Origin of the sequence: Taibaiella chishuiensis, from assembly GCF_003014535.1 — a bacterium.
Taxonomy (GTDB): Bacteria; Bacteroidota; Bacteroidia; order Chitinophagales; family Chitinophagaceae; genus Taibaiella; species Taibaiella chishuiensis.
Map to the genome: position 1 here is coordinate 57,672 of NZ_PYGD01000001.1, position 57,671 is coordinate 115,342.

Sequence of the window (57,671 nt, forward strand, 5' to 3'; positions counted from 1 at the left end):
TTTGCCGCTTGCTCATTCCTGTGTGTCCGTGGAATGTTTATTTCAATTTAAGATCCATTTCTACGCGACGGTTCTGTGCACGTCCTTTAGCGGTCTTATTGCTCGCTTTAGGCACGGTATCACCATGTCCATCGGCCTCGATACGATTGGCGTCGATGCCTTTGTTTACGAAGTAAGCTTTTACTGAATTAGCGCGCTGTTTAGACAGTTCCAGGTTCTTGGCTGCATTACCGGTATTATCGGTATGGCCATCGATGGTCATGTAGTAATCAGGGTATTCGTTCAGGATACTTACGATCTCGTCGAGTACTTTATTCGAAGTTTTCTTGATCGCTGCTTTACCGGTTTCGAACTGTACCGCTGTAGCTGCGAAAGACAGGCGTTTCTTCACTTCTTCTTTTACTTCGGGGCAGCCTCTGTTGCTTGCAGGACCGGCAACGGTCGGGCAACGGTCTTCTTCGTCGTTTACGCCATCACCGTCAGAATCCGGTATCGGGCAGCCTTTGTAACGCGCCAGGCCTGGTACGGTAGGACAGGCATCGTCATCATCGTTCACACCATCGTTATCGGTATCAGGTATAGGGCAACCGTTGTATTTGGCTACACCAGCCACGGTAGGACATTTATCGACCTTATCGGGTATACCATCACCATCGGTATCGGGACAGCCGTTAAACTCGGGCTTACCGGCCACAGTCGGACATTCGTCGGAAACATCTGGTGTACCATCACCATCAGTATCTACAGGAACCGGTGGCGGCGGCGGTGTTTTTGGTTTGCGGGAACCGATAGAGGTGGCAAAACCTAAAGAATAAAAGGTATTATTATCCAGTTTGGTATCCTGGAAACTGAAGCGATAATTGCCCTGCAGGAACACATAAGCCTCGCTGGCTACGTTCATCTGTATACCGATACCAACAGGGGCATAAGGCACAAAAGAACCGCTGTAGCGGCCTACGCCCACACCTGCAGACAGGAAGGGATTGAAGAGGTGGTCGTCGCTCAATGCCCTGAGGTGCAGGGAGCCTTCGAGCTCGTGACCGATATGCGTGTTGGCCTCGCGCTCCGGCAATGCGTAGTCGGTGAAGACGGCATTATAACGGATCGACAGGTCGAGGTTATTGGTAAGTCCCTGCCAGAACATCAACGAGGCGCCCATATCCATTTTACCGATTTGCGGGATGGAAGCGGAATAGTCGGTAATATTCACCGAAAAACCGATCAGCGATCCTTTCTTTTTGGAGGCAAACAAAGATTCTTTTGGGGTATCCTGGGCAAAGGAGGTCAATGCCAGGGCTGATAAAGCCAGTGCGGAGGTAAATTGTCTGATTCTCATAGAGGACATTTTAAGTTAGAAATATATGAGGAGGGTACCTGGATTTTATAACCTGATATTTCACTCGATGCTAACTACAAAACAATAATCATGCCAAACAACTCATTCATAGCAAATCTAATACTTTAATACAATTTTACAACCATTTACCCATAAATATATTTCAGACTGGCGCAAATGCAATAAGGGAGCGCTTTTCAGCACTCCCTTGTATTTTCAAAACTTATTGATCTGATTAATGCGCTTCTTCTCCGGGCTTCAGCGGAACGGTTTGCGGAACGAAGTCGTTACCATTACCGTCATCTTTGAAGTCATAAGGCCAGCGGTGTACTTCAGGAATATCGCCTTCCCAGTTACCGTGACCAGGATGGATAGCCGTAGTCCACTCGAGGGTAGTAGAACCCCATGGATTCAACGAAGTTACTTTGCGGCCTTTGAAGATGCTCACGAAGAAGTTGAATACGAACAGCAGCTGTGTGAAGAACACTACGATTACCACAACACTGATGAAAGCGTTCAGGGTACCGAATTGTTTGAAAGACTCCCAAGCGCTGTAATCGTAGTAACGACGCGGCATACCGGCAAAACCTTCGTAGTGCATCGGCCAGAAGATCAGGTAAGCACCGGCCAGGGTTACAAAGAAGTGGATATAACCCAGGGTATTGTTCATGAAGCGGCCAAACATCTTGGGGAACCAGTGGTAGATACCGGCAAACATACCGAAGAAGGCGCTCACCCCCATTACCAGGTGGAAGTGGGCAATTACGAAGTAGGTATCGTGCAGGTGAATATCGAGTGCAGAGTTACCCAGGAAGATACCGGTAAGACCACCAGAGATAAACAGGGAAACAAAGCCCAGGGCGAACATCATCGGTACGGTAAACTTCAGGTTGCCACGCCAGATGGTCGTCAACCAGTTAAATACTTTAATGGCCGAGGGGATTGCGATCAGCAGGGTAAGCAATACGAAGATACCACCCAGGAACGGACTCATACCGGTTACGAACATATGGTGCGCCCATACTACGAAGGCCAGTACGGTGATACCTGTAAGGGAGATGATCATCGCCAGGTAACCGAAGATCGGCTTACGGCTGTGCGTAGAGAGGATCTCAGACGCCATACCCATACCCGGCAGCATTACGATATACACTTCGGGGTGACCCAGGAACCAGAACAAGTGCTGGTAAAGGATAGCGGAACCACCGATATGGGGCAACGCTTTACCACCGATAAAGATCTCAGATAAGTAGAAGCTGGTACCGGCGTGGCGATCGAAGATCAGCAGTACGAAACCGGACAGCAGTACAGGGAAAGACAGTACACCCAGTACAGCGGTGAAGAACAGGGCCCAGATGGTCAGTGGCATACGGGTCATCTTCATACCTTTCACACGCATGTTGAGGATGGTAGTAATATAGTTAAGACCGGCCAGCAACTGGGATACTACGAATAAAGCCATCGCGATCAGCCAGAGGTCCATACCGACACCGGAACCGATAGACGCTTCTTTCAGGGCGCTCAACGGCGGATAGGTCGTCCAGCCACCTGCTGCAGGTCCTGTTTGCACGAACAGGGAAGCAAACATGATGATACTGGAGATAAAGAAGAACCAGTAAGAAAGCATGTTCATGAACGGCGAAGCCATATCGCGGGCGCCGATCTGCAGCGGGATCAGGAAGTTACTGAAGGTACCGCTCAAACCAGCCGTAAGTACGAAGAATACGAGGATCGTACCGTGCATGGTTACGAGGGCATAATAGAATTCGGGAGTAAGTTTACCGCCTTTAGCCCAGTGACCCAGAAACTTCTCCATAACGGGGAAAGTATCTTCGGGGAAACCCAGCTGTAAACGGAAAAATACGGAGAACAAAGCACCAACAATGGCCCATATAATACCGGTGATCAGGTATTGCTTAGCAATAACCTTATGGTCCATGCTAAAGATCCACTTATTAATAAAATGCTGTTCGTGATGCTCATGGCCATGGCTGTGACCGTGTCCGTGTGAATCAGGGTGAGCGTGCGCTGCATGCGCGTGTCCGATTGTTGCTTCGTTACTCATTTTATTTTTATGTTTCTGCCTGCTCTGTGCAAAGAAGGCATTCCTTATTGGTAAAAGAAAATACTATGATCGTAAATTATCTCGCGTTATTCGATTAATGGGTGCTTGCAACGGTTGCAGGGGCAGCTTTGGTTGTGTCAGCCGCTGGAGCCGCGCCTTCTGCTGCGGGCGCCGGCGCTGCAGCTTTCTGCTGGCCTGCATAATAGGCCGGTTGTTTGCCGATCCACTCTTTAAATTCGGCTGCGGTCTGTACTATTACCGTACCTCTCATAGAGTAGTGACCTTTACCACACATCTGGTCGCAGGAGATTTCGTAGACAAAGTTAGGATTCTTTGTCTTAGCTTTCATTTCCTCGGTAGTAAACTTAGGGGTAAACCACATCGTAGTCGTGATACCGGGAACGGCATCCATCTTCATACGGAAGTGTGGCAGACCCACGTCATGAATTACGTCGCGGGAGTTGATCACCAATTGTACGTTACGTTTATCAATGATATGCATTTCACCGTTTTCGATGATAATATCGTCTTTACTGGCAGGGTCGTTCCAGTCGAGGCCCAATACATTGGTCGCATCGTTGGTCAGGCGGTAATCCCTTTTACCGAATACGCCATCAGGACCAGGATAACGGATGATCCAGTTAAACTGCTTGCCTACGATCTCCACTACGAGCGAATCTTTAGGAGCGATATCGGTCATGGTAAACCAGTTTTTCAGACCAATAACAACCAGTACAACGAGCGCCAGGGCCGGAACTGTTGTCCACAGGATCTCCAACTTGTTGTTGTGCGAGTAGAAGAAGGCTTTCCTGTTTTCGGTAGACTGGTAACGGAAGATGAAGTAGAACAGCAGGATCTGTGTAACAAAGAACACGATACCGGTCATTACCAGGGTAACAAACAGCATACTGTCATAATTATCCCCCTGAACAGAAGCTGACTCAGGCAGCATTTTGTCCATCAATTCTACGTGGCATTTATAGATGCCGATCATTCCGAGGACGAAAAAGGCGACCATCAACCAGGCCATCAGGCGGTTGGTTTGTCCTTTAACCTTTTTTTCGTCTCCCCTTAAGATAGTAGCTAACTCACTGGCTTTTGCAATCTGATAAATGACGATAAAAACCAGTACAACTAAGGCGGTAATAATTAATCCCGACATGCTTATTATATTTTATACCCTATTCCCCCCGGAGGGGCTATTATTGTTTAATATTACTTGTCAATTTGCTTCAATCCTTAGCTTACGTGGATCAGTGTTTCCTTCAACAACGGGTTGTTTACCGGGATAACGTTTGCTTTAGAGATCGTTTTGGCAACAGCCAGCATCAGGATACCGATAAAACCGGCAGGGATACCCATTTCATACCAGCTCATGTGCCAGTTTTCCTGCATCGGGCCAGGCATGGTCATTACATAGAAGTCGATCCAGTGACCGAAGATGATGGTCATCGCCATAAACACTACGGTGAAGTAGTTGCGTTTGCTAGGACGGGTCATCAGGATCAGGATAGGCATTACAAAGTTCAGCACCAGGTTGGCAAAGAAGAAGAAGCTGTAAGGGCCCTGCATACGGATCTTGAAGTATGTTGTTTCTTCCGGCATGTTGGCGTACCAGATCAGCATGAATTGTGCAAACCACAGGTATGTCCAGAAGATACTGAAGGCGAACATGAATTTACCCAGGTCATGGATGTGTTCTTTGGTAACGATCTCGAGGTTGCCCCTGTTTTTCAGGAATACAACGAACAGCAGGATCAATGCCATACCACTTACGAAAGAGCTTGCGAATACATACCAGCTGAACAAGGTAGAGTACCAGTGTGCATCGATACTCATAATCCAGTACCAGGGCACAGTGCTCATCATGGTTAAGGCGTATACGAAAAGGAATGCACCACTCAGGGCTACCATTTTCCAATAGATCTTGGTGCTGTTGCGCGGGGCTACTTCCTGTGCCAGGGACATAGCGCGGAATTTGCGGCCGAACCAGCTCCAGAGGGCAACAGTAACGATAGAGAAACCGGCAAACATGCCTTTGTTCAGGAACGCTGATTTACCTTCCAGCACTTTATCGCCGTGCGGGTGTACCCAATGGAAGATCGGGTTATGGTCGCCCAGTCCGAATACGATGCTGAACAGTACCACCAGCGCGATCACGCCGAATATCCATACGTTGGCGCCAATGGCTTCCGGTACACGACGATAGGATACGATCCAACCGCCCTGCGCCAGACCGGCAGCAGCCTGGATAAAGATAGAGGCCGCGGTGATGAACAGGAAGAAAACGCTGTTTTGTAATAATACTATCCAAAACCGGGTCTGATCGTGTTCGTTTCCGGTAAGCAGCCCGAGTAAGCCGCCCAAAAGCGTAGCTATGCCGATGACCAGCAATACTATTCCAGTATTTCTAAAGCGGGATGGCACTTCAAAACGTTCCGTAATCATAATATTTAGATGCTTCGCTCTTAAGGAGCATGTTTATTTTAATGTATGCTATTTTAATAACCGGCCGCCTTGCGGGGCCGCAATGGTATTAGTGCTTTGCAGCTGTGGCTGTATCTTTTACCGCTGCAACGGCTTCAACTTTCTTGGCGGTATCTACTGCAGCTGCGGTACCGTCGGCGCCCATGGTAAAGGGAGCGCCACCGTTTTTGGATTGTACCTGTTTGATGTAGGCGATGATCTGCCAGCGCTGTTTTACATCCAGCTGGCTGGCGTAAGAGCCCATCATATTCTTACCGTACACGATAGCGTGGTACATTTTACCTGAAGGCATATTGATATAAGCAGCGCCGCCTTTCAGGTTGGCAGGCATAGCCGCAAATTTACCACTTGCATACAGCGGACCGTTACCGTCCATATCGGAACCATGGCAGATACCGCAATAGATATTGTAGATACGCTGACCCTCTGCCAGTTCTTTTTCAGAGAACTTGTAGGGCGACTGCAACGCAGCATAGGCTGTCGTATCGGCTTCTGTAAGGTGATCGGGTAAAGCATGCCCCCTGGCGATAGTGCCGGAAACGGGGTCCTGGCTGGTAAGCCCGTTAGCGGTTACAGGGTTGGTGGTGTAAGCATCATATGCACGCGAGTAGGTCATATCCGGCGCATAGTTCTTGCCCGGATTACGACGGATACCGCCGCTGTTACAAGCTGCTATAAATGCTGCTCCTGTTACTATCAGTGTTACTAAATATTTTTTCTTCATGTCAATTTATTCAATAATAAGCTCGCGCTCATCAGAAAATTTACTATGCAAGTTGTTGTTTTTGATACTCTTCTTCTTTATCCCAGCGGCCATACCACCAGCCTTCTTCGGCTACCTGTACATTGGTTTCGGTAGCGCCCGTGGTTTTCAGGAAATCGATGATCTCGAGTTCTGCAGCCGGATCGGTGATTTCGATCGCTACTACAAACAGGTCATCAGTCTGACGCGGATGGAAGATATGTTTCTTAACACCAGGCATAATCTGGTTGAGGTAGCAATAAGTCAGTACCATACCTACTGCGGCAAACATTACGGTCAGCTCGAAAGTGATCGGGATGAAGGCAGGCAATGCGAAGAAAGGTTTACCACCATAGTTGATGGACCAGTCTTTGGTAAATACCCAGCTCATGAAGCTCAGGGCCGTTGCGGTACCGGTAATACCAAAGCAGAAACCGGCAACGTGCAGGTCCGACTCTTTGTGCCCAAGGGCTACATCGAGACCGTGAACCGGGAAGGGAGTATAAACATCATGCAATTTGTAACCACTATGACGAACCTTTTCCACAGCGGGAAATAAAACCGCTTCGTCGTCGTAACATGCTACTGCAAATTTTTTTATAGCCATTTTTATAAATTCAGGTATCTAAAAAAGTAATTTGAAAAACACGATCCGTTGCAATGCCGCGCTTAGTGGGCATGTTCAACTTCGTGGATAAATTCCGGCACGGACATTTCATCCAGGCGCTTCATTTCACGTTTATAGTTATCACCGGAAGTTTTCAGCGTAAACTTGATCTCTGCAATCGCGATTACCGGGAAGTATTTGGCAAACAGGAAGAAGCAGGTAAAGAACAGGCCGAATGTACCGATATAGAAACCAAGCTCTGTCCAGGTAGGGCTGTAGTACGTCCAGCTGGAAGGCAGGTAATCACGATAGAGTGAGGTTACGATAATTACAAAACGTTCGAACCACATACCGATATTTACCACGATAGACAGGATGAAGGTAAACACGATGTTCCTGCGGAGTTTTTTGAACCAGAAGAACTGGGGGGATACCACGTTACAAGCCATCATCGCCCAGTAGCTCCACCAGTATGGTCCGAGTACACGCCATTTAAATGCCTGTTGTTCGTAAACTACCTGGCTGTACCATGCCATAAAGAGCTCGGTAAGGTAGGCCACACCTACGATAGAACCGGTCAGTACAATTACTTTATTCATAGCCTCGATATGACCGATGGTGATATAGTCTTCCAGGCGGAAGATTTTACGCACCAGTACCAGCAGGGTATTTACCATCGCAAAGCCGGAGAATACCGCACCCGCAACGAAGTATGGCGGGAAGATGGTAGCGTGCCAACCTGGAATTACAGAGGTCGCAAAGTCAAAAGATACGATGGTGTGTACAGAAAGTACGAGTGGCGTAGAAAGACCTGCAAGTACCAGGCACAGCGACTCAAAACGCTGCCAGTTTTTTGCAGTACCGGTCCAGCCGAAAGAAGCGAGACCATATAATCTTTTACGCAGTTTGGTTTTAGCCCTGTCGCGGATGGTTGCGAAATCGGGAACGAGACCGGAATACCAGAACAACAGGGAAACGGTAAAGTAGGTCGAGATCGCGAACACGTCCCAAAGCAGTGCGGAGTTGAAGTTAGGCCACAGCGAACCGCGGGTGTTAGGATAAGGTAATACGTAGAAGGCATTCCAAACACGGCCCATGTGGAAGATCGGGAACTGGCCGGCGCACATTACCGCAAAGATCGTCATCGCTTCCGCTGCACGGTTTACACCGGTACGCCATCCCTGGCGGAACAGCAGGAGGATCGCAGAGATCAGGGTTCCCGCGTGACCGATACCTACCCACCATACGAAGTTGGTGATATCCCAACCCCAGCCTACAGTACGGTTGATACCCCAGGTACCGATACCCCAGTAAACTTCCCAGAATACGGAGAATGCACCGAAACTCAGTAACAGCAGGGAAAACGCAAAGCCCATGTACCACAGCTTGGACGGCTTCTGCTCGATCGGGCGGCAGATATCCTCGGTTACCTGACCGTATGTTTTATCGCCATTGATGAGGGCTTCCCGAACGAACGATTCGTATTTTAAATGCATAACTAATATGGTTGGATTGCTTAATTGTTAGATTGTGTTCCTTTCAAACTAATAATGTGTATCCAAATTTTTATTCGTAATAAAAAATCTTAGGTACTTAATGCTTAGATATGTTGTTTCGCCATTTCGTTCTTATCGCTACCGGCTACGATCATATTGGTATTCCTGATCTTGGACAGGTAGTTTACGTTCGGTAACACGTGCAGTTGTTCCAGTACATAGAACACACGCTCTTTGTTATCTACGTAGCGTTGTTTGTAAATTTCGCTTTCCGGATCGTTTACGTTACCGAAAGTGAAGCAATCGCCGCCACATGCTTTCTGACAGGCTGTAGTGATATGGTGATCTTTGATCGGTGTACCTTCTTTTTTAGCGGTCAGTTTTGCATCCTGCAGACGCTGTACGCAGAAAGAACATTTTTCCATAACACCACGGCTACGTACCGTAACATCGGGGTTAAGCACCATACGGGTCAGGTCGTCGTTGATATCATCACGCTGGCCATCGGTGTACAGGTTATCTTTAAAGCTATCCGCACCGTTGAAGTCGAACCAGTTGAAACGACGTACTTTGTAAGGACAGTTGTTCGCGCAATATTTAGTACCGATACAACGGTTATAAGCCATCTGGTTCAGACCTTCCGAACTGTGGTTGGTTGCAGATACCGGGCAAACGTTTTCGCAAGGCGCGTTATCGCAATGCTGGCACATCATTGGCTGGAATACAGTCTGGATGCTATCCGGATCGTTAGGATCACCGCTGAAGTAGCGGTCGATACGTACCCAGCTCATTTCCTGTGATTTCAGCACTTCGTGTTTACCTACTACAGAAACGTTGTTTTCTGCCTGGCAGGCAATTACGCAGGCGCCGCAACCGGTACAGCTGTTGAGGTCGATGCTCATACCCCAATGGATACCTGGTTTCTCATGTACCGGGTACATGGTCGCGTTTTTCTCAAACGCTTTTTCGTCCAGGTCGGCATCTTTATTTTCTTCATGATGCCCCATCCAATGCGGATGTGCATAATGATCGAGTTCTTCTTTGCGGCTTTCCATCAGCGCACGTGGGTTCTTCTTGAACTCATCCAGGGTAAACTCCTGGATGATCGGACGATCCTCGTAGCTGTGGTGGGTCTGTGTGATGGCAACAGCATAAACATCAGCCGTTTTCTCTACAGAAGCCGTATTGGCGTAATCGAAAGTCTGACCGTTGAAGGTAACCAGCGGGTAAGCATTCTTACCGTTGATCGAAGCAGGACCTACGTCTTTAGAACGTCCGTAACCTACTGCAACAGCTACCACATCGTTGTGCATACCGGGTACTACTACTACCGGCAGGGCTACTTCGTTAGCGCCGACTTTTACTTTTAATACTTTTTTGTTGCGCTCTACCTGGTTGATACCGGTCAGTTCAGCATCAAACTGCTCTTTGGCAGTTTTGGGCGACATACAAACGTAGTTGTCCCAGGTTGCTTTCGTGATCGGATCAGGCATTTCCTGCAGCCAGGGGTTGTTACTCCATGCACCACCATAACCCAGGGCTACGGTTTCGTACACAACAACCTCGTATTTGCCACCGGTTTTTGCTTTAGCCTTGGTGATCGCATCTTCTACATTACCGGAGAAGCTTGCGCCGGCCAGTGGAGCAGTTGCCGGTTCGGCAACACCATCCTGGAGGGCTTTATCAAAGTTGGCTTGACCGCCAAGTTTGGCAATCCAGTACTGGTTGTAAATATCGTGATAAGTCTCTGAAGCACCGGACCATTTCAGCAGGCTGTCCTGGAAGGCACGGGTTTTGAACAGAGGAGCAATAGTAGGTTGGATAAAGCTGTAGTAGCCGGTTTTAGGCTCTGCATCGCCCCAGCTTTCGAGCCAGTGGTGATCCGGTACAGCGTAATTGGTTAACTGGGTGGTTTCGTCCAGCCTGTCGTTAAAGGAAACAGACAGTTTTACTTTCTTCAGACCGTCCGCGAATTTCTTCGCGTCGTAGTAGTCGTAAGCCGGGTTAACACCGTGGATGAATACCGCGCCTACCTGGCCGGCGTTCATCGCGTTAACGAAAGCAACCATATCGGCATCCAGGCCTTGCTTGTAGTTAGCAGTAGCAGCCCAGTTTACCGTAGTACCATTTGCACCGATAGCGTTGTTAATGGCATTGATAACGATTTGCAGGTTTACATCGTTGCTACCGCAAACAACCAGGCCGTTTCCTTTTTTCAGGTCTGCAGCAGCAGCCTTGATCAGGCTGTTCAGTTTTGCAGAAGGCAGGGAAGGTGCAGCGCCTGTAGTGATGGCCCTGTATAAAGCTTCGGCAACTTTACCATATTCAGAAGGCTTGCAGGTGGCACGCTCATCGGCATTGGCGCCGGTCATGCTCATCATACCTTCTACCTGGTAGTGCTTGCTCATTTTTACATTCTTGGCATCGCTCGACTTGATCTTACGGGTTTTCATGAAACCGGTAGCAAATTCTGTCGGAGAAAGCCAGGTACCGAGGAAATCGGCGCCGAGACTGAATACCGTCTCTGCTTTTTCAAAATTATAAGAAGGCAGGGCACGTTTACCGTAGCTTGCTTCGTTGGCCAGCAGCATACCGGAATAAGAAACCGGGTCGTACTGGATATGTTTTGCATTGGGGTATTTGGCAACAAAGCGGTTGATCACCTCTTTGGAAGTAGGACTCAGCATAGAACCGGTAACGATGTAAACCGCACCACCAGCGCTACTGAGGGCTGCAGCGATCGGCGTATCTACCGCTTCGAAAGTATCTACGGCTTTACCGTTGGCACGGGGCTGACGTAAACGCGTTTTATCATAAAGGCTCAGTGTAGCAGCGATTACCCTGGCAGAAGTACCACCCTGGGTAATAGAAGAACTGTTGTTACCCTCGATCATAATGGGACGTCCGTCGCGGGTCTTCACCAGTACGGAACAATATTCTCCATTATCCACGAAAGTAGAGGCGTAATAATTGGGAACTCCGGGAGTCAGCAGTTCCGCATCCGGTTTGATCGCATAAGGGATAGCCTTACGCACCGGCATTTCACAACTTGCCGCGATGGTAGCAGCGAGGGTGCTGAAGCCTAAAAATTTAAGAAAATCCCTTCTCGGCGTAGTTGCATTCAACAGTTTGTCGCTCATGTCAAGCACGGGCAAATCACGCTGAAATTCATTTTCAACAATCTGTTGATGCTCCGGAGTATTCTCCAGCTCTTCTAACCCCTTCCAGTATTGTTTGTGAGCCATAATACTTTATAATAATTCAATTGCTTCTGCTGCAATCGCTTTAATTTGAGTAATAGTGATTGTCTCCCTGCGGAGTGTATTGTATTAGTAGTGGCACTTCTGACATTCCGTACCGCCCAATTCAGCTTCGGTTACGCCGGTGCGTTTACCTTCCTTGATCTCGTCGTGGTATTTCTGGAATATGTTGTAGTAGTTGTTGTCTTTGAACTGTACTTCAGTCTGGCGGTGACAGTTAACACACCAGCCCATAGAAAGCGGGGCAAACTGGTGTACTTCGTCCATTTCCTGGATCGGACCGTGACAGCTCTGGCACTGTACCTTACCTACGGCTACGTGCTGAGAGTGGTTGAAGTATACGTGATCAGGCAGGTTGTGGATCTTAACCCATTCGATAGGAGAAGACTGGATCTTACCGGCAGCATCGCGCTTGTATTCTTTTTTAACAGGATCCCAGCCCGCGTAAGCATACAGCTTGTGGATCTCTTCGGTACCGTTTACTTCTTTACCTTCATAAGTGATCAGTTTTTCTGTACCGGTGTATTCGTTGATCTGTTTGTGACAGTTCATACAAACGTTGGCAGAAGGGATCATAGCCTGGCGGCTCTTCTCGGCGCCGGCGTGACAGTAAAGACAGTTGATCTGGTTGATACCTGCGTGTACTTTGTGGGAGTAGAACACCGGTTGTTTCGGCATGTAGTTTTCCTGGCGGCCCATATTGATGGAACCGTTTACGATCCAGTAACCGGCAAAAGATAAGATGAGGATACCAGCGATAGCGATAAACAGCTTACTGCGCAGCAGGGGAACTTCTTTTTTAGTTTCCAGGCCTTCTTTATCGTTGGCAACTTTATTCAGCGTTTTATTAACACGGGCGAGGATAAATACCAGCAGCGCAAGTACCAGGGTAGCTATGGTATATAACCAGGTGTTGTCTTTTTCAGGCTCGGAAGTCTTCTGACCATCAGTTGTAGGTCCGCCCGGAGCTTTATATTCATCCACATACTTGATGATCGCATCGATCTCCTGGGTAGTCAGGTTCGGGAATGCGGTCATCGCGGTTTTGTTCCACTTGTTGTAGAGGTCGTTGGCGTATTTGTCACCACTGGCGATTACAGCAGCCGAGTTATGCACCCAGTTGTATAACCACTCTTTGCTCGGCACTTCCTTACTTTTTCCCTGTAAGGCAGGACCAGTCGCATCTTTGATGGGGTTGTGACAGCTTGCACAATTCGTTTGGAAAAGTGCTTTACCGTCCTGGGCAGACGTTACATTATTAAATAAGAAAGAGAAAACGAGCGTGAGCACAAGTAAACTTGCCCGCTGCAGATGTGATTTTGACCTTAAATATCCAGACACGTGTAAAGTATTTTTAATTTTACTTATCTTTTTTAGGTATTTGCGAGGGCAAAAGTACAACACGATTGCCAAAGAATCTACACATTTGTTAAAAAAAATTTTTCAATACTGGCGCGGGTTTCAGCCCTTTTAATTGTCATTTTGAATATGTGTTTGTCATAAGAGTGTCATCAAAAGGTCTGAAAAATGTCACAAATGCGCCTTTTTTTGTAAAAATTGTGTCAGTTATCAACCTTTAATGCAACGTTACAAAAAAGCTTAATATGCGCTCCGTTCCGGGCCCGATCCGGAACCGTTCATCGATCCTTTTACCCACGATCCAGGCTATTTTTTTGTTGCTTTCCAGCACCCATATTTTTTCCTTTTCATGCAAAGGCACTTTCTGATCGATCAGGAAACGGCTTACTTTTTTCTTTTTACGGTTCATACCCAGCGGGTAAAAGTAATCGCCGGTCTTCCAGGGGCGCAGCACCAGGGGGAATTCAAGTTTAGCCAGGTCGAGGTGCGCCGCCTCGCGGGCATCGGCCTGCAGCACTTCCTGCATCAGGGCCTCCGTCATTTGCCGTTCGCGCCCTGCCAGGTCGAAATGTACCGCATGCACCTGCTCCGTACCTGCATCAACCAGGATATGATTGCTCTCCCGCGCTTCCTGCGCCGTAATGATCAGGAAATTCCGGTTGCGGATAATCCGGAAAGCCGGCGCATTGATATATTTTCCCGTTTCGGCTTCCGTCAGGTGTTTCAGATCGGGCAGCTGCGCCGCCGTAAACCCGAAGGGTTTAAGCAACTCCAGCAGGATGGTGCCCAGGGGGTTACAATGCCGCAACTTCAACAAGGGTATGTACCAGTCCTTGCCCCGCTGTTCGAGCAGGCGTTTGCGGTAACGTTCCACCGATTCCAGGTAGAGCATTTCGGCTTCCTGCAGGTGCAGGCTGCTGCGGTACAGCTGCGCGGCCGCCCCGGGCACGATCTGCTCGGCAAGTGGCAGCAACTGGTTGCGCACCTGGTTACGCAGGTAGTCGTCTTTTTGGTTACTGCTGTCTTCGCGCCAGGGTATGCCTGCCGTTTGCAGGTAATGCAGCAGCGTTTCTTTACGCAGGGCAAGCAACGGCCTGATCACCCTGCCCTGTTGCGGCAATATACCGTGCAGGCCGGCTATACCGGTACCTTTCAACAGGTTGATCAGCATGGTTTCTGCGGCATCCTGGCTATGGTGCGCCGTGGCAATAAGATCGTAGCCCGATTGTACCCGCAGCTTTTCGAACCAGGTATAACGCAGGTCCCGGGCGGTTTCCTGCAGGTTACCGCCTTCCTGTTCGAGTATAGCAGGGGTATCGAAATGTTGTACGACAACGGGTATTGCCTGTTCCTGCGCCCAGCCCACAACCAGGGCCTCGTCGCCATCAGACTCGGCGCCCCGCAAGCCGAAGTTGCAGTGGGCCAGTGTTATAACCACACCCGCACGGTGCAACAAGGCAGCCAGCGCCATACTATCGGCGCCGCCGCTAACGGCAACGATTATTTTTTTCCCGTCCCAATGGTACTGCCGCAGCAGCGGATATAAATCTACTGACATAATTAATGGTAAAAAGGAATTGATCCCCCAGGCACAACATAGCTGTAAACCTGGCCTGCAGGCAATCCTGGCAGGAGCGCAACCCCTTATAAAGAATGAACGGTCTATCCTGTTCCTGAAAAAAAATTTGCCGGGCGCACTGGCCCGGCAAATTTAAAAGCATTAAAGACAGGAAAATAATTAATTTCAAAAAGAGCGCCCGCTGTCTAACGCATCAGGATCACATCTCCCTTGAACACTCTCGGTTTACCATTTGGCATGACCACCTGTATATGGTAGAAATAGGTATCCATGGCTGCCGGTTGCCCGTTAACGGTACCATCCCAGCCTTTCAGCGGATCCCTGCCATCATACACCAGGTGCCCCAGGCGGTTCCACACTTTAAATTCAACCAGTTTTTCGAAGAGCACGTTACCGATCTTGAATTCATCGTTCAGACCGTCTCCATTGGGCGAGAAGGCATTCGGCATGGCTGTTTTGGAGGCATATTCCACATTGATCCGCACACTGGCGGTATCATGACAACCGTTCTCGTCGTAACCGATCAGGTTATAGGTAATGGTTTCCAGCGGACGGGCTACCGGGTTTTTCAGCAACGGATCATTGAGATAAGTAGCCGGCGACCATAACCACATAATGGCATCACTCTCACAATCCAACTGTACGGAATCGCCGTAAAGAATGGTGGTATCGGCAGTAACATAGCGGAAGGAGAACGGCGGGTACACATGGATTTCCATACTGTCCTTGCTGGTACAATGCGCTACCGGGGTGGTTACCGTAATGATCTTTTTATAATCGCCTACCGGGCCGGCAAATTTATTGTTCGGCTCATAGTCATTCTTCAGGTAATCGGGCGGCGACCAGTTGTAGATGTAATTGGTTCCGGAAGGGCCCGCATAGGCGTTCAGGTCCGCCGAATCGGAGGCACACATGATCACCTCCCTGGGTTGCAGGTTGATTACCGGTACCGGCTCTACAAATATTTCATAATCGATCTTACGCGGCGGACAGGTAGCCGGGGCGCCGGGCTGCGTACCGATAATGGAATACACGGTGGTATGCGTCGGTGTAGGCGTAATGGTAAGCGAGCCCTGGCTTAAGGCAGCCGGCAGCCAACGGAAGTCAAGCGTGGTATCGATCTCGGCCGTAATAGTGATCTGCGTATTGGGACAGATCGTATCCAGCGGTGTATTGATCGCTACGAAGAGGGAGTCGTAAATGAGGATACGCGCCTCCCGCACGATGTTATTCGATCCATCCTCGCAGCCACAGGGCGACAGGGCCTGGATAATTACCTCTTTGGTACCGGAAGGATACTGCACCAGCAGCGGCTTGATCTCCAGGATCTTGGTCGTCTGGTTGGCCGGGATGGTAATACTGTCGGGGATAAAGCTATAGTCGGTACCATTCACAGCCGTACCGCTGATCAGGTATTTAATCGTAAGATCTTCAGAAAGATCGCCGCTGCGGATAAAATCAACAAAAGCCGACTTACAACCACGTACACAGTGTGCATTGGTATCGAGGCCGCCCTGGGTCGACTCTTCGGTAAGATCGATATTAACGGCGTCGAAATTGAATTTGAAGCTCACGATATCCTGGCCGCTGCTGTTCAGTTTGTTCGGACAGTATACATTCGATGGCGCTGTAGGCCAGCCGCTACCATTACAGCAAATAGAATGGTAAACGATACCCGAAGGGTCCAGGCGATGGATACCTACGTGGGTATGATCGTCCCAGTTTTGCAGACCGAAATAAGTAGCAAAAAGCAGGCTGGTAAAACCGGATTCCAGCGCGAGGAAATAGAAGTTATCGGGAATGGTGCTGAAGGCATCCGGGGTAAGCGGCATACCAGGCACCACCGATCCGCCCGATGAGGTAAGACCTGCCACGTATACGTTACCGCAGATATCCAGTACAAAAGCCGTGGGGAAAAACTGGGGGTTACCACCCTGTGCATACCCTACCCTGGTCGATAACAGCGAGGTGCTCAGATCGGGCGAAAGCTTGTCGATAAACAGGTCGGAGTTGGCCATGGAGTATACCCCCGGCGATACCGGGTAGTTGCCCTGCGTACGGCCCAGTACATAGATGTTATCGGCACAGTCTACCTGCAGGTTTACGGCCTGGTCGGTATTATTCGTACCCAGGTAAGTAGAGCGCATCATAGCGCCGGTGGTAGCATTGACCATGGTTACAAAACCGTCGATACTGCCGCCCGGGGCAGCGCTGTTCAGCACGCCGGAAGTCGTGGGGAAGTTGGCACTTTGGGTAGCGCCGCATACCACTACATTACCCTGGCTGTTAAACTGGACACCGAAGATTACATCGTTGCCGGATCCACCCAGGTAAGTACTGTACATCAGGTTGGTACAGGTAGGATTAAGCTGGAACAGTACCCCGTCGGTAGAACCGCCGGAAGTGGCCTGCATCGCATTCGGCGTAACCGGGAAGTTATTGGCAGGCGTGCTGCTCACCACCCAGATATTGCCGTTCTCGTCGAAGTTGACTTCGGTAGGGCTGCTGTTGTTCTGACCGGTAACGCCGGTGGTAAGACCGGTAGCGGTAAAGGTATTGGCATCGCCCTGCGAGGTACCGATATAGGTAGCACCGATCAGCGCCGAACCGGTTGCATTGAAATGGGCTACGAAGATATCGCGGCCCCCGTTATGTGTAGGATCATAGGCCGTGGTCGGCACAGGCAGGTTGGTAGAAGTGGTAGTACCGACCATGATCAGTTCATTATCCTTATTCACGATCATCGCATGCGGCAGGTCTACATCCGAACCGCCATAGAGCGTAGAGTAGATCAGCGTGGTACCATCGGAGCTGTATTTATTCACCCCTGCGTCCTGGCTGCCGCCAAAGGTAACCTGGTAGGCGCCCGGGCTTACCGGCCAGCCTACGCCATAGGCCTGGGTACCTGCATAGAGGCAACCGGCAGCGTCGTAAGTGGTAGAAAAGCTGTAAAAACTCTGGTTACCGGTACTGCCGCTATAGGTGGCGAATACCAGGTCGGGATCGATGATGAGCGGGTAAGCTTTGTTGTAACCATTGGGCAGGTCGAAGGAGAGGATACCTTTGTCCAGCTTGTATTTCGAAGCTACGGGTACCGTGCGGCCATCGATTACCTGGTAGGTATACGGCGCCTTTTCAGTCACCTCGTTTACCGAGGTTTTGATCAGCAGGCTACCGTCTTTACTGATCCTGGGGCTTACCCCTTCGAAAGCGAGCGCAATGTTTGCCGGGTTGCCGCCGGGCGCAACCACAAAATCGTACTTAAGCGCCTGCGCGCTTTTGCTGTACACCACCACATCCACACCATCGTAGATATTTTTCTGGGTGATCTTACCGTAGAGACCAACATGGCCGGCCCATTGCGTGGCATCATTGCCCAGGAAATAGTTGTGGTAGTAACTGCGTTTCTCTTCCGTGGTATAAGAAACCTTATCCGAAGCGCCTACAAAATTAACCTTGTAGGCATGGTGATGTACAATCTCGTCTTTCGTGTCTTTCTCGCCTTTACCCGCACCACAACTCATTTCGTGGATACGTTCGAGGTCTTTGGCACTGGCATAGTTGTACACAAAACCTTTATCGGTCAGGAACATCGCACCGCCCGGCACATCGGCCTTGAAGCGTGCCTGTTTGTTCCATTGCCCTTTGTTTTCCACGAAGTCTATCGACTTCTTGGTATGCGAAGGCATAGCGGCGGGTGGTTTCGCCTTAAAATCATGTCCGTAAGTACTAAAGTGAAGACTTAAAACCAGCGGGCACAGAATGAGGGTATTGGTTAATTTCATATCTGTTGTTTTAGTTTGTGTTGATGGTCGTGTGCTGCGCATTCGGGGGCTTCCCTGCGCCGGGCATATTATTTTTTAAAGAATTAACAAGGCATTGCGTACATCTTATTGGTATACAACAAACGCTAATATAATAAAAAGTGGCTAAAAAAAAGCTACTTCATCTTCATGGAGTAGCTTTTTTTTACAGCCTTTCGGCAAAAATTTACCGGATCAGCGAAATGGCATCTTTTCTTTCGTAGATCTTGCCATCTGCGCAGGTGTATTTGATGAAGAACATGTAAGTATCGGTGCTGGCTTCTTCGCCGCTTTCATACTTACCATCCCATCCTTTAGTGATTTCTTTATTGTTATAAACCTGTTTGCCGTAGCGGTCGAAGATCTGCATGGAGAGCAGGATCTGGCCAGGCTGGAGATTAGGTTTGAAGTAGTCGTTCAGACCATCGCCATTCGGGGTAAAGCCGCTTGGGGTAAACACTTCGCAGCAAGGTTTGGTCGGCACCATTACCGTTGCGGTATCGAAACAGCCAAATTGGTTGTATACCGTAAGGGTAACCAGTGTAGGCTCGATAAACACACCACGAACAGTCTGTCCTTCGGCGCCGGAAAGCGTACGGAACGGTTTGCCCGGAGCCCAGCGGTAGTCGTAACCGGCACCAGGTTCACCTTTCAGTTCAAGGGTATCGAAGGCACAAATCACATCTCCGGAGATCGGTTCGATACCGGCTACAGGATTCGGGTTTACGATAACCGTGAACGGTGCGGAATTTGCCTTGCAACCTTTATTGGAGGTAGCTTCCACTTTATAGACACCGGGAGTAGAAACAGTAATGGCAGAACCGGTTTCGCCGGCTACTGGCGCATTGTCCCTGTACCACTGGTAAGTAGCGGTAGCTTCAGGTGTTTTCAGTTCGAGTACTGCAGAAGAACCTTCACAGATATTTACGGTAGAAGAACCTTTGATATCGACTTTAGGTAAAGGATTTACGGTAAGATTCAGGGTCAGGAAGCTGTCGCAGCCCATGGGCGACTTCAGCATGGTATCGTATTGTCCGGGAACGTAGAGCTCGCGACCCAGCCAGTTATAGGTAGAGCCTGCGCAAATTTCCTGGGAAGCGGTATGGTGGCTTGTTCCGTAGTGGATACGAACGGTATCGGTAAAGGTTTGTACACCGCCTTCGCAACCGGCGCCGCCCTGGTATTTTACAATATAATAGTTGGTGCTGCCATCAGGTGTAACGTTGATACATGCGCCTGTACCGATGGGCAGGTTAGGCTGGCTGTCTGCATACCATTTCAGGGCAGCGGCACTGTCAGACTCGATCATGATCCAGGGTTTGTAAGGGATAGTGGTATCTACCAGGTAGCTGGCAGTTCCATTTGGTGTATAGCGGGTAGCTTTTGCACTGGCGCCTACGCTGCCCCAGAAGTCTGCAGGACCCCTGTTAGGGGTATAGATCTGCACGGTGGAAGACGCGTCACGCACGCCCTGTACGGCCCAACCCGGAGTGGTAGAAGGACACGTAGGGGTACCTGGTATACTACCGGTGTGGATCTCGATAATATTGGTTCCTTCATACATGATCAGCTGGTTCGTTACCCGGAAAGCATTACAAGCGCCACCGAATTTGGGCACCTGGCAGTATTCCACGATACAACGGCGGTTAGGCGCGGTACCGAAGGTCTGGGTACGGATTTTACCGCCCTGCGAAAGATCGGTATCCATAAATGCCAGCAGGATAGCGTTGTTCAAGTCGCCGGCAGCAGTAGCGCCGGCCCAGGTAAAGGAACTGTAGAGTGTACTTTTTGTTACATTGAAAGAGATAAAGTTGTTACCGGATGCAATAAATTGCGTATAAGGATTTCCGAAATAAACAAATGTGAAACCGATGTTCACCGCGCCAGAGAAAAAGTCATCGGCATTAAGTGGATTAGGGTTGGCAGAAAATGCAGCGCACATCTGGATCGTCTGGCCGGGGCAGATTGTTGTATCTCGATACTGTAACGCGATCTGCGCCTGAGCACGTTGCATGCCCAGCAGCATCAATACAAACACGCCAATAAGTTGTAGCCTCTTCATAACAAGTAAAAAATTTTCGGGTAGTGAAAATAGTAAAAATTAATTAAAAGAAAAGAACCAAATAATTTCCGGAGGATTACCTTTTCTGATTAAAAAAGACAACATGCCTAAAAAAAGGGTTGGGTAGGCTCCGTAATTTTTGGTTCTTTTTTTCTGAAAACCAGCTAGTCCGCTGCTATGGCCATTAATAGGCCCTTGCAAACAGCACTCTTTCTTTCGAAGGTTTGCCGGTTAATATACATTTACCATCTTCCTGCTCGTTACCCAAAGGTATACAACGGATTGTCGCTTTGGTTTTGCCTTTTATCTCCTCTTCGGTTTCCGGCGTACCGTCCCAGTGGGCCGCTACAAAACCGCCTTTTTCATCCAGCACTTTAACAAATTCATCCCAGGTATCCGCCTTGGTTATATGCGCGTCCCGGAAGTTTTTGGCCTTATTGAACATAGCCACCTGGATGTCTTCCAGCAGCTCTTTTACATAGGTGCTGATCCCTTCCAGGCTCACGGTATTTTTTTCTTTGGTATCCCTGCGGGCTACTTCTACCTGGTTATTTTCGATATCACGCTGTCCCAGGGCAATCCGTACGGGTACGCCTTTCATCTCGTACTCGGCAAATTTCCAGCCCGGACGCTTGCTGTCGTCGCGGTCGTATTTAACCGAAACGCCAAGCGCTTTAAGCTCCATCATAATCTCTGCGGCTTTCGCATCAATCACGGGTTTGGACTCCTCACCTTTATACACCGGCACGATCACCGCCTGCAAAGGCGCAATACGGGGTGGCATTACCAGGCCGTCGTCGTCGCTGTGCGCCATTACCAGCGCACCGATCAGGCGGGTGCTCACGCCCCAGCTCGTAGCCCATACATAATCCAGTTTGTTATCCTTGTCGGCAAACTTCACATCAAAGGCCTTGGCAAAGTTTTGGCCCAGGAAGTGGGAGGTACCGGCCTGCAGGGCTTTACCGTCCTGCATCATGGCTTCGATACAATAGGTATCCTCGGCGCCGGCAAAACGTTCGTTGGCCGATTTTACGCCACGTACAACCGGCAGGGCCATATATTCTTCAGCGAAAGTGGCATACACATGCAACATACGTTCGGTCTCCTCGATGGCTTCGGCCTTGGTAGCGTGGGCGGTATGGCCTTCCTGCCACAGGAATTCGGCGGTACGCAGGAACAGGCGCGTACGCATTTCCCAGCGTACTACGTTGGCCCACTGGTTTACCAGGATGGGCAGGTCGCGGTACGACTGGATCCAGCCTTTATAGGTATTCCAGATAATAGCCTCCGAAGTAGGACGCACGATCAGCTCTTCCTCCAGCCGGGCTTCGGGATCCACGATCAGTTTGGATTTATTTTCCGGGTCGGTCTTTAAACGGTAATGGGTGACTACGGCGCACTCTTTGGCAAAACCTTCGGCATTTTTCTCCTCGGCCTCGAACAGGCTTTTGGGTACAAAAAGCGGGAAATAGGCATTCTGGTGCCCCGTATCCTTAAACATTTTGTCCAGCACATCGCGCATATTCTCCCAAAGGGAAAACCCATATGGTTTTATCACCATGCAACCGCGTACGGCAGAGTAGTCGGCGAGCTCGCCTTTTAATATTAAATCGTTATACCATTGCGAATAATCTTTTTCGCGGCTTGTAATTTCTTTGCTCATTCCATTAAACCTTATGGGTTAGTTAATGTCTATATCCGTGTAAGTGTAAAAGATATTTAATTGCGGCAAAAGTAGTATTTTTGAAGTCAAAGACGCGCTGCAGATGCAAAAATGGTATCAAAAGCACTCGGAAATCAATTATTGAACGTCAAAATATTTAAATCATGAAACGGTTAATTTTCGCAGGCCTTGTAATGGCGCTGTTTTCCGGAAATACTGTTTTTGCCCAAAGCAATAATAGCTATTCGGACGACATCTATTACAACGGTTCCCAGGCTGAAAGGGACGCCAAGGCTGATGCCAAGAAAGAAAAGAAACAGCGGCAGGCACAGGGCCAGGAGGAGCAGTACAACAGCTCTACCGGCGATGGTTATGCCGATAACAATTACGACGGTAACGCCCGTGTATATAACAACAGCTATAACACCGAGGACGATTCCTACATAGACTACGACGACGACTCCTACACGAGCCGCATGCGTCGCTTCTACTATCCCATGAACAATGTGGGCTACTGGGGCGGTGTATACAGCCCCTTCTGGTCTGATCCGTTCTATACCAATCCTTACTACGGCTGGGGTGGCTGGTATACACCAGGCTTCAGCGTGGGTATAGGCTTCGGTAGCGGCTTTGGCTGGGGCGGTGGCCCTTACTGGAATAACTGCTGGGGTATGAATACCTGGTTTGGTTATGGCGGTTTCGGCTCCTGGTACTCTCCCTACTTCGGTGGCTTTGGCGGCTGGGGTGGTGGCCTGGGTTACGGCAGCGGCTACTGGAATGGTTACTATGCAGGATTCTATGACGGCCGTTACGGCGGCGGTGGTATCTATAATCCCGTAAGGAGCGTAAACTACGGTCCGCGTACCAGCAGTGTAGGTCTTACTTCGGTAGGCGCTTATGGCCGCAACGCCCGTATGAACACTATAGATCGTAGCTCCAATATGGTACAGCCTTTCCGGAGCAGCGCCAATGGCACCGGCGGCCGTGCAATAGAATTGCAAAACGGCGACCGCGGATCATTCCGCAGCAGCAATGGTAACAATGCCCGTAGCGGGGAAATGCAGAGCGTAAACGATCGTAACGGCAATTTCAGGACTGCCACCGACAACGGTACACGCAGTAATGCAATTAACCTCGACCGTTCGAATACCCGTGTATTTGAAGACAACGGCAGGGGCGCCCGCAACATGCAGGTTAATCCTGATGCTTCCGGCGTACAGCAGTCGAACCGCAGCAGGGGTGGTTTCTTTAACTTTGGCAGGAGCAACAACAATGTTAACTCCGATCGCGGCTTCCAGCGCAGCGAGTCCAATGGTTTCTCCCAACCTTCGCGTGGCAACTTCGAGCGTAGCGCACCACAGCCATCACGCAGTTTCTCTAATCCTACCCCAAGCCGTAGCTTCGGTAATGGCGGCGGATTCAGCAGCCCAAGTCCAAGCCGCAGCAGTGGCGGATTTAGCGGCGGCGGCGGCGGTGGTGTACGGAGCGGCGGCGGCGGACGTGGCCGTTAAGCGCAACACCTTAATATAAACAATAAGAATAACATAACAAAAGCCCTGCCTTCCGGCGGGGCTTTTGTTATGTATTAAACCTACCTGCCGCCTGCGGTTTTTATACCCTGCACCAGGCGGCCGGCCAGGGTATTTTCAGGCCTGGTTGCTTGTATGTTAGCGCATTAGCGAAGTAGTTTTATTAAAAATATTCACAACAGTTATTATTAACATACGTAGTATAAAAATGCCCCGGTTTTATCCACAACAATGTGGAAATTGCCTGCTATTTTCTGTGCCCCGGGCACGCTAACTTCGTAAGACATCAACTCACCTTTTCCGTATTTACGTTTTCTAAACTTCCTGCATATGAGTACAACTCCATCCGACAATAAGGGTTTGGCTTTCCAGAGACATTATACCCGCGAAGGCGTCAGTGTTTTCGACCTTTTCGAATATGACCTGCGGACTTCCGTGATCCGGAATCCCAATGGCGAAAAAGTTTTCGAAATGACCGATGTAGAGGTACCCCGCCACTGGTCGCAAATTGCGACCGACATCCTGGCCCAGAAATACTTCCGCAAAGCTGGTGTGCCGCAGGCTGACGGCAGTACCGGCCGTGAAACATCGATCCGGCAGGTCGCCAACCGGCTGGCCGACTGCTGGCGCAGCTGGGGGCTCCGGTACGGTTATTTTGCTTCAGATGCCGACGCAGAGGTATTCTACGACGAGCTTGTGTACAGCATCCTGGCGCAAAGCTGCGCTCCCAATTCCCCGCAATGGTTCAATACCGGCCTGTACAATAGTTATGGCATTAACGGAAAGGCCCAGGGCCACTATTATGTAGACCCCGTTACCGGTAACCTGGAGCGGTCGCAGAATGCCTACGAGCGCCCGCAACCCCATGCCTGCTTTATACTGAGTGTAGAAGACGACCTGGTGAACGAAGGCGGCATTATGGATCTCTGGACGCGTGAGGCGCGTATCTTTAAATACGGTAGCGGTGTGGGTACCAATTACTCCAATATCCGTGCCGATGGCGAAAAACTGAGCGGCGGCGGCACGTCCAGCGGTTTAATGAGTTTCCTGAAGATCGGCGACCGGGCGGCGGGAGCCATCAAAAGCGGCGGCACCACCCGCAGGGCGGCCAAAATGGTCTGCCTCGACCTCGACCACCCCGAGGTGATCGACTTTATCGACTGGAAAGTGGAAGAAGAGAAAAAAGTAGCCGCGCTGATCGCCGCCGGTTATGCCTCCGACTACGAAGGCGAGGCTTACCGCACCGTGTCCGGCCAGAACTCCAATAACTCGGTACGGATCCCCAACGAATTTTTCCGCAGGCTGATCCATAACGAAGACTGGACACTGACGGCCCGTACCGATGGCCGCGTAATGCGCAGCATGCCCGCCAAAGAGGTATGGGAGAAAATAGCCTATGCGGCCTGGCGCTGTGCCGACCCGGGCACCCAATACAATACCACCATCAACGAATGGCATACCTGTCCTGAGGGTGGCGAGATCAGGGCTTCCAATCCCTGCAGCGAATACATGTTCCTGGATAATACGGCCTGCAACCTGGCTTCGCTCAACCTGCGCCGTTTCTTCGACGATGCCAGCGGCGTTTTCGACGTAGCAGGTTTTGAGTATATGGTACGCCTGTGGACCGTAGTGCTGGAGATCTCGGTGCTGATGGCCCAGTTCCCCTCCCCCGAGGTGGCCCAGCTCAGCTACGATTACCGTACCCTTGGCCTGGGATATGCCAACCTGGGCTCGATGCTGATGGTAAGCGGTATCGCTTACGACAGCGACGAGGCGCGGGCTATTGCCGGCGCCATTACCGCCATTATGAACGGCGTAGCGTATAAGACATCGGCAGAGATGGCCCGGCACCTGGGCCCCTTTGCCCGTTATGAGGCCAACAAACAGCATATGCTGCGCGTAATGCGCAACCACCGTGCGGCAGCCTACGATGCCGGCGAGGCCTACGAAAACCTCAGCATCAAACCCATGGGCATCAACGCGCGTTATTGCCCCGATTACCTGCTCAAAGCCGCCACCAGGGCCTGGGACGACGCGGTGCAAATGGGCGAGCAATACGGCTACCGCAATGCGCAGGCTACGGTAATAGCGCCTACCGGTACCATAGGCCTGGTTATGGACTGCGATACCACCGGCATCGAACCCGACTTCGCCCTGGTAAAGTTCAAAAAATTATCGGGCGGCGGTTATTTCAAGATCATCAACCAATCGATCCCTACAGCCCTGCAACAACTGGGGTATAGCGCCGAAGCCTCTGACGCGATCGTAAAATATGCCAAAGGCCATGGCTCGTTTGCCGGCGCGCCCTTTATCAACCACCAGTCGCTGAGCGAAAAAGGCTTTATAGCCGAAGAGCTGAAAAAGCTGGATGCCGCCGTGGAAAGCGCTTTCGAGATAGGCTTTGTGTTTAACGCCTATACCCTGGGCGAAGAATGCCTGCAACGCCTGGGCTTCGAACCGGCCGTGTACTATGCCCCCGACTTCCAGTTGCTGGAAGCGCTCGGCTTTACCGAAGACGAGATCGACGCCGCGAACGATTACGTATGCGGCACCATGACGATAGAAGGCGCACCACACCTGAAAGAAGAGCACCTTGCCGTATTCGATTGCGCCAATAAATGCGGCAAAAAAGGCGAGCGGTATATTCATGCCCATGGCCATATCCGCATGATGGCGGCCACGCAGCCATTTATCAGCGGGGCCATATCCAAAACCATTAACCTGCCTAACGAAGCCTCGATCGACGAGATCAAGGACTGCTACTTCCTGAGCTGGGAGCTGGGCATCAAAGCCTGCGCGCTGTACCGCGACGGCTCTAAACTGAGCCAGCCGCTGAGCAATAAAAGCGACAAAAAGCAAAAGGACAATGCCCCGGAAGCTGCGCCGGCAGAGGCGGCCGCCGCAGTAGATGTAGGCAAGCTTACGGTAGAGGAATTGCTGGAAGAGGTAAACAAACGGGTACAGGCCAGTCCCGACACCCAACTCAAGCGGCAGCTGTCGCGTATTGTAGAGCGCAAAACGCTGCCGGCCAAACGACGGGGTTATACCTATAAAGCCAAGGTAGGCGGCCAACCCCTGTTTCTCCGTACCGGCGAATACGGCGATGGTACCCTGGGCGAGATCTTTATCGATATGGCCAAGGAGGGCGCCACCATGCGCAGCCTGCTCAACAGCTTTGCCATAGCGGTTTCTGTGGGTATGCAATACGGGGTGCCCCTGGAGGAGTATGTCGACAAGTTTATCTTTACCCGCTTCGAACCCAGCGGCATCGTAGAACATCCGAATATTAAAACAGCCACATCGGTACTCGACTTCGTGTTCCGGGCGCTGGCCTACGAATACCTGGACCGCGACGACCTGGTGCATGTGGTAGACGAAGACCGGGTACGGCAGGCCGACAACGATGCGCAGCAACAACTATCGCAGATCCGGATAACGGCGCCGAAACCTGTGGTACCCGCCAGGGTACGCGTGGCGCCACAAGCGGCAGCGGTAAGCGCCGAGACCAAAAAGCTGATGGGCACCAGCGCCGATGCGCCGGCCTGCAGCAATTGCGGCAATATTACCCTGCGCAATGGCACCTGTTATATGTGTCCCAACTGCGGCACCACCACCGGTTGTAGTTAATATACAGCCTGCATAACACAGGGGCGGCATCTCCTGATGCCGCCCCTGTCCTGTCTTTCAACCTTTTTAAAATCCTAAAATGCATTACCTGCCGCATTCGGATAAGCAGCAGGATCATAAGGCAGGCAATCGCAGCGCTGGCCTTTGGGTTTGAGCTGCTCTATTGCTTTTAACTGCGCTTCGATACGCTGAAGGGTATCTATGTTTTTTGCAGGGGCCACCGTCACCGAGAGGTCCTGCAGATCCATATAATCGATCATCTGTTTCATGTTTTCCCGGCTTGCAGGCGCAGGTACGAGCTGCAGCTCATTGTTTTTTGCAGTAGTAAAAGCCGTCCTGCCAAAGAGGATCTGCCCGTCCTTTTCAGTAAAGGCAAGCACATAGGCCTGTTTACCCAGGGGCAGGGATAATTGCCCGTCGTCGGTGTAAAAGCCGTATACCTTGTCTTCACCCTTCAACAGGCCACCATCTACGCACACTTTTGCCGAAGGGATGACCAGCCAGATATTGGTATGCCCGGTATGAACGCCGGCAAGGCTTACTTTGAGATTGGCGGGTTCGAAGCCAGGCAGGTTCATGGCAAAGGCATCGATATTGTACCAGCCAAAGGTAGTGATGGTAAAGCTATATTGTACGCTATTGGCCCTTTTGGGCGCTACCAGGTTTTCCGGTGCATCGAAGGGATGGGTACCGGTATCCAGGAACACATGTTTCATATCCGGTCCATTATCCTCAATTTGTGCATTGCGCCGCCGTTCCAGCGCCGCCCGGGCATTATAATAAGCCCGGCAGCTGTCGAGCCCTGCAGCCACATCGGGATAATCGGCGGGATTAAGATTCTTGCTGACCTGGTCGAGATAGCGGAACATATCATCCAACTCCTCATGCGTCAAAGCGGGGAAAGCGGTCATTGCCGTTTTGTTCCACTTGTTATAGATGCAATTAGCCAGGGGATCGCCCGATGCAATCATTGCTGCGCTGTTATAGATAAACCCGAGGGTCCACTCCTTGCTGCGACGCTGCGACAAGAACACCAAGGGCGGCCCCGTAGCATCTTTGGTAGGGTGATGGCAGGGCGCACAATTGGTGTTAAAGACCATTTTCCCGCGGGCCAGGCGATCGATCAGCGGCTGGTCAGGGATCAGCGGCTGCGGGTCGGTCCAGTTGATCATACTGTCCTTATCCCATTCGCCGCGAAACAGTTTCATATCCGCTTCATAATTGTTCGAAGGCAGCGATACGCCAACAGGTTGCACGATCTCCGCATCGCCATCGGCCGCCTGTATCGAGATCATACCGCCACTGCTCAGCAACTTGCCATTGCTGCGGGTATGCAGCCCGGCAAGCATGATCTCCGAAGCATCGTAAGCTTCTTTTATCGCAAGCCGCACCTGGCTGCTTTTTCCTTTGATCGCCCCTTTCGGTATACGGATCACCGCGCCCCGGGCCGTGGTCAGCAGGGTATCGCGGTTGGTATCGATCGTAAAGTAAGTGGCAGGCAGGTTGCCCGTATTAAAGTACTGCAGCAGCAATTCGCCCTGGTCGTTACAGGACAGGAGCAGGCAACAGCAAAGCAGCCACAACAGGGACTTGTTCATATCGGTTGTTTTAAGGCATCTTATTCCCGGGCGCATTCAGCTTGCTTTTGCGGTAGCCATACAGGAAGTAGACGATCAGCCCGATACCCAGCCAGATCAGGAAACGCAGCCAGTTGGTGTGGCTTTCCTGCGCCATCAGGTAAAAACAGCTGATCAGCCCCAGTACAGGGATCAGGGAAAACTTGCGGAGAAAGGTATAAACACCCAGGATCAAAGCCACAACCCAGAAGATAGCCATAGGAAATCCTTCGTGGGTAAAGATAAACCGGAAATGATCCGGGGCTTTAAACACCGTAAGCACAACGCTGGCGGCCAGCAACAGGGGATAGATGTACCGCCCGTTGATATAAGGCACCCTGAACTTACTGTCGGGCCGCTGCGGCTGCTGTTGCAGCACCAATACGCCACCGCAAACCAGCACAAAGGCAAACAGGGTACCGATGCTCGTTAAGGCCAGCACCACATCCAGGTTAAGGAACAAGGCAGGGATAGCGACTACGCAACCGGTGAGTATGGTAGAGAAGGATGGCGTACCATACTTCGGGTGAATTTTGGAAAATATCTTCGGCAGCAGGCCGTCGCGGCTCATGCTCATCCAGATACGGGGCTGCCCCAACTGGAATACCAGCAGTACGCCCGCCGTGGCGATAATGGCGCTGCCCGCTACGATACCGGATATGACTTTAAGTCCGCGTGCATCGAAAACCATGGCCAGCGGATCGCCCACATTCAGCTTGGTATAATGTACCATACCTGTCAGTACCAGGGCCAGGGCCACATACAATACGGTACAGATGATCAGCGAATAGATCATGCCCCGGGGCAGGTCGCGCTGCGGGTTTTTACATTCCTCCGCCGTGGTCGAAATGGCATCGAAACCGATATAGGCAAAGAAGACGGCCGACACACCTTTCATGATCCCGCCAAAGCCCGTGGGCGTAAAGGGCGACCAGTTGTCGGGATTTACATAATAAGCGCCGACCACGATCACCACAAAGATGATAGCCAGTTTAACGCCCACCATAATGTTGTTGGCCGTACGCGACTCCCGGATGCCCACAAATACCACATAGGTGATCAGCGCTACGATAAGCAAGGCCGGCAGATCGATGATGAGGTGCAAACCCATAAACACCGGGGCCTGTAGCCATGCGTTATACCGCGACAGATCGGTAGGGTCCATACCGGTAAGACCGGCGCCGCCGGCCAGCAGGGCCTGCACTTTTTCGAAACCGCTATGCGCCGTGGCATAGTCCATCGTAAGCCAGTCGGCCATATGCATCCCCGCTTTATCCAGCAGGTTGGTAAAGTAATCACTCCAGGAAATGGCCACGGCTATATTGCCGATGGCATACTCCATCAGCAGGTCCCAGCCTATGATCCAGGCAAATATCTCGCCGAAGGCTACATACGAATACGTATAAGCGCTACCGGCCACCGGCACGGTAGAGGCAAATTCGGCATAACACAGGGCTGCAAAGCCACAGGCAATCGCCGTAAAAATATAGAGAAAGATCACGCCCGGGCCGCCGTCGTAAGAGGCCTTGCCGATACTGCTGAAAATACCAGCCCCGATCACCGCGGCAACGCCCAGGGCGGTCAGGTCTTTTACCCCAAGCACCTTTTTCAGGCCCGCGCCGTGTCCATCCCCGAGTCCATCTTCGGCATCTTTAAGTATGGTTGCAATAGACTTCTTCCTAAATAAAGAATTACTCATGAAATGGAATGAATTAGGGGTTAAAAGTAAAAAAGATGCATCATTAAAAAAACAAATTACATTTTAATACAGCCGCGGAACCGCTGTAGTGGCGCTCAGGGCCAATAAAAAAGCAGCTGTATTGTCTACAGCTGCTTGTACCATGCACCGAAAATAGCGAAAGATTATTTTTTCCAGATCTTAAACGAACAGCCCGGGCCATTGCGTTCGACCAGTTCAACCATATAAACACCCTGCGCATACCCATGCATGGGCACTTTAAATACATTCTGGCTTACGTCGGCCTTGTACAGCACCCTGCCGTTCATATCGTATATCCGTATAGCATGGATCTTCTGGCTGTTGACCGTTACTTCCATCACATCTTCTACAGGATTCGGATAGAGGATCGCACAATCGAGGAAGAGGTCCAGGTAAACGGTAGCGATATTGGTAGGCCTTCCTTCCACATCGGTAATCATATAAGTAAACTTATCGGAGCCGATAACGGTAGGCGACGGTTTATACGTCACGATACCATTCACCGCCGATACGATCGTACCGATCGTCGGGGGGCTCATGATTACGAAAGTGCTCTTATCAAAAGGCGCACATTTCGGATCGTCGTTAAGCAACACATCTATAACCGCGTTTTTACCCAGGGGCACCGTTACATGATCGTCGTTGGCCCTGGAGGTTTCGATATAGATCCTGATATCGCCCGACTGGTCGAAGCAGGCTTTACCATCGCCTTTGAACACACGTACGAAATAAATGCCCCCCTGGTAGGAGATCAGGGTATCCTTATTGGCCCCCGGTATGGCCGTATTATTCCGGTACCATTGGAAGCTGTCGGCCCCGGTGGCTGTAGCCGTCATGGTTGCCGTATCCCCGACGCACATCGTCGCCTCCTTATCGGGTGTGCTTTGTGCAAAGCACCACACCCCTCCGGAGCACAACAATACCAGTATCAGGATCAGTTTACGCATGAGTAACAGCAGTAAGTTATTGTTCCGGGTAAGCCGGGCTTACCCGGAACAAGGATTTGAATAAAGGGAACTCTTCAGTACATCGGGGCAGCAAACAGGACAACTGTTCTCAGGCCCCTATACTTATTATTGATAAGTAGTGGTAACGGTAGTACTGTTCACAGTAGGTGCGTTGTTGATCACTACGTTGGCTGTACTGCTTGCAGTACATGCGGCCATACCGGCGGTAGTACCTACCAGGGTCTGTGCATAAGTCACAGAGGCGTTATAGGTATAGGTACCCGCTGTAGTCGGGAAGTTGGCAGCAGCTACAGTGTAAACGTTGGCTGCGGCAGTACCGGCAGGCGCTGCAGGTGTAGTACCGGGTGTCCAGGTATATACCAGGCCACCATAACCGCTGGCGGTAGTCGGAGCCGTACCGTTAGCTGTAGTGGTTGCTGTAATCACGATATTGGTGGGGCTGCCAAGACAGTAGAAGGTGGATCCCGGGGTAGCGGTAACCGCCAGGTGCGGGTAAATTACAAGCACTTTGGTATACAGGTTCGACGGACAGGAAGCACCACCGGTTTGCGTAACGGTTAAGGTGTAAGTTGTGAGAATAGGGGCATTGGTTGTGTTGGCATTACCTGTGAGCACGAGGGTAGAATCCGTACCCACCACGGTACCTGCACCATTCTTCCACTCATAAGTATAGGTTACGCCGCCGGTAGCCGATGGCCCTTTAAGCGTAAGCTGCTGGCCGGCACAGATTTTAGAAGTATCGGATAAGCCGCCTGTACCACTTTGAGCATTGGCTGCCGTTACGCCTATCACCATAAATAAGGCGATAGCAATCGATTTGAGGATCATTTTCTTGTTCATAGTCTGTCTTTTTTAAATTGTTTTTGTGTTGTTTTTTTTGTGTGTGTATAAAAATCTTCTCCGGGTTTGAACGGTGGTTTTTAAGGGTTATTGATAAGATGTATTTACCGGCGTAACGCTGGGATGCGCCTGTATCGTCAATGAAAAATTATAGTTCGTACTGGTACAACTGGCATTCTTTACCGTAAGCACCCCGTTATAGACCCCCACAACCGCTGTCGCCTGGATCGTGAGCGTCATGTTGCCCGATGTACCGGTGAGCGTTGCATTGGTTGCATTGGGCAAACCCGTAGGCGAACCGGTCCACGTAATGCTGTATTGGTTAGGACTACCGGTAGTGGCCGTATAGGGCAGTGCCACCGAGGTGGCGCCAAGGCAGCTGTATATCGCACTCCCCGCCGTAATAGTGGGCAGGGGCGACACCGTTATTTTGATCACGTTACTGCGCGATGCGCAACCGCTCAGCGTGACCACCCTGCGGTAATAGGTCGTCTGGGTCAGTGCCGGCGGGGTGTAGGTAATACCGTTACCGGTACCCGCAGCAGCGGTAAACAATACACTATCGGTCGACTGCTGCCACAGGAACGTATTGGTACCGGCGCTGGTAGGCGCTGTAGAGGTAAAGGCTACCGGTGTGGCGCCCGAGCAGATCGACTGGTTGGCAGCCACCGTATTGGGTACAATGGTTGCCGTTATGGTAACTGTGGTCCTACCGGTACTTACACAACCGGTTACGGTATTGTAAGCATCTACGTACATCGTGGTATCCGCAGCCAGGGCACTCGTTGTGTAGGTATTGCCGGTAAAGAAGGCCGTACCGCCCGAGCTCACCCGGTACCAGCGGTACACGGTATTGGTAGCCGGCGAAGAGACGGTCAGGGTTTTGGTAGAATCTTTACAAACCGTAATAGGCCCGGCAAAAGCCGGTGCAGTCGGTAGCGTATTCATCAATACCCGCACCGGCACACGCTCTGATTCCGGGGTACAGGCCGATTTTTTGGTGGATACCCAATAGGTCGTATTCACAGAGAGCGCTGGTGTAACATAAGTCGCACCCGTATTAAGGACCGTCAGATCTGTGGCTGCAGCGGTAGCATACCAGCGCACAATATTGCCCGATGCCGGGGCATCGACCGCCAGCGTTGCGGTATTGCCGGGACATATATAAACCGTATCGTCCAGGGGAGCGGTAAATGTGGGTTTGGGCGGCGTTATCTGTACCTCGTTTAAATTGAGCGAGCTCAATACGGCAGCCAGTGAATTGAGGGTAAGCTCCACGCGGTTAAAAGGCTGGGTATTACCCGGTATCGTTACCGAATAGGGCGTTGGATTGGCCAGCAGGCCCAAAAGGTCCAGCGAAAGCAGGGCGCCCACATTCGCCGTCCATACTGCTGTAGGATTAGTGCCGTTATAGGCGCTCACCGTTATACCGTTAAGCAGGTCGAGCGATAACAGTGCCGCCGATTTGGATAGGGTAACGGTTACGGCATCGCCGGTACCGGTAGCTGCCGAGAAATACACCTTCTGGGTAATAGAAGCGCCAACCCCCAATACGCCGAAAGCCAGGGTGGAAGCGGTACTCACATTACCATCTATTGCATTGTTAGGTTGGCTTACCCCGGCGCCCAAACTGATGCCACCCGTGGTATACGTAGTATAATAGGGGATATTACAGGTAGGATCGTAGATATAAGCATAGTATACATTGGCCGCTGCAGTGGCGGTATTGTTGCCGATACCCAGCAAGGTCGATCCCTGGTCTGTGGTAACCGTTATCCTTACGCTGTTACAGTTGCCCGTAGGTACAAAAATGTAATCCCCTACAGCATTTACAGCCAGGGTAGAGGCCAGCACCGAACTACCGACTGCAGTGGTATTGTTATAAGCCTGCAGGGAAATTTTAGTCAGCGGTGTCGCGGTCGAATTGGCCAGGGCATCCATTTTGATGATGATCGGGTTCCCCGCTAACGGCGTAGTCGCGCCGGTAAAGTTCACATTCATATAGGCCGTCGAGACCGCGCCGTTTCCCGCACCCAGGCCCGACCCGGGCGCACCGCTCGTAGCTTTTACTTCGGCATAATTGGTGTAAATGGCATCGTTCAGGAAGGTAGGATTCACGATGCTGAAAGAACCTGTAGCACCCACACTGCCCCCAAGCCCGGCCGGTCCGCCTGCACCGCCAGAGCCGCCGGTATTTGCCGGCGCAGGCCCTACATACTGGCCGTAGATCAGGGTTTGCGCTGTCGCCCCTTCCGCATAACACATTAAGCCCGCCCATACGATCAGCAGGAGAAAGCGGTAACGGTTCCGGTTTAATATGGCGCGTGCAGTGTACATTTCGGCGTAATACAGGGAAAAATTCAGGCAAAGCAATCCCGGTCAGTGCCCGGGGTAAACCGGGAGCCGGCAACATTTATTTAAAAATCAATTATTTATGCAATTTGTTAAAAATCAGGAATTATTTTTAACTTTATGATCTGATTCTCTTAACAAATTATCTTAAAAGGCAGTCCAATTCGAGGTGATTGTTAATCTTTTAACAAAAATAACCGGCTGGCTTGAAAAGAGGAAATGCAAAAAGGGTGTTTGTGCACGAACAACCATTATTTGTCTCTGAACGACATATAATCGTGCTAAAACCTGGCGGAAACAGGACCAAAAACAGTATTAAAAAGAACCCAAAAAACCGACTTATGCACCACCTTTACCCTATGCCTCCCGGCTTGCAGTACCATTGCTCCCTTCATGCTCCGAATCCGGCCCCAGGCTTGCCACAGGCAATATTGCCCCGCTTCTTCTGCGATTTCCGGCAACGACCGGGTTCCCGGTTATAAAAACAGGTTTTTACAGGTTTTTGACGCGTATTATTTATACGCCGCAACGGCATGGTCCAAAGCAGTCTTTCAAGGCCTGACCTTTAAACACATATCTACGTGAATAATGTGTACCGGACCTCTTAATTCTACAAAAGGTGAATTATAATCTACAATAACATGGCATTTCAGGACAGAAAAAGATAATATTTAATGCGTCTATACATATAATATAAATAGTATGTCAGCAACAGAATCCGTATCTTTTTGTAATAATTGCACCAGGTACCCTTAATTGTATGACCACTCAGCAAATTGATATCATTCATGCCACCAGGCCGGAAGCGGAAATAGCCCGTAGCGGCTCCTGCCGGACAGCAACCACCTGCTGCCAGCGCCATGCCCGGGCGGGGGTCGCAGCATGCCTCCTGCAGCGCTGAAATTCCCAGGTACCACAACCCTGCACCCTGCAATTCATAAACCCAACCAAACCAACCAACCATACCAAACGATGAAAATCTTAATTGTAGAAGACGAGCCACTGATAGCCGACAGCCTGTTTCAACTCTTGCGGATACTCGAATACGAGCCTTATCCTCCCGTATCTAACCCGGCCGATGCCATCGAGATACTGGAACACAACCCTCCTGACCTGGTACTGCTGGACCTTAATCTCGCCCATAACCTTTCCGGGCTCGAGGTTGCAGCCTATATCCAGAACCATAAACTGAAGATCCCTTTTATCGTACTGACCTCCAATAGCGGCGCCTCCATGGTGGCGCAGGTAAAAAAGTACCACCCGGCTTCCTACCTCATCAAACCGTTTATGCGGGAAGCGCTTTTTGCAGCAATAGAAATAGCCGTGCCCGACGAAGAGGAAGAAGAAATCATAGATGATGCGATCCTGCTTAAAACCGGGAACCGTTCGGAGATCCTGAACCTGCGCGAGCTTATTTACCTGAAGGCCAGCGGCAAGTATACCGAGCTCCACTTCTCCTTCGGGAAGCGCCTGGTAAGACTCCCGTTATCCTCTTTTATCAAGGAAAACCAGAACCAGAGCCTGCTGCGCGTGCACAAGACCTATGCGGTAAACCCCTCATACATCAAGGCTTTTGCGGTAGATGAGCTTTTTATGGGCGATAGTAAAATACCGATCGGCCGCTTTTTTATGCCGGCCGTAAACAATTACCTGAAGTCCAGGGGAATACACAAGAAAGAGCTCCGGGGCTAAAACCCGGCGGCTGGCACAAAAGAGCAGAAATAAAGGGAATACAGCTATCTTTGCCAGCCTTAAAACGATACTGACCGTATGGAACTACCTGCTCATTTAAGCATAGCACAGTTAACAGAATTACTAAATAATAAAATTACGCTTTCAGCAACAGATTTACAGAAAGTGAACGCCAACCGGGATTTCCTGGACCGCAAAATTGCGGGTGGCGATACCTATTACGGCATCAATACAGGCTTTGGCTCGCTCTGCGATGTACGCATCAGCGACGATCAACTGAAAGAACTGCAGGAAAACCTGGTCTGCTCGCATGCCTGCGGCTTTGGCGACGAGGTGCCTTCCGGGATCGTAAAGCTGATGTTGCTGCTGAAGATCCGCGGCCTGGCCCAGGGTTTCAGCGGTATTCACGAAGACACGATACAACGCCTGGTAGCCTTCTACAATGAAGACCTGCTGCCGGTTGTATTCGAGCAGGGCTCGCTGGGCGCTTCGGGCGACCTGGCCCCGCTTGCCCACCTGAGCCTGCCTTTACTCGGCAAGGGTAAAGTGCGGTACAACAACGAAGTGCTCGCTGCCGCCGACGCCCTGCAACAGAAAGGGATGGCGCCGTTGCCTTTACACGCCAAAGAAGGCCTGGCCCTGCTTAACGGCACCCAGTTTATGAGCAGTTATGCCACCTGGGCCCTGCTGCAGGCACAACGCCTGCAACGCTGGGCCGACGTGATCGCCGCACTGTCGCTCGAAGCCTTCGACGGCAAGGCCGAACCCTTCTCGCACCCGATACACCGCATACGGCCGCATGCCGGGCAGATTGAAACGGCCGAGGCGGTACGCAGCCTGCTCGAAGGCAGCGAACTGCAACAGGGTGTAAAAATTCAGGTACAGGACCCCTACTCCTTCCGTTGCGTGCCCCAGGTACACGGCGCTACCAAGGACGTGATCCGCAATATTACCGCGGTGGTAGAGATCGAGATCAACTCGGTTACCGACAACCCCATCGTATTCGAAGAAGAAGACCTGATCCAGAGCGGCGGCAACTTCCATGGTCAGCCCCTGGCACTTAACCTCGACTTCTTCGCCATCGCTATGGCCGAACTCGCCAATATATCGGAACGCAGAACCTACCTGCTGGTAAGCGGGCAAAGAGGCCTGCCGCCGTTCCTGGCCAAGAATGCAGGCCTGCACAGCGGCTTTATGATCGCCCAGTATACGGCAGCCTCGATCGTAAGCCAGAACAAACAATACTGCACACCGGCCTCGGTAGACAGCATTGTAAGCAGCAACGGCCAGGAAGACCATGTGAGCATGGGCGCCAACGCCGCTACCAAACTCAAAAAGGTAATCGATAATGTACAAAGGGTATTGGCCATCGAACTCCTTTGCGCAGCACAGGCCCTCGACTTCCGCCAGCCGGCAAAAACATCGCCCAAACTGCAACGCCTGTTTGAAGCTTTCCGTAAAGAAGTTACCTTTAACGACGCGGACCGCATCCTGCACGACGATATGGCCAGGGCCGAACGTTTCCTGGATCAGCAGGCCGATGCAATTTTAGGTTAATCTATTATCCGCAGGGAAAAGGTTGATCCTTTTCCCTGTTTTCCTTTTTATCCATTCGTTTATGACCATCCGGGAGTTATACGAGCTTTACCTGAAATACCCTGCCGTACAGACCGACAGCAGGAAGATCAAGGCAGGCGATATTTTCTTCGCCCTCAAAGGCGACAATTTTAACGGCAATGCCTTTGCCGCACAGGCGCTCGCAGACGGCGCGGCCTATGCCGTGGTAGACGAGGCGGCCTATGCCACCGGTCCGCAATATGTGCTGGTAACCGATGTGCTGCAAACCCTGCAGCAACTGGCCGCACACCACCGCTTACAGTTGCCCATACCCGTAATCGCCATCACGGGTTCGAATGGTAAAACAACCACCAAAGAGCTGCTGATTGCCGTACTCTCTGCCAAATACAAGACTTACGCTACAGAAGGCAATCTCAACAACCATATCGGCGTACCGCTTACCCTGCTCAAAATCAAACCCGATGCGGAGTTTGCCATTGTAGAAATGGGCGCCAGCCATATCGGCGAGATCGCCTCCTACTGCAGGATCGCGGCCCCGGACTATGGCCTGATCACCAATTGCGGCAAGGCCCATATCGAAGGTTTCGGCAGCCTGGAAGGCGTACGCAAAGGCAAAGGCGAACTGTATGATTTCCTGCGCGAGTTTTCGGGCAGCATTTTCCGGAATGCCGATCTGCCTTACCTTAGCGATATGGCCAGGGGCATCGACGAGCAGGTTACCTATGGCACCGCCAACGCTGAAATCATTGGCCGGGCCACGGGGCATAACCTGCTGTTGCAGGTAACCATACTGACTGCCGGGCTCGAAACCCAGATACAAACCCAGCTGGTAGGCGATTACAACCTGGCCAATGTGCTGGCAGCCGTAGCCGTTGGCGAATATTTCGACGTAGATATCGATACGATCAAAAAGGCCATCGAAAGTTATGCGCCTTCCAACAGCCGCTCGCAATGGCTTGAAAAAGGCACGAATAAGATCATTCTCGACGCGTACAATGCCAACCCGACCAGTATGAAGCTGGCTATCGAAAACATTGCCCAATTGGAAGCGGATAATAAATGGCTGTTGCTGGGTGCGATGAAGGAGATGGGCGAAACCGCCGCAGCCGAACACCAGGCGCTCATAGACCTGCTGCAGCAACTGGGCCTGAAACAGGTGATCCTTACCGGCGCCGAATACGAAGGTACACGGAACCCTTACCCCTGGTTTGCAACCGCGCAGCAACTTAAAGACTACCTGCTGCAACACCCGATACAAAACGCGACCCTGCTGATCAAAGGATCGAGAGGTTCTAAAATGGAAACCGTGCTCGACGCCTTTTAAAAAGTGCGAACCGGCTATTCCTGTTTATTTGCTGAAAAACAAAAAATCCTATGCGCGCCGTACTGCTTATCCTGTTGTCCCTGCTCTGTGCCGCCCCGGCAGGCGCACAATACACCTCGAAGCTCGACGAACGGGCCAGCGTGGTATTCCCGGCCAAACCCATGGCCATGGACGGCGTAGTAAGCCAGATCCAATACAGCACCCTGGATAAAGACAATAAGATAACGGCTATGGCCACCGCCATCGATGCGGGCCAGTTTGGCGTAGACTCGGCGACGCTTGCCGCCAACTACAACAACCAGCTGTTCGTGGAGATGATCACGCAAAGTGTGCTGGGCCAGTATCCCGGCGTGCAGGTGGTATCTAAGAAGAAGATCGCGCAGGACGCCTTTATGGGCTACGACATAAGCCTGGCCAATGAAACACCCGGCGGCAGCGTACCCTACAGCACCATTTACGCCCGTATCCTGTTTGCCGGCACCAAGGTGTATGCGCTTACGGTACTGGCCCTCAAGGATACCGATGCCCAGGCCGACCGCGATAAATTCTACCGCTCCCTGAAAATAAACTAAACCACCGCCCGTTTAAGAGACACTATGAAAAAGTTATTGCTGCTGCCCATACTGCTTTGCTGCACGCTTTTTTGCTCCGCGCAGTTTCGCGAGCAGCTGAATACCAAAGCCAGCATCAGCTTCCCGGTTGCCGCTCAAAAAGGCAAGTCGGACCAGAACAATTATTGGGTAGCCGATACCGGCAAAGACTCGCTGGCCATGCACCTGATGGCGATGACGCTGAACAGCCTCGACTACGACCTGAGCGCCAAGGCTATTGCGGATAACTACGACAAACCCGAGTTTATCGATGCCCTTATCGGCGGTATGGTCGGCGAAAAGGCACATATCAAAGAGCTGAACCGTAACAAGATCTTTGCCGGCAAGGCAAAAGGTTATGCGATCGATATGATCAACGAGACACCGGACGAGGAATACCCTTATACGCATATGTATATCCGTTTCCTGTTTTCGGGCACCACCATCTATATGCTCGGGGCCTATACCGACGAAGAGGAAGCGAATGCAAAGATCCGTGACCAGTTCTTCAACTCCTTAACGATAAAGCCCTAACCGGCCACCCGGCTTATGCCGACAATGCCGCCAACTGCAACCCGGCCACCCGATTACAGCGACAGCTACCGCGGCGCCTTCCGCCCCGCGGCTTACCCGGTTACACCGGCTGCCCTGGGCCGGGCCTTTTTCAATGCAGGACCGGCCTGGATCGGCTGGCTCTTTACCCTTCGCAACAGGATTGTAGCCTTATTCGGCTTAAAGACACCCGGCAGCAGCAAGCGGGCCGAACAGCTTAAAGCATTCCGGGGATTGCCCGGCGAAAGGATCGGCCTGTTCCGGGTATACGAAGCGGCAGATAACCGGCTTGTAATCGGGGAAACGGACAAGCATCTCGATTTCAGGGTCATCCTGCAGGTCAATACCACACAGCCGGACCTCGATATCAAAACCCTCATCATTACTACCGAAGTACATTTCCATAACCGTATGGGACGCTGGTATTTTGTGCCGGTAAAACCGCTGCACCGCATTATCGTACCCGTTATGCTCAAAGGCATGTTGCGCAAGCCGGAGTTACTTACTGCAATTGTATAACTGCCCAGGTTATTGCTGCGGCAACAGTTATAATCGTCAGGCCACGGGCAGCGCCTACTATAGCCGTAGTGATCTTGGGACGGCCGGTAAGCCTGCCTTTGCACCAACCGGTAACCAGCAGGCAAAACAGCGCCCAGCATAAAGGCCCGGCCAGCGACAAAGAAAAAGTATGCACCAGCAAGAAAGGCGCCGAAACCAATACAGTACCCGTTAAAAAGCCGGTAGCGGTATGCAAGGCGCCCCGCCTGGCCCTTACGTCATCGGCCTGTTCCCAGCCCAGCTCATGCTCCTGTACTTCCCGCAGCCAGAGTTCCCGTTCCCGGGCCATTTCGGCCTTCATCGATTCCGTAAGCCCATCATCGATACCGATCGCCTTCAGCAGCGACAATTCCCTTTCGGCTTCTTCCAGGCCCAATTGCGGGTGTTTATGATCGATCTCTTCCCGTTCGCCGGCATACCGGGCCCAACCGAAGGCACAGGCCCCGGCCAGGCCAACAGCCAGGCCAGCGACAACCGGCGCCAGTACACGCTCCTGCGCAAAAGGCAACGCAATCATACAAGCGGCCAACGGAAGGATCAGCCCGTCGGAAATACCGGTGATAAAATCGACAGGAAACAGGGAGGCGGTATATCGGGCAGTAGGCATGTTACAAATATAAACCAACCGGCGCCAAAAAGAGGCAGGGCCGCTCCGGTTTGGAGCAGCCCTGGCTGTTAAATAATTTATACCGGGTAAATCTTAAAGACGCTCCAGGCTTGTTTTGATAATAGCGACGCATTCGTCGATCTGCTCACGGGTAATCACCAGCGGTGGCGCAAAACGGATCTTATCGCCATGGGTAGGCTTGGCAAGCAGGCCGTTGTCTTTGAGGTGCAGGCACAGGTCCCATGCAGCATCCGGGTTATCGTGTTTGATAACGATAGCGTTCAGCAGGCCCTTACCCCGTACCAGCGCAATATTGGGATGATGCAGTGCTTCCAGCTGTTCGCGGAAGTAAGCGCCCAGTTCGGCTGCATTTTCAGCCATACGCTCTTCTTTCAGCACTTCGAGCGCTACGATAGCCACTTTACAGGCCAGGGGATTACCACCATAGGTAGAACCATGTTCGCCCGGTTTGATGGTCAGCATGATCTCATCGTCGGCCAGCACTGCAGACACAGGCATTACACCGCCGCTCAGCGCTTTGCCGAGGATCAGGATATCGGGACGTACATTTTCATGATCGCAGGCCAGCATTTTTCCCGTACGGGCCAGGCCGGTCTGGATTTCATCGCCGATAAACAGGACATTGGCGGCACGGCACATCTCGGCCGCAGTAGCCAGGTAACCCTCGTCGGGTACATATACGCCGGCTTCGCCCTGTATGGGCTCTACCAGGAAACCCGCTACATCCGGATCCTGCAGCGCTTTTTCCAATGCCTTTATATCGTTGTAGGGTATTACTTCATAACCCGGCATAAAAGGGCCGAAGTTATTGCGTGCTCCCGGGTCGGTACTGAACGAGATCACGTTAAGGGTACGGCCGTGGAAATTGCCTTCTACGGTAATGATCCTGGCTTTGTTTTCCGCCACGCCCTTTACCTGGTAAGCCCAGCGGCGTGCCAGTTTCAGCGCGGTCTCCACCGCTTCTACGCCGGTATTCATCGGCAGTACTTTGTCGTAACCGAAATAACGGGTTATATATTCAGCGTATTCGCCCAGCAGGTCGCTGTGGAATGCGCGGGAGGTCAGGGTCAGTTTTTGCGCCTGTTCGATAAATGCCGCGATGATTTTCGGGTGGCAATGGCCCTGGTTGACCGCCGAGTAACCCGAGAGGAAATCATAGTAGCGTTTGCCTTCGACATCCCACATAAATACACCCTCGCCCCGGTTCAGGACTACGGGCAGGGGATGATAATTATGGGCACCATATTGTTCTTCCCGGTCTATAAAAGACTGGCTAACGGGAGCAGTAGGAGTAGTTTCTTGCATAGGTACAAAGGTACGTTTTTTTGTCAGATTGCCCGTATACCGCGCCACCAGGGCCATAAAGATATGCCCCTGCCGGCCGGGGTAATGAGCATTTGCGGTATAGGGCTTACAGGTTATTTTATCATGAAGCAGGCGGGCATCGCGACCGGGAAAAGCAGGCCGCGAAAAAGCCGGGAACAGGGCCAGGCCGGGCGAAAGCGGAAAAATGTTTTGAAAAAGCTAAAAAAACAAATAATCCTTACCTTTGCGGCGCAATTCAAAACCTAAAGAAAATGTCGAACAGAACATTCACAATGATCAAGCCTGATGCCGTATCTTCTAACTACATCGGCGGTATCCTTGATAAAATCAATGCTGGTGGTTTTAAAATCATCGCCATGAAATACACACAGCTGAGCAAAGAGCAGGCTGGCAAATTCTACGAAGTACACAGCGCACGTCCGTTCTACGGCGAACTGGTTGACTTCATGAGCAGCGGTCCGATCGTTGCAGCGATCCTGGAAAAAGATAATGCTGTAGCCGATTTCCGTACCCTGATCGGTGCAACTAACCCTGCTGAAGCTGCAGAAGGCACTATCCGTAAGCAATACGCCAAATCTATCGGCGAAAATGCAGTACACGGTTCAGACAGCGACGAGAATGCAAAGATCGAAGGCGACTTCTTCTTCAGCATGACTGAGCGTTTCTAATCTTTATAGCAAACAAAATATACCACAAAGCGCCCCGGTAATCCCGGGGCGCTTTTTATGGGGTTCATCGGTAATTGGGGTATCAGGGCGCAGTGTTATATCCTTTTTGCTGTGCCAGCGCCAGGATAGATGTATTGATAGCCTGGCCCAGATCGTCATTGGTGCCGGTCTTTTTTGTTTCGCTATCGATATAGGCCTGGCGCTGTTTAGCCAGTTCAGCCATCTCTTTCTGGATACCTTCCCGTTCCCGGGTCTTTTCCGCCACAACGGTCTCAAGCTCCGCCGCCGTTTTGCCCCGCAGCTCAGCAGGCAACTCTTCCTGGCGAATGGTCTTCAGGGCGGCTTTGTCTTCTTTTACCCGGTCTACCAGGTCCCAGCTTTCATTCTTATACACGCCTTTCGATTTACTCACGGCACGTTCGGTATAATTTGCCGCAGACAAGGATTTTGCGTTGTTGTCCTGTTGCTGCTGGTTGTATTTTTTTGAAGCGCCCATTTTACCATAACCGATATAGGTCTTGTTGATGCGTTCGTTGCAGGCTTCGATCCGGGCATCGTAAGGCGTTTCGATAAAACGTACCCTGCGGTCGGAATCTATATTAAAGAACTTGCCCCCGCCACGTTCTGCGCCATCTTTCCATAATTCCGAAATACCGTCCTTACGGCTGCCACAGTAAATGGTATGCACATAAACACCCTGGCGCACGGCGTCGGGCAGCACTTCTTTGTAAGACACACGGCCCTGGTCGAAAGGTTCGTTGCCCGCAATATAGACCAGTTTCATATCGTCGCTTTTCCCACCCCAGTCCAGCCGGTCCAGGGCCTCTTTGATCACCGCTCCGCAAAACTCTTCGCCGCCATTGGTACGCAATGCAAAAAGCTGTTCCGATACCAGGTCGAGATCGGTTGTGAACGGCGTTACCTGGCGGATGTATCCCGACTGGTCCGACAGCCGGCTGTTGCCATATTCGTACAGGGCGATTTCGATACGCGGGGTTTTCCCTTTATAACGCAGCGTGGTCAGTGTATTGATGATATTCCACAAGCGGGACTTGGCCTGATCGATAAGACCATCCATACTGTTGGAGGTATCGAGCAACAGCGCTACCTGCACCCGGGTATTATCGGTTTCGTTATGGGCCTGCGAGCTGGCGACCGCGGCATCGGCAGGAGCAGTATGACCCGTACCGCATTTAGCAAACAGGAAGCCGGAAGAGAGGAGCAGGGCGCCGGCCAGGATGGAAGTTTTCATAAGCAATGTTTTAAGATTTCCCTACAAATGTATCCGGGCCAGGCAGGCCGGGAAGGGCTACTTGGTGAAAGCCCGGTATGACTTGGTGAAACCCGTTGCTGCCTTTTCAAAAACCGCTACTTTTACTTTGGAAAATAAACCTATGAAACAAGCCTTAAACCGGATCCTGGTACTGCTGCTGCTCTGCACGGGTGGTAGCGCCCTGGCGCAGGACTCGGTAATTTATAATATGCCTGAGTACAGCAAAAAAGGCGGCTACTCGAAAGCAAAGCAGAAGGCCGATAAGCTGAAAGCCTCGCTGGCTACGGATGACGAGTCGCAAACGGCCTGGGGCTACGAAAGCCTTTCGGCAGCGCTGGCAGAAAAAGGCGACTATAACAAGGCAGAAGGCTACCTGCAAAAAGCCCTGGATATTTATACCCGGCAGCGGGATGCCCAGTCGCAGGCAAGAACACGCCGCAGCCTGGGCAAACTGCAGGAGTCGCAAAACAAGATCGTGCAGGCTATAGAAAGCTACCACACCGCCTCGGAAGTAAGCCCCGACAAGACCTTTATCCAGGCCAATGCCAACGATGCCAACCGGCTGCGCGCCAACGAGAACCTGCAAAGCAGGATGGACTACAGCCAGCAAAACGCCCGGTTATTTGAAAAAAGCGGGCAGCAGGAAGAGGCAGCGCAGGCTTATCGACAGCTGGCCGAAACCCAGCTCGAACAACGCAAAGCCGGGGAAGCAGTGGCCAGTTATAAAAAAGCCATCTCGGCTACCGGTCAGCAGGAAGCGGTAGCCGACCTTACCAACCAGATGGCTAAAGCCTATGCGGCCAACAATGAACCCGGAACCGCCATCGGCATCAGCAGGGCCGCACTGGACCAGGCCCGTACACAAAAGGATACCGCCCGGCTGATCGTGCAACTGCAGCAGCTTGCAGCACTATATACAAACGACGGACAACCGGCACAGGCAGCCCCCCTGCTGGAGGAGGCCTATACCCTGGCCCTGCGCAGCGGCAATACCCTGGGCGCCAAAGCCGCGCTGGTGCTGCTGGCACAATACTATAAGGCACAAAATGCACCGCAGAAAAGCCTGGACCTGTACGAACAGTTTACCCGCAACCTGGACACATTGATCCGTAACGACAGCTCGCTGGTGGACGCACGTATGTTCGACCTGACGGAAAGCCGGATCAAAGAGCTCGAAAAGGAGCGCGATCTGCAAAAAGAACTGATCCAACGCAAGAATGTGTTTAACTACGTCATGGCCGGATCGTCGCTGCTGATGCTGGTACTGCTGTTCTTTATCGCAAGGTCGCGGTACGTGGTCAAAATCAAGAATAAAAAGATAGCGCTGCAATCGCTGCGCCGCGAAATGAACCCGCACTTTATCTTTAACAGCCTCAACAGCGTGAACCAATATATCGCGGAGAACAACGAGCTGGAGGCCAACAAATACCTGACTTCCTACTCGGGGCTGATGCGCAATATCATGGAGCATTCGAACAAGGACTTTGTTACGCTCAGCACCGAACTGGAACAATTGAAAAAATACCTGGAGCTGGAACACCTCCGCTTCAGCAGCCAGTTCGACTTCGGGATCGAGGTAGACGAACAACTGGACACCGATGCGGTAATGGTACCCAATATGCTGATCCAGCCCCACCTGGAGAATGCCATCTGGCACGGCTTACGCTACCGGGAAGGAAAAGGGCAACTATGGCTTTCGTTCAGGATACAGGAACGGTTATTATTGGTAACGGTAAGGGATAACGGCATCGGCATCAGCAGGAGCCGTGCCTTGAAAACCGTAAACCAAAAGGCCCATGAATCGAGGGGCATAACCAATACCACCGAGCGTATCGGGCTATTGAACGACCTCTATAAAAGCCATATCAGTATGCAGCTGGAAGAGCTGCAGGAACCGGGACAAAGCGGCACCCGGGTAACGATCCGCTTACCCTTAATCCATAAAAGCTAATGCAGGTACAGTCTATAACAGCCGTGATCGTCGAGGACGAAACAGCGGCAATCACGGCGCTTCATAATTACCTGCTCAAGTTTTGCCCGCAGGTAGTGGTAAAAGGTACTGCGCAAAATTGCAGGGAGGCGGTGCAGGTATTGCACGAGGTACAACCACAGCTGGTGTTCCTGGATGTGGAAATGCCTTTCGGCAATGCCTTCGATGTATTGGACCAGTGCCGCGACCTGCGGTTCGAAACCATATTCGTAACGGCGTTTTCCGAATACTCGCTCAAAGCCCTGAACCAAAGCGCCGCCTATTACCTGCTTAAACCCCTGAGCATCGAAGAGCTGATCCTTGCGGTGAACAAGGTACAACAACAGTTACAGCAACAACAACAGATCAACAGGAACCAGATCATCCTGGATAATGCAAAAGAAGGCCGGCCTGAAAAGCAGCATGTGATCCTGCCTACCCTCGACGGTTTCGATGTAGTAAAAATGGGCGATATCGTACGGCTTAAAGGCAATGGCAACTTTACCGATGTATACCTGCAGGATGGCGCCCGGAAAATGGTATGCCGTTTCCTGAAACATTTTACGGAGATCCTGCCCCACCCTTTTGTACGGGTCCACAAGTCGCATATCGTCAATACGCACTTCGTAAAGTCGTACCACAAGGGCGCCGGCGGTTACGTGGTGCTCAACGATGGTACCGAAGTAGAAGTAAGCCCGGCTTATAAAGAGCAATTGCTTCTGGCATTTCAATAAAACAACATCGCCCGGCAATGCCGGGCGATGTTTATATTTTTCACACACAGGTACTCGCTAAGCACTTTGTGCAATCAGCGAGTTAACCAGCTCGGCCGTTTTTTCGGACGATAGTATCTCTTCGAGGCAATTATTAAAATCGGCGAAGTTATCGGCCTTGCACCATCCCTGCTTACCCCAGTAATCGGAACGGAAAACTACGGGAAACTCGGCCAGCAGGTTTTGCTTCACACAAAACAGGGCAAAGTGCTGGTAGCCCAGCGCCGGCGATATAATATTAAAGCAATGTTGGTAATGCGGTTGATTCTGGAAGCCATCGCCCCCTTCAACGATTAATGTCGTATTGATATCGGCTTCAACAATATTCCGGGTTATCGAGGCCAGTTCTTTGGCCTGCCGCTTCAATGCCGCCCTCAGCATCGAATCGTTGTTGGGATTAATACCAGACGACCAAAAAGATTTTGTTGTTCCTTCCATGGCTTACTTTGTTAGATCAAGCGTAAAAAAAACAGGTAAGTGATCAAAGACCTGCGCCTTACTTCTTGATTTCCGGGTCGCATCTATAAGCATACGGCCTTTCGCGTCTTTATCGAAGATACGTAGATCATCACTTACAAAGTTAGGAATTAAATCCGGCCTGATCAAAACCTGGTCCAGCATATTCCACCGGTAGTCGTTATTGAAATCGTTGGCATAATAGTAGTAAGTGCCCGGGCGGAACCGGGAAAGATCGCCCAGAAAGCTCCACATAGGATTATAAAAATATTTATACCCGACACTGCCGCCGGTACCCAGGCCGGAAACACTGCGCCTGTAATTGCCCGCTATTTGCCGGCACATAGCGGCGTTAAAAGCATCGGGCTGCACCATGCCCTCTTCAAAAGGATTCATATTAAAGTCGCCGACGAGAATGGTATTGGAATGCCCCGACTGCTGTTCTACCGCCTCTATTTCTTTGCGTACATGCCGCACTACAAAGGCATGATGTGCCGCACTGCCGGCGGTGAGCTTACTGGGGAGGTGTACGGCGCCAAACAACATTTTTTTACGCAACAGGTTGAATTCCACCAGGGCAACGAAGGCACTGCCGGTATCTTTCCATTCGAAGGAAGCGCTGTTGAAAGAGGTATAGATACTGATACCCCGTACATTCGACTTACAGAAGAAATACCGGTTACCGGATTCATTTAGTCTCAGTAGCAGCTCGTTTACAGGGATCGTATTTTCGATCAGCACCAGCACATCGGTATGGTGCTGCAAAGCCAACGCAACCACTTCCTCCGCCACATCTTTCTTGCCAATATTCCAGAAAAGCACATTTAAACTATCCATATTTTGCCGCTCTTTGCGTCACAGCCGTTGCCCTATGATCATTAAATAATATAGCCCGCAAACATAATTAAAAAATTTTACCATAAAACAAAAAAGGACAACAGGCTACGCCTGCTGTCCTTCAAATATTAACAATAACTTTTTCTAAAAATCAGAGGGTTTCTTTCAGCCATTTGTAAAACTCGCGCTGCCATACCAGGCCATTGTGTGCATGCAGCACCCAGTGGTTTTCGTTGGGCAGGTAGAGCAATTTGCTTTTAATACCCCGCAACTGCGCCGCCTGGAAGGCTTCCAGTCCCTGCTCGATCGGTACACGGAAGTCGATACCGCCCTGGATGATCATGATCGGTGTATTCCATTTATCGATGTAATTAGAAGGATTAAATTGCTCGTAGCTTTTCGGCGTGGGTTTGGTCCAGTAGTTGCCGCCCAGGTCCCAGTTGGCAAACCACAGCTCTTCGGTAGTACCATACCAGCTCTTCATATCGAACAGGCCGTCGTGTGCAATAAAGGATTTAAAGCGGTTGTTGTGGATACCGGCCAGCATAAATACGCTGTAACCGCCATAGCTGGCGCCTACGCAGCCGAGGCGGTCCTTATCCACATAACTTTCTTTAGCCACATCGTCGATAGCGGCAAGATAGTCCTGCATGGGTTGTCCGCCCCAGTCGCCGCTGATGGCTTCGTTCCAGGCAGTGCCCCAGCCCGGCATACCGCGACGGTTGGGCGCTACTACGATATACCCATTGGCAGCCATCAGCTGGAAGTTCCAGCGTACGCTATAGAACTGCGATACAGCCGATTGCGGTCCACCCTGGCAATACAACAGGGTCGGGTACTTTTTAGCAGGATCGAAGTTGGGCGGATAGATCACCCAAACGCCCATCTGCTTGCCGTCGGTGGTCTGCACCATACGCATTTTGGTCTGGCTCATCCCGATCTTGCTGTAGGCAACATCGTTTACGTGGGTAAGCGCATTCATTTTGCCATCTTTCAGGTCTACCTTGAAAAGCTCGGCGGCATGGTTCATATCGGTACGGCTTACCACCAGGTTGTTGCCGTTCTGGGCTACGATACCGGTAACATCGAAGTCGCCTTTGGTTACCTGAACTACAGCCGGCATCATACGCACCAGCAGGTTGGAGGGTATACGCACGCTGAACAACTGCAAGGTACCTTTCAGTGCCGCATTAAAATAAATATCGCTACCGGTAGTGCTCCAGGCAAAACCGCCGTCCACGGTTTCATCCCAGCCTACGGTTACATTCATATGTGCTTTGGAAGCCACATCCATGACGATGATATCGTTCTTGTCGGCTTCGTATCCGTCTCTTCTCATGCTCAGCCAGGCAATTTTCTTACCGTCAGGGCTAAAGGCAGGGGCCTGGTCATAACCCATCATGCCTTCGCTCCAGTTAACAGTAGTACCGGCTGCCATATCGTAAGCATAAATGTCGGTATTGGTGCTCTGGGCGTATGCTTTACCTGTTTTCTTTTTCGATACGTATACCAGGGTTTTGCTATCGGGACTGAAGATAAAATCTTCGGAGCCGCCGAATGGTTTTTGCGGGCAGTCGTAAGGTTCACCGGCCATAATATCTTTGGCTTCGGCTGCATTGCCGGTCCTGGCCAGGAATACATGGTTGGCCTTGCCTTCGTTCCAGGCATCCCAGTGGCGGTAGTTAAGATCGGTGTATACCTGGGCGGTACTGTTCTTCACATCACCATAGATTTCTGAACCCAGGATCTTTTCAACCGATACCGGTTTGGAAAAGGCGATCCACTGGCCATCGGGCGAAACCCGCAGGTTCTCGGCGTCTTTGAGGCCCGAAGCTACCCGGTTCCAGGTCTTGCCCTGGTCCTTGCTCAGGAACAGTTCGCCGTCTTTGAGGCTGTACATCCCGTTTTTATCCCATTGTACCAAGCTACGACCTTCGAGGATCGTGGTTTTGGCCTGCTGGTTGTTGTCCAGGTTCAGCAGGTAGTATTCACTATTGCTTTTTTCTGTGGCCAGGTCGGTCTGGGCTACTTTATAAAGCAGGGTCTTATTATCCGGGCTGGTACCCGCAGCCGATACACGGCCCAGCGACCAGAGCAATTCCGGCGTCAGTACCTGCTGTGCAGACAGGGCCAGGGGTGTAAGCATTAATAGAGAAAGTGCTATTTTTTTCATACGACAAAATTGAGCGATTTTATACCGCCGGTTCTGACCCGGGCGGGGTGAATTTTAGAGATTTACCGGGCCTTAAAGGAAGGTTTCGGCATAAGTATCGGCGTTAAACCGCATCACAACAACCTTGTCATCGAGCTCGATTACAGGGCGTTTGATCATACTGGTATGCTCCTGCATAAGGGCTATGGCTTCGGCCTTGGTGGTTACGGCATTTTTAACGGTATCGTCCAGGTCGCGCCAGGTGGTGCTGTTCTTATTGATCAGGTTTTCCCAGCCCAGCTGTTTACACCAGTTGTCCAGCTTGCTTTTGGTAATACCTTCTGTTTTATAGTTATGAAACCGGTAGGCAATTTTATGCCCCTCGAGCCAGGTAAACGCTTTCTTTACAGAATCGCAATTGGGTATGCCATACACGACATAGTTTTTTTCTGCCATAGCTAAATCAAAAAAAATAAATGAGGCCGTAAAAGTACTTATTATTCGGCGTATGGGGTACAAGCCCTGCAGGCGCCGGGCTATTGTAAAACAATTGTCAAGAATAGGGGCAGCGAAAGGGAATAGCCTATATTCGCAGGTGCAAACCCCTTGCGGGCTCCGAATTACCCTAGCATTCAGCTTATGCCACAAACAGATTTCCTCGTCATCGGCTCCGGTATTGCCGGTCTTACTTTTGCCGTAAAAACAGCGCAACAATTTCCCGACAAGACCATTACGATCCTTACCAAGGCCTATGCCGACGAGACCAATACCAAGTACGCACAGGGTGGCATTGCCGTAGTGAACGATGATGAGCATGATAGTTTTGACAAACACATCAGCGATACGCTGATTGCCGGCGACGGTCTCTGCAACGAAGATATTGTACGCGCCGTAGTAACCGAAGGCCGCGACCGCGTGGATGAGATCATCAACTGGGGTACTAATTTCGATAAGGATACCGATGGCGAATACCTGCGGGGTAAAGAGGGCGGCCATTCCGAATTCCGCATCCTGCATTTCAAAGATATTACCGGCTTCGAGATCGAACGCTCACTACTGGCGGAGGCTGCCAAATATCCCAATATCGTGATGAACAACCACTGGTTCGTGGTCGACATCATTACCCAGCACCACCTCGGGTACCTGGTTTCCAAATCGACGGTAGGCATAGAATGTTATGGCGTATATGTGCTCAATATGCAATCGGGCGAGATCGAGCAACTGCTGGCCAAATTAACGCTGATGGCCTCGGGCGGCTGCGGCCAGGTATACCGTACCACCACCAACCCCCGCATTGCAACCGGCGACGGTATTGCCATGGTATACCGGGCCAAGGGCCGGATCGAGAATATGGAATTTATCCAGTTCCATCCCACGGCTTTATACGAAGCCGGCGTAAGCCCTTCGTTTCTTATTACCGAAGCGGTACGCGGCGATGGCGGCATACTGCGCAATAAGGAAGGCGAAGCCTTTATGGAACGGTACGACCCGAGGAAGGACCTGGCGCCGAGGGACATTGTAGCCCGTGCGATCGACAGCGAGATGAAACGTACCGGTACAGAACATGTGTATCTCGATTGCCGGCATATGGATAAAGAAAAGTTTCTCCACCATTTTCCCAATATCTACGAACGTTGCCTGAAATCGGGCATCGACGCGCTTACCCAGCTGATACCCGTAGCGCCAGCCGCACACTACTCCTGCGGTGGTATTAAAGTAGACGAGTATGGCCGCACTTCGATCCGTAACCTGTATGCCTGCGGCGAATGTTCGAGCACCGGCCTGCATGGCGCCAACCGGCTGGCCAGCAATTCCCTGCTCGAAGCCCTGGTGTTTGCCCACCGCTGCCACGAAGATTCCAGCCGCGCCATCGGGAGCATCGGCTTCCGGGAAGGCATACCCGAATGGGATGCAGCCGGCACTACCAAACCCAAAGAAATGATCCTGATTACCCAAAGCCTGAAAGAGCTGCAATCGGTAATGAGCGACTACGTGGGTATTGTACGTAACGATGTACGCCTGGCGCGTGCTATGCGCCGCCTCGACCTGCTGCACGAAGAGACTGAACGCCTGTATGAAGCCAGTACCCTGTCGCCGCAACTGGCCGAACTGCGCAACCTGATCACGATCGGTTACCTGATCGTAAAAGGCGCCCAGTTCCGCAAAGAAAGCAGGGGCCTGCATTTCAACACCGACTACCCGCAACACAGCCGCCGGATCGAAAACATCGTATTGTAAGCATACCTACCCGGAAGGGGGGAGAAAAGAGAGCCGGAGAACAGATAAATTTGTGAACAGGGAAAAGGCCGCGTGCCGTATCCTGTAAAATTTGTCTTTACCGGCTCACATACCGCCCCGCCGCGAAAGCGCCGCCGGTCCGCTCTTCTACGAGAAGGACCAGGCCATCCTGAGGTTTGGCAACGAGGCCAACCAGCTCAAAGTATCTTCACTCAGCGACTTTCACCGGCCGGTAGACTCATCCGGTTTTGCAATAAAGTTTGTAACCGAAGGTTGCGAAAATTATACCATCAACAAACAGGTGTTTGCGGTGCAAGCCGGCAGTTATCTCCTGTTGAACGGTGAGAAAGAGGCCAGGGTGGCCATAACCAGCAAAGAGAACGTAAAGGGCATTTGTATCCATATTGCCACTGCCGTGATCACAGAAGCCATAGGCAGTGTGGTACGCCCCGATACCGCCTGGCCCGACCCGGCGCTGGCCGCGTTCTTCTATACCGATCATTTTCTCGAAAACCAATACCAGGCGGCCCATACCCTGCTGGGCAGGCAACTGGCCACGCTTGGCAGCCGTATACAAAAAAGCCAGCTCAGCGCCGGCGATATCCACAACGGTTTATTCTTTTCGCTGGCCGAGACCCTGATCGCAGACCAAACCGCCGTTTTCAGACAGCTACAGTCGGTTACTGCTTTAAAAACCGATACCAAAAGAGATCTTTGCCGCCGCCTGCTCCGGGGCAGGGAGTTTATCGACGCCAGCTTTACGCTGCCGCTCAGCATCGCACAAATAGCGCGGGAAGCCGCCATGTCTGAATTTCATTTCTTCCGGCTTTTCAAAGGCGTATTCGGCATATCCCCGCATCAATACATCCTTACCAAACGGCTGGAAGCGGCCAGGGGCCTGCTGCGTAAGCACCATGCGGTTGGCGACGCAGCCCTCGCATGCGGCTTCGCCGACATCTTCGCGTTCAGCAAAGCCTTCAAGAAACATTACGGCATTTCCCCTTCTTCCTGTACCCTGGAGAAATAGCAGGTTTTGACAAATACCTACAGCTTTGTTTGCCCATTTTTACACCGGCAAACAAGGAATGGCGTACGCTCCAATCACAAGGACACGATAAAAAACGACCGGTATGGCACACAAGAAAAACGAAAGAGACGCATGGATTTTAAAAGTCCTGATCCCCCTGGCCCTCTTGCTCAGCGCGGTATACCTGCTGTTATGGGGATACCGCTTCGGGCGCTGGCTGCATCAGTTACTAAACGGCTAAGACCCGATCCTGGATACCAGGATCCCCGGCATATAGCCAGTCATACACCGATTCAAATAAATACCTCATCACATGAAAACAACAAACAAATACTACTACAGCCTGCTGGCCTGCCTCCTGCTCAGTATCCCATTGAAGGCGCAGGTACCGGCAGCACTCGACAACCTGCTGCGCCATACGCTCGACAGTATGCGCATGGTAACCAGGGCCAAATCATTGAGCGCCGCGATCCAGTTCGCCGACGGCCAAACCTGGTCTTATGCCAAAGGCATCTCCTCGGTGGCGCCACCGGCCGATGTAACACCGGCCGATGCCTACCTGATCGGCAGTGTTACCAAAACCATTACCTCGGCCTGCATCCTGCAGCTGGCCGGCGAAGGCGCACTTAACCTCGACGACAGCCTGCACCGCTGGCTCGACACGATTCCTTATGTGAATCCCAATATTACTATCAGGCAGCTGCTGCAACATACCAGCGGCCTGTTCGATGTGCTGGCCCACCCGCATCACCAGGATTCCATGCTGGCCGACATAACCAGGGTATGGACCGCCCAGGAGCTCGTAGCGCGGTTTATGCTGCCGCCACCCGCCCAGCCCGGCGCCACCTGGGCCTATTGCAATACCAATTATTTTTTGCTGGGTATGATTATCGAAAAGATAACGGGCAATCCTTTTTACACCGAACTGCGTAACCGGTTTTTCGGACCGATGGGGTTCAATAGCTTTGCCATACCGGCCTTCGAGCCGCTTAACGCCCCCGTGGCTCACCTCTGGCTCGACATTACCGGCGATAACATAACCGACGATGCACATAATTTTTACATGAGCTACAAAGCCCTCAACTCCTCGGCAGGCGCGGCGGGCGGCTATTTTGCAACAGCTGCCGACTGCTCCCGCTGGATGCGGAGTTATATGCGGGGCGACCTGGTATCGCCGGCCCTGATGGCCCAAGCCCGCACCACGGTTAATGCACCGGGGTCGCAGGGCGGCTTATACGGCTTAGGCCTGATGAAAAACCTAAGCGACTTCCTGGGCCTCGAAGCTTACGGCCATGGTGGCGACCTGGCCTACCATGCATCCTCCTGGTACTTCCCTGCCAAGGACGCCAGCATATCCGTACTCACCAACGATAACAATGTAAACTCCTGGGCGCTGATACCGGTAGTGCGGGAGCTCTTACGCAGTTATAGCAATTTCGACCCGACAACGATAAACGCACCAACGGCAGCAGACCTGCGTATCCGTGTCTACCCCAACCCTTTTGACCAATACCTCAGGATAAGCCTGCAACCCGGCAATACTGCCACCCGCTTCGAGGCTACGCTCTGCGACTTACCAGGCAGAACCATAGCCCGTAAAGCGATAGACCAGCGATCAGCCAACAGGCTATCCGCAACCCTGGAAACACCAGGCATACTACCTCCGGGCCTGTACTGGCTTACGATCCGGGCAGACGGCCGGACCGTTCAAACCTTTAAACTCCTGCGGTAACCTGTTTTTTCATACGCAAAACAAGAGCCCCTTCCCGGTACCGGGAGGGGGCTCGCTTATAAAGTTGCGGCGCAGAAGACGCCATGAAATACAGGGTTGTGTTTAGGCAAAAAAACGTTTGCCTTCGCGACCCATTTTACGCAGCAATGCGCTGGCGCGGTAGCGGTCTTCGCGATAGGTATCGTACAGGGTATCCAGGCCGGCAAGCACATAATCGGCGCCCAATTCGTCGCACCAGTGCAACAGGCCTTTAGGATAGTTTACGCCTTTGGTCATAGCCAGTTCGATATCTTCTGCCGAGGCGATCTGCCACTGCAGGGCATCCACGGCTTCGTTGATCAACATAAACAGGATACGTTCGGCTATTTTACGACCTGCCTGTTCGTCCTGTACCGCCGCGGGCATTGTTGCCCCTTCGCTGTAGTCGTAAAAACCCCGGCCCGATTTGCGGCCCAGCCAGCCGGCTTCCAGCAGGCGTTTTTGCGAGAAGGCCGGTTTGTACCTCGGATCGAAAAAGAAAGAAGTAAACACCGTTTCGGTAACCACGTAGTTTACATCATGGCCGATATAATCCATCAGGGTAAAGGGCCCCATTTTAAAGCCGGCAAGCCCCGTCATGGCCCAGTCGATGGTAGCCATATCAGCGATGCCTTCTTCATAGATCCGCAGGGCTTCGCCGTAGAAAGGCCTGGCCACACGGTTTACGATAAAGCCCGGCGTGTCTTTGGTCAATACCGGCGCTTTGCCCCATTGTAACAATAAAGTCTTGATCTGCTCCGGCAATGCGGCTGCGGTTTGTATGGCCGGGATCACTTCCACCAGGGCCATGAGCGGTGCAGGATTAAAAAAGTGGATGCCCATAACGCGCGCCGGTTTGCTGCAGGCCGCAGCAATAGAGGCGAGAGACAGCGAAGAGGTATTGGAAGCAAGGATACAATCCTCCCGGACAATAGCCTCCAGTGCGGCAAATACCTTTTTCTTGACGTCTATATTTTCGACGATGGCTTCGATAATAAGACCACAATCCGCGAAAGCAGCCATATCGGCCGCAAAGCTGCACCGGTCCAGTATTTCGGAGGCATTGGCAATCTTGCCTTTTTCCTGCAGTTTGTTCAAAGTAGCGGTCAGGCCGGCTTTACTTTTGTCGAGTGCCGCGGGATTGGTATCGAAAATGACCACCTGGTGGC

41 protein-coding genes (1 of these 41 only partly in view) are annotated in these 57,671 nt (G+C 51.5%); 15 read left to right on the plus strand and 26 right to left on the minus strand.

What is annotated here, in order from left to right:
• Positions 1–37: 37 nt before the first annotated feature.
• The 13 genes from B0I18_RS00265 to proS form a co-directional block, all read right to left on the minus strand.
• Positions 38–1,336 carry an OmpA family protein gene (locus B0I18_RS00265; RefSeq protein ID WP_181358270.1) on the minus strand — a complete coding sequence of 433 codons (1,299 nt, stop codon included), beginning with the start codon at positions 1,334–1,336 and terminating at the stop codon, positions 38–40.
• 235 nt (positions 1,337–1,571) lie between these two features.
• Positions 1,572–3,401, minus strand: coding sequence for a cytochrome c oxidase subunit I (locus tag B0I18_RS00270; protein ID WP_106520650.1), 1,830 nt, complete (start codon positions 3,399–3,401; stop codon positions 1,572–1,574).
• 94 nt (positions 3,402–3,495) lie between these two features.
• Complete coding sequence (locus B0I18_RS00275) at positions 3,496–4,563, minus strand: cytochrome c oxidase subunit II (RefSeq protein ID WP_106520651.1); 1,068 nt, start codon at positions 4,561–4,563, stop codon at positions 3,496–3,498.
• A gap of 77 nt (positions 4,564–4,640) precedes the next feature.
• Positions 4,641–5,849: a magnesium transporter CorA family protein gene (locus tag B0I18_RS00280; RefSeq protein ID WP_106520652.1), complete on the minus strand. Its 1,209-nt coding sequence runs from the start codon at positions 5,847–5,849 to the stop codon at positions 4,641–4,643.
• Positions 5,850–5,937: 88 nt separating this feature from the next.
• The gene (locus B0I18_RS00285) at positions 5,938–6,612 is read right to left on the minus strand and encodes a c-type cytochrome (protein WP_106520653.1); all 675 of its coding nucleotides are present in this window, start codon (positions 6,610–6,612) and stop codon (positions 5,938–5,940) included.
• A gap of 43 nt (positions 6,613–6,655) precedes the next feature.
• Positions 6,656–7,237: a DUF3341 domain-containing protein gene (locus tag B0I18_RS00290; protein WP_106520654.1), complete on the minus strand. Its 582-nt coding sequence runs from the start codon at positions 7,235–7,237 to the stop codon at positions 6,656–6,658.
• Positions 7,238–7,299: 62 nt separating this feature from the next.
• Positions 7,300–8,733, minus strand: a complete 1,434-nt coding sequence (gene nrfD, locus B0I18_RS00295) for an NrfD/PsrC family molybdoenzyme membrane anchor subunit (protein WP_106520655.1) — start codon at positions 8,731–8,733, stop codon at positions 7,300–7,302.
• A 104-nt stretch (positions 8,734–8,837) separates the two neighbouring features.
• Positions 8,838–11,978, minus strand: coding sequence for a TAT-variant-translocated molybdopterin oxidoreductase (locus B0I18_RS00300; RefSeq protein WP_106520656.1), 3,141 nt, complete (start codon positions 11,976–11,978; stop codon positions 8,838–8,840).
• An 84-nt stretch (positions 11,979–12,062) separates the two neighbouring features.
• Complete coding sequence (locus B0I18_RS00305) at positions 12,063–13,334, minus strand: c-type cytochrome (RefSeq protein ID WP_245882021.1); 1,272 nt, start codon at positions 13,332–13,334, stop codon at positions 12,063–12,065.
• A 235-nt stretch (positions 13,335–13,569) separates the two neighbouring features.
• On the minus strand, positions 13,570–14,910 hold the full coding sequence (gene tilS, locus B0I18_RS00310) for a tRNA lysidine(34) synthetase TilS (RefSeq protein WP_106520657.1): 1,341 nt from the start codon (positions 14,908–14,910) through the stop codon (positions 13,570–13,572).
• Between the two features lie 206 nt (positions 14,911–15,116).
• Positions 15,117–18,716 carry a DUF7948 domain-containing protein gene (locus B0I18_RS00315; RefSeq protein ID WP_181358271.1) on the minus strand — a complete coding sequence of 1,200 codons (3,600 nt, stop codon included), beginning with the start codon at positions 18,714–18,716 and terminating at the stop codon, positions 15,117–15,119.
• A 205-nt stretch (positions 18,717–18,921) separates the two neighbouring features.
• The gene (locus B0I18_RS00320) at positions 18,922–20,796 is read right to left on the minus strand and encodes a T9SS type B sorting domain-containing protein (protein ID WP_106520659.1); all 1,875 of its coding nucleotides are present in this window, start codon (positions 20,794–20,796) and stop codon (positions 18,922–18,924) included.
• 184 nt (positions 20,797–20,980) lie between these two features.
• Positions 20,981–22,459 (minus strand): proline--tRNA ligase, encoded by a 1,479-nt coding sequence (gene proS, locus B0I18_RS00325; RefSeq protein WP_106520660.1) that lies wholly within the window; start codon positions 22,457–22,459, stop codon positions 20,981–20,983.
• 164 nt (positions 22,460–22,623) lie between these two features.
• On the opposite strand from proS, the gene B0I18_RS00330 reads away from it, so the two are divergent.
• Positions 22,624–23,970: a hypothetical protein gene (locus B0I18_RS00330; RefSeq protein ID WP_106520661.1), complete on the plus strand. Its 1,347-nt coding sequence runs from the start codon at positions 22,624–22,626 to the stop codon at positions 23,968–23,970.
• A gap of 348 nt (positions 23,971–24,318) precedes the next feature.
• Entirely contained in the window at positions 24,319–27,615 is a 3,297-nt protein-coding gene (locus B0I18_RS00335; protein ID WP_106520662.1) for a vitamin B12-dependent ribonucleotide reductase, read from the plus strand.
• Between the two features lie 74 nt (positions 27,616–27,689).
• On the opposite strand, the gene B0I18_RS00340 is transcribed toward B0I18_RS00335, so the two are convergent.
• The 5 genes from B0I18_RS00340 to B0I18_RS00360 form a co-directional block, all read right to left on the minus strand.
• Positions 27,690–29,213, minus strand: a complete 1,524-nt coding sequence (locus B0I18_RS00340; protein ID WP_181358272.1) for a c-type cytochrome — start codon at positions 29,211–29,213, stop codon at positions 27,690–27,692.
• A 10-nt stretch (positions 29,214–29,223) separates the two neighbouring features.
• On the minus strand, positions 29,224–30,930 hold the full coding sequence (locus B0I18_RS00345) for an amino acid permease (RefSeq protein WP_106520664.1): 1,707 nt from the start codon (positions 30,928–30,930) through the stop codon (positions 29,224–29,226).
• 164 nt (positions 30,931–31,094) lie between these two features.
• Entirely contained in the window at positions 31,095–31,898 is an 804-nt protein-coding gene (locus B0I18_RS00350; RefSeq protein ID WP_106520665.1) for a T9SS type A sorting domain-containing protein, read from the minus strand.
• A gap of 126 nt (positions 31,899–32,024) precedes the next feature.
• Entirely contained in the window at positions 32,025–32,759 is a 735-nt protein-coding gene (locus tag B0I18_RS00355) for a hypothetical protein (protein ID WP_106520666.1), read from the minus strand.
• Between the two features lie 87 nt (positions 32,760–32,846).
• Positions 32,847–35,096: an immunoglobulin domain-containing protein gene (locus tag B0I18_RS00360; protein ID WP_146146617.1), complete on the minus strand. Its 2,250-nt coding sequence runs from the start codon at positions 35,094–35,096 to the stop codon at positions 32,847–32,849.
• A gap of 987 nt (positions 35,097–36,083) precedes the next feature.
• Between B0I18_RS00360 and B0I18_RS00370 the strand changes: the two genes are divergently transcribed.
• The 6 genes from B0I18_RS00370 (at position 36,084) to B0I18_RS00395 (ending at position 41,366) form a co-directional block, all read left to right on the plus strand.
• Positions 36,084–36,803, plus strand: coding sequence for a LytR/AlgR family response regulator transcription factor (locus B0I18_RS00370; protein WP_181358273.1), 720 nt, complete (start codon positions 36,084–36,086; stop codon positions 36,801–36,803).
• Between the two features lie 78 nt (positions 36,804–36,881).
• Entirely contained in the window at positions 36,882–38,360 is a 1,479-nt protein-coding gene (gene hutH, locus B0I18_RS00375) for a histidine ammonia-lyase (RefSeq protein WP_106520670.1), read from the plus strand.
• 61 nt (positions 38,361–38,421) lie between these two features.
• The gene (locus B0I18_RS00380) at positions 38,422–39,705 is read left to right on the plus strand and encodes a UDP-N-acetylmuramoyl-tripeptide--D-alanyl-D-alanine ligase (RefSeq protein ID WP_106522006.1); all 1,284 of its coding nucleotides are present in this window, start codon (positions 38,422–38,424) and stop codon (positions 39,703–39,705) included.
• Positions 39,706–39,755: 50 nt separating this feature from the next.
• Positions 39,756–40,277 (plus strand): hypothetical protein, encoded by a 522-nt coding sequence (locus B0I18_RS00385; RefSeq protein ID WP_106520671.1) that lies wholly within the window; start codon positions 39,756–39,758, stop codon positions 40,275–40,277.
• 24 nt (positions 40,278–40,301) lie between these two features.
• On the plus strand, positions 40,302–40,829 hold the full coding sequence (locus B0I18_RS00390) for a hypothetical protein (RefSeq protein ID WP_106520672.1): 528 nt from the start codon (positions 40,302–40,304) through the stop codon (positions 40,827–40,829).
• 15 nt (positions 40,830–40,844) lie between these two features.
• Positions 40,845–41,366, plus strand: coding sequence for a DUF2867 domain-containing protein (locus B0I18_RS00395; RefSeq protein WP_106520673.1), 522 nt, complete (start codon positions 40,845–40,847; stop codon positions 41,364–41,366).
• On the opposite strand, the gene B0I18_RS00400 is transcribed toward B0I18_RS00395, so the two are convergent.
• Entirely contained in the window at positions 41,350–42,012 is a 663-nt protein-coding gene (locus B0I18_RS00400; RefSeq protein WP_106520674.1) for a VIT1/CCC1 transporter family protein, read from the minus strand. The two genes, B0I18_RS00395 and B0I18_RS00400, sit on opposite strands and share 17 nt — an antisense overlap.
• A 93-nt stretch (positions 42,013–42,105) precedes the next feature.
• Positions 42,106–43,338, minus strand: a complete 1,233-nt coding sequence (gene rocD / locus B0I18_RS00405) for an ornithine--oxo-acid transaminase (protein ID WP_106522007.1) — start codon at positions 43,336–43,338, stop codon at positions 42,106–42,108.
• Positions 43,339–43,610: 272 nt separating this feature from the next.
• Here rocD and B0I18_RS00415 point away from each other — a divergent pair, with 272 nt between their 5' ends.
• On the plus strand, positions 43,611–44,027 hold the full coding sequence (locus B0I18_RS00415) for a nucleoside-diphosphate kinase (RefSeq protein ID WP_106520676.1): 417 nt from the start codon (positions 43,611–43,613) through the stop codon (positions 44,025–44,027).
• Positions 44,028–44,109: 82 nt separating this feature from the next.
• Here the strand turns inward: B0I18_RS00415 and B0I18_RS00420 are convergent, their stop codons facing one another.
• Positions 44,110–45,279 carry a vWA domain-containing protein gene (locus B0I18_RS00420; protein WP_106522008.1) on the minus strand — a complete coding sequence of 390 codons (1,170 nt, stop codon included), beginning with the start codon at positions 45,277–45,279 and terminating at the stop codon, positions 44,110–44,112.
• A gap of 142 nt (positions 45,280–45,421) precedes the next feature.
• Here B0I18_RS00420 and B0I18_RS00425 point away from each other — a divergent pair, with 142 nt between their 5' ends.
• Entirely contained in the window at positions 45,422–47,251 is a 1,830-nt protein-coding gene (locus tag B0I18_RS00425; protein WP_181358274.1) for a tetratricopeptide repeat-containing sensor histidine kinase, read from the plus strand.
• Positions 47,251–48,003, plus strand: coding sequence for a LytR/AlgR family response regulator transcription factor (locus B0I18_RS00430; RefSeq protein ID WP_106520678.1), 753 nt, complete (start codon positions 47,251–47,253; stop codon positions 48,001–48,003). Before B0I18_RS00425 ends, B0I18_RS00430 begins: the two co-directional genes overlap by 1 nt.
• 57 nt (positions 48,004–48,060) lie before the next feature.
• Here B0I18_RS00430 and B0I18_RS00435 read toward each other — a convergent pair whose 3' ends face one another.
• The 4 genes from B0I18_RS00435 to B0I18_RS00450 form a co-directional block, all read right to left on the minus strand.
• On the minus strand, positions 48,061–48,480 hold the full coding sequence (locus tag B0I18_RS00435) for a hypothetical protein (RefSeq protein ID WP_146146618.1): 420 nt from the start codon (positions 48,478–48,480) through the stop codon (positions 48,061–48,063).
• Positions 48,481–48,483: 3 nt separating this feature from the next.
• Complete coding sequence (locus tag B0I18_RS00440; RefSeq protein ID WP_106520680.1) at positions 48,484–49,335, minus strand: endonuclease/exonuclease/phosphatase family protein; 852 nt, start codon at positions 49,333–49,335, stop codon at positions 48,484–48,486.
• A gap of 151 nt (positions 49,336–49,486) precedes the next feature.
• Positions 49,487–51,508, minus strand: coding sequence for a S9 family peptidase (locus B0I18_RS00445; RefSeq protein ID WP_106520681.1), 2,022 nt, complete (start codon positions 51,506–51,508; stop codon positions 49,487–49,489).
• 72 nt (positions 51,509–51,580) lie between these two features.
• Positions 51,581–51,943 carry an ArsC family reductase gene (locus B0I18_RS00450; protein WP_106520682.1) on the minus strand — a complete coding sequence of 121 codons (363 nt, stop codon included), beginning with the start codon at positions 51,941–51,943 and terminating at the stop codon, positions 51,581–51,583.
• Between the two features lie 183 nt (positions 51,944–52,126).
• Between B0I18_RS00450 and nadB the strand changes: the two genes are divergently transcribed.
• The 4 genes from nadB (at position 52,127) to B0I18_RS00465 (ending at position 56,484) form a co-directional block, all read left to right on the plus strand.
• A complete protein-coding gene (gene nadB / locus B0I18_RS00455; protein WP_106520683.1) occupies positions 52,127–53,725 on the plus strand; it encodes an L-aspartate oxidase in 1,599 nt (532 codons plus the stop codon).
• A 91-nt stretch (positions 53,726–53,816) separates the two neighbouring features.
• Positions 53,817–54,752, plus strand: a complete 936-nt coding sequence (locus tag B0I18_RS00460) for a helix-turn-helix transcriptional regulator (protein WP_106520684.1) — start codon at positions 53,817–53,819, stop codon at positions 54,750–54,752.
• 103 nt (positions 54,753–54,855) lie between these two features.
• Positions 54,856–54,993, plus strand: coding sequence for a hypothetical protein (locus tag B0I18_RS25005; RefSeq protein ID WP_181358275.1), 138 nt, complete (start codon positions 54,856–54,858; stop codon positions 54,991–54,993).
• A 72-nt stretch (positions 54,994–55,065) separates the two neighbouring features.
• The gene (locus tag B0I18_RS00465; RefSeq protein WP_106520685.1) at positions 55,066–56,484 is read left to right on the plus strand and encodes a serine hydrolase domain-containing protein; all 1,419 of its coding nucleotides are present in this window, start codon (positions 55,066–55,068) and stop codon (positions 56,482–56,484) included.
• A gap of 102 nt (positions 56,485–56,586) precedes the next feature.
• Here B0I18_RS00465 and B0I18_RS00470 read toward each other — a convergent pair whose 3' ends face one another.
• Positions 56,587–57,671 carry the 3' portion of a 3-hydroxyacyl-CoA dehydrogenase NAD-binding domain-containing protein gene (locus tag B0I18_RS00470; RefSeq protein ID WP_106520686.1) on the minus strand. It continues 88 nt past the right edge of the window, so 1,085 of the gene's 1,173 nt are visible here — the last part of the coding sequence; the start codon falls outside the window, past its right edge; its stop codon occupies positions 56,587–56,589.

Excerpts from the sequence above, each read along its gene's own strand:
- B0I18_RS00265 (WP_181358270.1), bottom strand. The coding sequence starts at position 1,336 with ATGAGAATCAGACAATTTACCTCCGCACTGGCTTTATCAGCCCTGGCA.
- B0I18_RS00270 (WP_106520650.1), bottom strand. The coding sequence starts at position 3,401 with ATGAGTAACGAAGCAACAATCGGACACGCGCATGCAGCGCACGCTCAC.
- B0I18_RS00275 (WP_106520651.1), bottom strand. The coding sequence starts at position 4,563 with ATGTCGGGATTAATTATTACCGCCTTAGTTGTACTGGTTTTTATCGTC.
- B0I18_RS00280 (WP_106520652.1), bottom strand. The coding sequence starts at position 5,849 with ATGATTACGGAACGTTTTGAAGTGCCATCCCGCTTTAGAAATACTGGA.
- B0I18_RS00285 (WP_106520653.1), bottom strand. The coding sequence starts at position 6,612 with ATGAAGAAAAAATATTTAGTAACACTGATAGTAACAGGAGCAGCATTT.
- B0I18_RS00290 (WP_106520654.1), bottom strand. The coding sequence starts at position 7,237 with ATGGCTATAAAAAAATTTGCAGTAGCATGTTACGACGACGAAGCGGTT.
- nrfD (WP_106520655.1), bottom strand. The coding sequence starts at position 8,733 with ATGCATTTAAAATACGAATCGTTCGTTCGGGAAGCCCTCATCAATGGC.
- B0I18_RS00300 (WP_106520656.1), bottom strand. The coding sequence starts at position 11,978 with ATGGCTCACAAACAATACTGGAAGGGGTTAGAAGAGCTGGAGAATACT.
- tilS (WP_106520657.1), bottom strand. The coding sequence starts at position 14,910 with ATGTCAGTAGATTTATATCCGCTGCTGCGGCAGTACCATTGGGACGGG.
- B0I18_RS00315 (WP_181358271.1), bottom strand. The coding sequence starts at position 18,716 with ATGAAATTAACCAATACCCTCATTCTGTGCCCGCTGGTTTTAAGTCTT.
- B0I18_RS00320 (WP_106520659.1), bottom strand. The coding sequence starts at position 20,796 with ATGAAGAGGCTACAACTTATTGGCGTGTTTGTATTGATGCTGCTGGGC.
- proS (WP_106520660.1), bottom strand. The coding sequence starts at position 22,459 with ATGAGCAAAGAAATTACAAGCCGCGAAAAAGATTATTCGCAATGGTAT.
- B0I18_RS00330 (WP_106520661.1), top strand. The coding sequence starts at position 22,624 with ATGAAACGGTTAATTTTCGCAGGCCTTGTAATGGCGCTGTTTTCCGGA.
- B0I18_RS00335 (WP_106520662.1), top strand. The coding sequence starts at position 24,319 with ATGAGTACAACTCCATCCGACAATAAGGGTTTGGCTTTCCAGAGACAT.
- B0I18_RS00340 (WP_181358272.1), bottom strand. The coding sequence starts at position 29,213 with ATGAACAAGTCCCTGTTGTGGCTGCTTTGCTGTTGCCTGCTCCTGTCC.
- B0I18_RS00345 (WP_106520664.1), bottom strand. The coding sequence starts at position 30,930 with ATGAGTAATTCTTTATTTAGGAAGAAGTCTATTGCAACCATACTTAAA.
- B0I18_RS00350 (WP_106520665.1), bottom strand. The coding sequence starts at position 31,898 with ATGCGTAAACTGATCCTGATACTGGTATTGTTGTGCTCCGGAGGGGTG.
- B0I18_RS00355 (WP_106520666.1), bottom strand. The coding sequence starts at position 32,759 with ATGAACAAGAAAATGATCCTCAAATCGATTGCTATCGCCTTATTTATG.
- B0I18_RS00360 (WP_146146617.1), bottom strand. The coding sequence starts at position 35,096 with ATGTACACTGCACGCGCCATATTAAACCGGAACCGTTACCGCTTTCTC.
- B0I18_RS00370 (WP_181358273.1), top strand. The coding sequence starts at position 36,084 with ATGAAAATCTTAATTGTAGAAGACGAGCCACTGATAGCCGACAGCCTG.
- hutH (WP_106520670.1), top strand. The coding sequence starts at position 36,882 with ATGGAACTACCTGCTCATTTAAGCATAGCACAGTTAACAGAATTACTA.
- B0I18_RS00380 (WP_106522006.1), top strand. The coding sequence starts at position 38,422 with ATGACCATCCGGGAGTTATACGAGCTTTACCTGAAATACCCTGCCGTA.
- B0I18_RS00385 (WP_106520671.1), top strand. The coding sequence starts at position 39,756 with ATGCGCGCCGTACTGCTTATCCTGTTGTCCCTGCTCTGTGCCGCCCCG.
- B0I18_RS00390 (WP_106520672.1), top strand. The coding sequence starts at position 40,302 with ATGAAAAAGTTATTGCTGCTGCCCATACTGCTTTGCTGCACGCTTTTT.
- B0I18_RS00395 (WP_106520673.1), top strand. The coding sequence starts at position 40,845 with ATGCCGACAATGCCGCCAACTGCAACCCGGCCACCCGATTACAGCGAC.
- B0I18_RS00400 (WP_106520674.1), bottom strand. The coding sequence starts at position 42,012 with ATGCCTACTGCCCGATATACCGCCTCCCTGTTTCCTGTCGATTTTATC.
- rocD (WP_106522007.1), bottom strand. The coding sequence starts at position 43,338 with ATGCAAGAAACTACTCCTACTGCTCCCGTTAGCCAGTCTTTTATAGAC.
- B0I18_RS00415 (WP_106520676.1), top strand. The coding sequence starts at position 43,611 with ATGTCGAACAGAACATTCACAATGATCAAGCCTGATGCCGTATCTTCT.
- B0I18_RS00420 (WP_106522008.1), bottom strand. The coding sequence starts at position 45,279 with ATGAAAACTTCCATCCTGGCCGGCGCCCTGCTCCTCTCTTCCGGCTTC.
- B0I18_RS00425 (WP_181358274.1), top strand. The coding sequence starts at position 45,422 with ATGAAACAAGCCTTAAACCGGATCCTGGTACTGCTGCTGCTCTGCACG.
- B0I18_RS00430 (WP_106520678.1), top strand. The coding sequence starts at position 47,251 with ATGCAGGTACAGTCTATAACAGCCGTGATCGTCGAGGACGAAACAGCG.
- B0I18_RS00435 (WP_146146618.1), bottom strand. The coding sequence starts at position 48,480 with ATGGAAGGAACAACAAAATCTTTTTGGTCGTCTGGTATTAATCCCAAC.
- B0I18_RS00440 (WP_106520680.1), bottom strand. The coding sequence starts at position 49,335 with ATGGATAGTTTAAATGTGCTTTTCTGGAATATTGGCAAGAAAGATGTG.
- B0I18_RS00445 (WP_106520681.1), bottom strand. The coding sequence starts at position 51,508 with ATGAAAAAAATAGCACTTTCTCTATTAATGCTTACACCCCTGGCCCTG.
- B0I18_RS00450 (WP_106520682.1), bottom strand. The coding sequence starts at position 51,943 with ATGGCAGAAAAAAACTATGTCGTGTATGGCATACCCAATTGCGATTCT.
- nadB (WP_106520683.1), top strand. The coding sequence starts at position 52,127 with ATGCCACAAACAGATTTCCTCGTCATCGGCTCCGGTATTGCCGGTCTT.
- B0I18_RS25005 (WP_181358275.1), top strand. The coding sequence starts at position 54,856 with ATGGCACACAAGAAAAACGAAAGAGACGCATGGATTTTAAAAGTCCTG.
- B0I18_RS00465 (WP_106520685.1), top strand. The coding sequence starts at position 55,066 with ATGAAAACAACAAACAAATACTACTACAGCCTGCTGGCCTGCCTCCTG.